This is a genomic window from Pseudomonas sp. MF08817 (genome assembly GCF_059862705.1).
The window spans coordinates 1-56,890 of record NZ_JCBCUY010000006.1 but is presented as its reverse complement, the minus strand read 5'-3'; the positions used below and the strand labels follow the sequence as shown (position 1 = coordinate 56,890).

General features: G+C 61.9%; 47 protein-coding genes and 2 pseudogenes. 24 read left to right on the top strand and 25 right to left on the bottom strand.

What is annotated here, in order from left to right:
- Window positions 1-362: 362 nt before the first annotated feature.
- From ccoP to ccoN, 4 genes are read right to left on the bottom strand one after another with little or no spacing between them, the layout of a single operon-like run.
- The gene (gene ccoP / locus AC19YR_RS05430) at window positions 363-1,316 is read right to left on the bottom strand and encodes a cytochrome-c oxidase, cbb3-type subunit III (RefSeq protein ID WP_095107615.1); all 954 of its coding nucleotides are present in this window, start codon (window positions 1,314-1,316) and stop codon (window positions 363-365) included.
- A complete protein-coding gene (locus AC19YR_RS05425) occupies window positions 1,313-1,537 on the bottom strand; it encodes a cbb3-type cytochrome oxidase subunit 3 (protein WP_095107616.1) in 225 nt (74 codons plus the stop codon). The genes ccoP and AC19YR_RS05425 overlap by 4 nt, the downstream gene beginning before the upstream one ends.
- Window positions 1,538-1,540: 3 nt before the next feature.
- A complete protein-coding gene (gene ccoO / locus AC19YR_RS05420; RefSeq protein ID WP_095107617.1) occupies window positions 1,541-2,149 on the bottom strand; it encodes a cytochrome-c oxidase, cbb3-type subunit II in 609 nt (202 codons plus the stop codon).
- Window positions 2,150-2,159: 10 nt separating this feature from the next.
- The gene (ccoN, locus tag AC19YR_RS05415; protein WP_095107618.1) at window positions 2,160-3,584 is read right to left on the bottom strand and encodes a cytochrome-c oxidase, cbb3-type subunit I; all 1,425 of its coding nucleotides are present in this window, start codon (window positions 3,582-3,584) and stop codon (window positions 2,160-2,162) included.
- A gap of 101 nt (window positions 3,585-3,685) precedes the next feature.
- Between ccoN and AC19YR_RS05410 the strand changes: the two genes are divergently transcribed.
- Window positions 3,686-4,393 carry an alpha/beta family hydrolase gene (locus tag AC19YR_RS05410; protein ID WP_500597473.1) on the top strand — a complete coding sequence of 236 codons (708 nt, stop codon included), beginning with the start codon at window positions 3,686-3,688 and terminating at the stop codon, window positions 4,391-4,393.
- Window positions 4,394-4,526: 133 nt separating this feature from the next.
- On the opposite strand, the gene AC19YR_RS05405 is transcribed toward AC19YR_RS05410, so the two are convergent.
- Window positions 4,527-6,092, bottom strand: a complete 1,566-nt coding sequence (locus tag AC19YR_RS05405) for a methyl-accepting chemotaxis protein (RefSeq protein WP_095107620.1) — start codon at window positions 6,090-6,092, stop codon at window positions 4,527-4,529.
- Window positions 6,093-6,226: 134 nt separating this feature from the next.
- Complete coding sequence (acnA, locus tag AC19YR_RS05400) at window positions 6,227-8,968, bottom strand: aconitate hydratase AcnA (protein ID WP_500597471.1); 2,742 nt, start codon at window positions 8,966-8,968, stop codon at window positions 6,227-6,229.
- 200 nt (window positions 8,969-9,168) lie between these two features.
- Between acnA and rlmM the strand changes: the two genes are divergently transcribed.
- Together rlmM and tusA are read left to right on the top strand one after the other, a co-directional pair.
- Window positions 9,169-10,245, top strand: a complete 1,077-nt coding sequence (rlmM, locus tag AC19YR_RS05395) for a 23S rRNA (cytidine(2498)-2'-O)-methyltransferase RlmM (RefSeq protein ID WP_095107622.1) — start codon at window positions 9,169-9,171, stop codon at window positions 10,243-10,245.
- Window positions 10,246-10,368: 123 nt separating this feature from the next.
- Window positions 10,369-10,620, top strand: a complete 252-nt coding sequence (gene tusA / locus AC19YR_RS05390) for a sulfurtransferase TusA (protein WP_095107623.1) — start codon at window positions 10,369-10,371, stop codon at window positions 10,618-10,620.
- Here the strand turns inward: tusA and AC19YR_RS05385 are convergent.
- Window positions 10,617-12,014, bottom strand: coding sequence for an MATE family efflux transporter (locus AC19YR_RS05385; RefSeq protein ID WP_500597469.1), 1,398 nt, complete (start codon window positions 12,012-12,014; stop codon window positions 10,617-10,619). The two genes, tusA and AC19YR_RS05385, sit on opposite strands and share 4 nt — an antisense overlap.
- 158 nt (window positions 12,015-12,172) lie before the next feature.
- On the opposite strand from AC19YR_RS05385, the gene pdxB reads away from it, so the two are divergent.
- On the top strand, window positions 12,173-13,315 hold the full coding sequence (pdxB, locus tag AC19YR_RS05380) for a 4-phosphoerythronate dehydrogenase PdxB (protein ID WP_095107625.1): 1,143 nt from the start codon (window positions 12,173-12,175) through the stop codon (window positions 13,313-13,315).
- 76 nt (window positions 13,316-13,391) lie between these two features.
- Here pdxB and AC19YR_RS05375 read toward each other — a convergent pair whose 3' ends face one another.
- A complete protein-coding gene (locus tag AC19YR_RS05375) occupies window positions 13,392-13,571 on the bottom strand; it encodes a PA1571 family protein (RefSeq protein ID WP_095107626.1) in 180 nt (59 codons plus the stop codon).
- Window positions 13,572-13,828: 257 nt separating this feature from the next.
- On the opposite strand from AC19YR_RS05375, the gene AC19YR_RS05370 reads away from it, so the two are divergent.
- Window positions 13,829-15,601 carry an ABC transporter transmembrane domain-containing protein gene (locus tag AC19YR_RS05370; protein ID WP_176465055.1) on the top strand — a complete coding sequence of 591 codons (1,773 nt, stop codon included), beginning with the start codon at window positions 13,829-13,831 and terminating at the stop codon, window positions 15,599-15,601.
- 70 nt (window positions 15,602-15,671) lie between these two features.
- On the opposite strand, the gene AC19YR_RS05365 is transcribed toward AC19YR_RS05370, so the two are convergent.
- A complete protein-coding gene (locus tag AC19YR_RS05365) occupies window positions 15,672-17,600 on the bottom strand; it encodes a transglycosylase SLT domain-containing protein (protein WP_500597466.1) in 1,929 nt (642 codons plus the stop codon).
- 212 nt (window positions 17,601-17,812) lie between these two features.
- On the opposite strand from AC19YR_RS05365, the gene AC19YR_RS05360 reads away from it, so the two are divergent.
- Window positions 17,813-19,726: an ATP-binding cassette domain-containing protein gene (locus tag AC19YR_RS05360; protein WP_500597464.1), complete on the top strand. Its 1,914-nt coding sequence runs from the start codon at window positions 17,813-17,815 to the stop codon at window positions 19,724-19,726.
- Window positions 19,727-19,799: 73 nt separating this feature from the next.
- Here AC19YR_RS05360 and AC19YR_RS05355 read toward each other — a convergent pair whose 3' ends face one another.
- Entirely contained in the window at window positions 19,800-20,237 is a 438-nt protein-coding gene (locus tag AC19YR_RS05355; protein WP_095107630.1) for a universal stress protein, read from the bottom strand.
- Window positions 20,238-20,342: 105 nt separating this feature from the next.
- On the opposite strand from AC19YR_RS05355, the gene AC19YR_RS05350 reads away from it, so the two are divergent.
- The 7 genes from AC19YR_RS05350 to AC19YR_RS05320 all read left to right on the top strand — a co-directional run bounded on the left by AC19YR_RS05350 (window position 20,343) and on the right by AC19YR_RS05320 (window position 28,646).
- The gene (locus AC19YR_RS05350) at window positions 20,343-20,780 is read left to right on the top strand and encodes a hypothetical protein (RefSeq protein ID WP_095107631.1); all 438 of its coding nucleotides are present in this window, start codon (window positions 20,343-20,345) and stop codon (window positions 20,778-20,780) included.
- 373 nt (window positions 20,781-21,153) lie between these two features.
- The gene (gene fadB / locus AC19YR_RS05345; protein WP_095107632.1) at window positions 21,154-23,301 is read left to right on the top strand and encodes a fatty acid oxidation complex subunit alpha FadB; all 2,148 of its coding nucleotides are present in this window, start codon (window positions 21,154-21,156) and stop codon (window positions 23,299-23,301) included.
- 28 nt (window positions 23,302-23,329) lie between these two features.
- Complete coding sequence (fadA, locus tag AC19YR_RS05340; RefSeq protein ID WP_095107633.1) at window positions 23,330-24,505, top strand: acetyl-CoA C-acyltransferase FadA; 1,176 nt, start codon at window positions 23,330-23,332, stop codon at window positions 24,503-24,505.
- Between the two features lie 97 nt (window positions 24,506-24,602).
- Window positions 24,603-24,839: a DUF1653 domain-containing protein gene (locus AC19YR_RS05335; RefSeq protein ID WP_095107634.1), complete on the top strand. Its 237-nt coding sequence runs from the start codon at window positions 24,603-24,605 to the stop codon at window positions 24,837-24,839.
- Window positions 24,840-24,953: 114 nt separating this feature from the next.
- A complete protein-coding gene (gene topA, locus AC19YR_RS05330; protein ID WP_500597461.1) occupies window positions 24,954-27,575 on the top strand; it encodes a type I DNA topoisomerase in 2,622 nt (873 codons plus the stop codon).
- Window positions 27,576-27,755: 180 nt separating this feature from the next.
- The gene (locus tag AC19YR_RS05325; protein WP_500597460.1) at window positions 27,756-28,280 is read left to right on the top strand and encodes a DUF6586 family protein; all 525 of its coding nucleotides are present in this window, start codon (window positions 27,756-27,758) and stop codon (window positions 28,278-28,280) included.
- Between the two features lie 132 nt (window positions 28,281-28,412).
- A complete protein-coding gene (locus AC19YR_RS05320; RefSeq protein ID WP_176465056.1) occupies window positions 28,413-28,646 on the top strand; it encodes a hypothetical protein in 234 nt (77 codons plus the stop codon).
- 65 nt (window positions 28,647-28,711) lie between these two features.
- Here AC19YR_RS05320 and sulA read toward each other — a convergent pair whose 3' ends face one another.
- Together sulA and lexA are read right to left on the bottom strand one after the other, a co-directional pair.
- Window positions 28,712-29,179, bottom strand: a complete 468-nt coding sequence (sulA, locus tag AC19YR_RS05315) for an SOS-induced cell division inhibitor SulA (protein WP_095107638.1) — start codon at window positions 29,177-29,179, stop codon at window positions 28,712-28,714.
- 10 nt (window positions 29,180-29,189) lie between these two features.
- On the bottom strand, window positions 29,190-29,798 hold the full coding sequence (gene lexA / locus AC19YR_RS05310) for a transcriptional repressor LexA (protein WP_095107639.1): 609 nt from the start codon (window positions 29,796-29,798) through the stop codon (window positions 29,190-29,192).
- A 252-nt stretch (window positions 29,799-30,050) separates the two neighbouring features.
- On the opposite strand from lexA, the gene AC19YR_RS05305 reads away from it, so the two are divergent.
- The 3 genes from AC19YR_RS05305 (at window position 30,051) to AC19YR_RS05295 (ending at window position 32,671) form a co-directional block, all read left to right on the top strand.
- Entirely contained in the window at window positions 30,051-30,758 is a 708-nt protein-coding gene (locus AC19YR_RS05305; protein ID WP_095107640.1) for a TetR/AcrR family transcriptional regulator, read from the top strand.
- 164 nt (window positions 30,759-30,922) lie between these two features.
- Complete coding sequence (nagZ, locus tag AC19YR_RS05300; RefSeq protein WP_500597538.1) at window positions 30,923-31,921, top strand: beta-N-acetylhexosaminidase; 999 nt, start codon at window positions 30,923-30,925, stop codon at window positions 31,919-31,921.
- Between the two features lie 12 nt (window positions 31,922-31,933).
- Entirely contained in the window at window positions 31,934-32,671 is a 738-nt protein-coding gene (locus tag AC19YR_RS05295; protein ID WP_500597458.1) for an S-methyl-5'-thioinosine phosphorylase, read from the top strand.
- Window positions 32,672-32,764: 93 nt separating this feature from the next.
- Here the strand turns inward: AC19YR_RS05295 and AC19YR_RS05290 are convergent, their stop codons facing one another.
- The 3 genes from AC19YR_RS05290 to mfd are packed head-to-tail and all read right to left on the bottom strand — an operon-like array spanning window position 32,765 to window position 39,489.
- Window positions 32,765-35,452, bottom strand: coding sequence for an SNF2-related protein (locus tag AC19YR_RS05290; protein WP_500597457.1), 2,688 nt, complete (start codon window positions 35,450-35,452; stop codon window positions 32,765-32,767).
- 10 nt (window positions 35,453-35,462) lie between these two features.
- A complete protein-coding gene (locus AC19YR_RS05285; RefSeq protein WP_500597456.1) occupies window positions 35,463-36,029 on the bottom strand; it encodes a CsiV family protein in 567 nt (188 codons plus the stop codon).
- Between the two features lie 10 nt (window positions 36,030-36,039).
- Window positions 36,040-39,489 (bottom strand): transcription-repair coupling factor, encoded by a 3,450-nt coding sequence (mfd, locus tag AC19YR_RS05280; protein WP_500597455.1) that lies wholly within the window; start codon window positions 39,487-39,489, stop codon window positions 36,040-36,042.
- Window positions 39,490-39,657: 168 nt separating this feature from the next.
- Between mfd and AC19YR_RS05275 the strand changes: the two genes are divergently transcribed.
- The 3 genes from AC19YR_RS05275 to sthA all read left to right on the top strand — a co-directional run bounded on the left by AC19YR_RS05275 (window position 39,658) and on the right by sthA (window position 43,835).
- The gene (locus AC19YR_RS05275; RefSeq protein ID WP_500597453.1) at window positions 39,658-41,121 is read left to right on the top strand and encodes a glyceraldehyde-3-phosphate dehydrogenase; all 1,464 of its coding nucleotides are present in this window, start codon (window positions 39,658-39,660) and stop codon (window positions 41,119-41,121) included.
- Window positions 41,122-41,251: 130 nt separating this feature from the next.
- Window positions 41,252-42,253, top strand: a complete 1,002-nt coding sequence (locus AC19YR_RS05270) for an FAD:protein FMN transferase (protein ID WP_500597452.1) — start codon at window positions 41,252-41,254, stop codon at window positions 42,251-42,253.
- 187 nt (window positions 42,254-42,440) lie between these two features.
- Window positions 42,441-43,835, top strand: a complete 1,395-nt coding sequence (gene sthA / locus AC19YR_RS05265) for a Si-specific NAD(P)(+) transhydrogenase (RefSeq protein ID WP_095107648.1) — start codon at window positions 42,441-42,443, stop codon at window positions 43,833-43,835.
- 42 nt (window positions 43,836-43,877) lie between these two features.
- Here the strand turns inward: sthA and AC19YR_RS05260 are convergent, their stop codons facing one another.
- Both AC19YR_RS05260 and AC19YR_RS05255 read right to left on the bottom strand, forming a co-directional pair.
- The gene (locus AC19YR_RS05260; protein WP_500597451.1) at window positions 43,878-44,600 is read right to left on the bottom strand and encodes a glycerophosphodiester phosphodiesterase; all 723 of its coding nucleotides are present in this window, start codon (window positions 44,598-44,600) and stop codon (window positions 43,878-43,880) included.
- 2 nt (window positions 44,601-44,602) lie between these two features.
- On the bottom strand, window positions 44,603-45,196 hold the full coding sequence (locus AC19YR_RS05255; protein ID WP_500597449.1) for a PilZ domain-containing protein: 594 nt from the start codon (window positions 45,194-45,196) through the stop codon (window positions 44,603-44,605).
- Between the two features lie 94 nt (window positions 45,197-45,290).
- Between AC19YR_RS05255 and AC19YR_RS05250 the strand changes: the two genes are divergently transcribed.
- From AC19YR_RS05250 to AC19YR_RS05240, 3 genes are read left to right on the top strand one after another with little or no spacing between them, the layout of a single operon-like run.
- Window positions 45,291-46,541, top strand: coding sequence for a lipoprotein-releasing ABC transporter permease subunit (locus AC19YR_RS05250; RefSeq protein ID WP_095107651.1), 1,251 nt, complete (start codon window positions 45,291-45,293; stop codon window positions 46,539-46,541).
- Between the two features lie 7 nt (window positions 46,542-46,548).
- On the top strand, window positions 46,549-47,232 hold the full coding sequence (gene lolD, locus AC19YR_RS05245; protein ID WP_176465057.1) for a lipoprotein-releasing ABC transporter ATP-binding protein LolD: 684 nt from the start codon (window positions 46,549-46,551) through the stop codon (window positions 47,230-47,232).
- A 52-nt stretch (window positions 47,233-47,284) separates the two neighbouring features.
- Window positions 47,285-48,529: a lipoprotein-releasing ABC transporter permease subunit gene (locus AC19YR_RS05240; protein WP_500597446.1), complete on the top strand. Its 1,245-nt coding sequence runs from the start codon at window positions 47,285-47,287 to the stop codon at window positions 48,527-48,529.
- Window positions 48,530-48,616: 87 nt separating this feature from the next.
- Here AC19YR_RS05240 and AC19YR_RS05235 read toward each other — a convergent pair whose 3' ends face one another.
- Entirely contained in the window at window positions 48,617-49,975 is a 1,359-nt protein-coding gene (locus AC19YR_RS05235; RefSeq protein WP_500597444.1) for a heavy metal sensor histidine kinase, read from the bottom strand.
- Window positions 49,975-50,655, bottom strand: coding sequence for a heavy metal response regulator transcription factor (locus tag AC19YR_RS05230; RefSeq protein ID WP_095107655.1), 681 nt, complete (start codon window positions 50,653-50,655; stop codon window positions 49,975-49,977). Before AC19YR_RS05230 ends, AC19YR_RS05235 begins: the two co-directional genes overlap by 1 nt.
- Window positions 50,656-50,809: 154 nt before the next feature.
- Between AC19YR_RS05230 and copI the strand changes: the two genes are divergently transcribed.
- Both copI and queF read left to right on the top strand, forming a co-directional pair.
- A complete protein-coding gene (gene copI / locus AC19YR_RS05225) occupies window positions 50,810-51,325 on the top strand; it encodes a copper-resistant cuproprotein CopI (RefSeq protein WP_095107656.1) in 516 nt (171 codons plus the stop codon).
- A gap of 56 nt (window positions 51,326-51,381) precedes the next feature.
- Entirely contained in the window at window positions 51,382-52,212 is an 831-nt protein-coding gene (queF, locus tag AC19YR_RS05220; protein ID WP_500597442.1) for an NADPH-dependent 7-cyano-7-deazaguanine reductase QueF, read from the top strand.
- Window positions 52,213-52,257: 45 nt separating this feature from the next.
- On the opposite strand, the gene tal is transcribed toward queF, so the two are convergent.
- The 6 genes and pseudogenes from tal to AC19YR_RS05190 all read right to left on the bottom strand — a co-directional run.
- Window positions 52,258-53,184 (bottom strand): transaldolase, encoded by a 927-nt coding sequence (gene tal, locus AC19YR_RS05215; RefSeq protein WP_500597440.1) that lies wholly within the window; start codon window positions 53,182-53,184, stop codon window positions 52,258-52,260.
- Between the two features lie 163 nt (window positions 53,185-53,347).
- Window positions 53,348-54,358 (bottom strand): tRNA dihydrouridine(20/20a) synthase DusA, encoded by a 1,011-nt coding sequence (dusA, locus tag AC19YR_RS05210; RefSeq protein WP_500597438.1) that lies wholly within the window; start codon window positions 54,356-54,358, stop codon window positions 53,348-53,350.
- A gap of 571 nt (window positions 54,359-54,929) precedes the next feature.
- On the bottom strand, window positions 54,930-55,307 hold the full coding sequence (locus tag AC19YR_RS05205) for a hypothetical protein (RefSeq protein WP_500597436.1): 378 nt from the start codon (window positions 55,305-55,307) through the stop codon (window positions 54,930-54,932).
- A gap of 2 nt (window positions 55,308-55,309) precedes the next feature.
- Complete coding sequence (locus tag AC19YR_RS05200; protein ID WP_500597544.1) at window positions 55,310-56,413, bottom strand: hypothetical protein; 1,104 nt, start codon at window positions 56,411-56,413, stop codon at window positions 55,310-55,312.
- A 126-nt stretch (window positions 56,414-56,539) separates the two neighbouring features.
- Window positions 56,540-56,761: pseudogene (locus AC19YR_RS05195) on the bottom strand (PAAR domain-containing protein); the annotation flags it as partial.
- A gap of 9 nt (window positions 56,762-56,770) precedes the next feature.
- Window positions 56,771-56,890, bottom strand: a pseudogene (locus tag AC19YR_RS05190) (IS30 family transposase); the annotation flags it as partial.

Below are 56,890 nucleotides of genomic sequence, written 5' to 3'. Positions count from 1 at the left end.
CGCCCTTTCCATGCTCGGAGTAGGGACAAAATTGGCCCCTGACAAATTGTCGCAGTGAAGGAAATCGGCGCGGGTAACAGGCAGCGTGTAACCGAATTTGTAGGAAGCAGTTGAGTGCCTGACAAGCAGTGATGGGCGCGACAGCCGGTATCTACCAGCCTTTGCGGCTTATCAGCGATCAGATGCTGGGTACGGTTCGGCTACGATGGGCTTGTGGACGGGTGACGCCTGTCCTCGTGGAGGCAAGCTTAGACCCGAATCCGGGGATCGCAAAGCGCGACGTTTGGAGGGTGCGACACTTGGTCGCAAAGGGGTAGAGAACTGCCGCATCTTGAACGATGCGGCAGGCAAGCAGATGCGGATTATTCGCTTTTGCTTTCAGCCAACGCTTTTGCGGTGTCGGCATTGTGGGACAGGCTGTACACGTAGGCGGCCAGCAGTTGCACTTTGTCGTTACCCAAAAGCTCGGTCTGTGCAGGCATGTGGCCCTGACGACCGTGGCGGATGGTCTGTTGCAGTTGTGCCAGGCTGGAGCCGTAGATGAAACCGGCCGGTTGCGTCAGGTTCGGCGCACCCATCATCTCCATGCCAGTACCGGCCGGGCCGTGGCATGCCACGCACGTGGTGCTGTAGGCCTGTTGGCCAGCGGCCAGGTCGGCACCGCTGTCGGCAGGCAGGGGCAGGCCGGCCAGTTCGTGACGAACGTAAGCGGCTACGTTTTTCACGCCGTCTTCACCCAGCACTTCACCCCAGGCCGGCATGGCAGCCATGCGGCCGCCCATGATGGTGGCCTTGATGGTGTCGGCACTGCCGCCCCAACGCCAGTTGTTGTCGGCGAGGTTAGGGAAGCCGAAGGCGCCCTTGGCGTCGGAACCGTGGCAAACCGAGCAGTTGGAAGCGAACAGGCGACCGCCCATTTTCAACGCTTGCGGGTCTTTAGCCACTTCTTCCACGGACATAGACGAGAATTTGGCGTAGATCGGACCAAACTTGGCGTCCGCCTTGGCCATTTCCTTGTCCCATTCCTTGGTTTGGGTCCAGCCATCCTCGTAACCCGGCAGGACGCCTTTCCAGTTGCCCAGGCCCGGGTAGAGGATCAGGTAACCGACGGCGAACACCAGGGTGCCGGCGAACAGCAGGAACCACCATTGCGGCAGCGGGTTATCGTATTCCTCGATCCCGTCGAAGCTGTGGCCCATGGTCTGGTCGACACTGCCCTTGGTTTCGCCCTTGCGGGTGCCAAACAGCAGCCACGTCAGGCCGATCAGGCTGCCGATGGTCAGTACGCAGATCCACGCACTCCAGAAGGTAGTCATGGCCGAATGCTCCTTGTTGCAGGCTCTTGGGAGAGAGCTTCTTCAGGTTGATTCCCGGCGGTGCCGGGCAATGGTTCGTCGGCGAACGGCAGTAGCCGCGCCTGGGCGAACTCCGGATTGCGTTTGGCGTTGAAGACCCACAGCGCCAGGCCGATGAAGGCGATCATCACCACCAACGTGCCCAGGCCGCGGATCATTCCACTATCGAGTACAAAGCCCATGGCTCACCTCTTGTTCTTGATAGCGGTGCCGAGCACTTGCAGATAGGCGACCAGAGCATCCATCTCGGTCTTGCCTTTGAGCGAAGCGGTGGCGCCGGCAATGTCGGCATCGTTATACGGAACGCCGAGGGTGCGCATCGCCCGCAGTTTGGTTTCGGTGTGGCTGCTGTCCAGCGGCTGGGTCACCAACCATGGATAGGCCGGCATCTTCGACTCGGGCACCACGTTGCGCGGGTTGAACAAGTGCGCGCGGTGCCAGTCGTCGGAGTAGCGGGCGCCGACACGGGCCAAGTCCGGGCCGGTACGCTTGGAGCCCCACAGGTGCGGGTGATCCCAGACGCTTTCGCCGGCAACCGAGTAGTGGCCGTAGCGTTCGGTTTCGGCGCGGAACGGACGGATCATCTGGGTGTGGCAACCCACGCAACCTTCGCGGATGTAGATGTCGCGACCTTCCAGTTGCAACGCGGTATAGGGCTTCATGCCTTCAACCGGGGTGTTGGTCACGTCCTGGAAGAACAGCGGGACGATCTGGGTCAGACCGCCGATGCTCACAGCCAGCACCATCAGCAGCATCAGCAGGCCGACGTTTTTCTCGATTACTTCGTGTTTCATGTCGGACTCCTCAGGCCATCTGCGCGGCAGCGGCGACTTCAGCGGGCTTGGCGGACTGAACCGTGCGCCAGACGTTGTAAGCCATCAGCAACATGCCGGTGAAGAAGATCGCACCACCTGCCAGACGAACGATGAAGCCTGGGTGGCTGGCCACCAGGGTCTCGACGAAGGAGTAGGTCAGCGTGCCGTCTTCGTTGATCGCGCGCCACATCAGGCCCTGGGCGATGCCGTTGACCCACATCGAAGCGATGTAGAGCACGGTGCCGATGGTAGCCAGCCAGAAGTGTGCGTTGATGAGGCCCACGCTGTGCATGCCAGGGCGACCGAAGACTTTCGGGATCATGTGGTACAGGGCGCCGATGGAGATCATCGCAACCCAACCCAAGGCACCGGCGTGTACGTGGCCGATGGTCCAGTCGGTGTAGTGGGACAGCGAGTTGACGGTCTTGATGGCCATCATCGGGCCTTCAAAGGTCGACATGCCGTAGAACGCCAGGGATACCACCAGGAACCGCAGGATCGGGTCGCTGCGCAGCTTATGCCAGGCGCCGGAGAGGGTCATCATGCCGTTAATCATGCCGCCCCAGCTCGGTGCCAGCAGAACCAGCGACATCACCATGCCCAGGGACTGCGCCCAGTCTGGCAGTGCGGTGTAGTGCAGGTGGTGCGGGCCGGCCCAGATGTACAGGGTAATCAGTGCCCAGAAGTGCACGATCGACAGGCGATACGAATACACCGGACGCTCGGCTTGCTTGGGTACGAAGTAGTACATCATCCCCAGGAAGCCCGCAGTGAGGAAGAAGCCCACGGCGTTGTGGCCGTACCACCATTGCACCATCGCATCGGTCGCGCCGGCATAGGCGGAGTAGGACTTGGTCAGGCTGACCGGCAACTCGGCGTTGTTCACCAGGTGCAGGATGGCCACGGTGAGAATGAACGCACCGAAGAACCAGTTACCGACGTAGATGTGCTTGGTCTTGCGCTTGACCAGCGTGCCGAAGAACACGATGGCGTAGGCGACCCAGACGATGGTAATCAGGATATCGATTGGCCATTCCAGCTCGGCGTATTCCTTGCTGCTGGTGTAACCCAGTGGCAGCGAGATGGCGGCCAGCAGGATCACCAATTGCCAGCCCCAGAAGCAGAACGCGGCGATTTTTGGTGCAAACAGCTCGGTCTGGCAGGTGCGTTGCACCGAATAGAACGAGCTGGCAAACAGTGCGCAACCGCCAAAGGCGAAGATCACTGCGTTGGTGTGCAACGGACGCAGGCGGCCGAAGCTTGTCCACGGCAGGTCGAAGTTGAGTTCAGGCCAGACCAATTGAGCTGCGAGAAAAACCCCGAGCCCCATACCGACGATGCCCCATACCACCGTCATAATGGCGAATTGGCGGACCACCTTGTAGTTATAGGCGGTACTGATAGAAGTGTTCATGGTTCCCCATCCACGGTTCAACTGAAGCAAGGGCGACTGCGCAGGGCAGGGGTGCGCTCACTTCAGCTGGAGTTATAGGCAGACTAAAAAGCGAGGCAAGCATGGACAAAGAGCACAAGGCCAGTATTGACGGGGATCAATGGGCGCGGTGCCTGCGCGTTCACGGCTGGCTGTGGGACGCCGCTCAGCCGCAGGCGCACGCCGAGCCCGAGGGCGCCGGCGTAACCCTGATTTTGGCCCACGGTGCCGGCGCGCCCATGGACAGTGCTTTCATGAGCAACATGGCGGCACGCCTGGCTGCGCTAGGTATCAACGTGCTGCGCTTCGAGTTTCCCTACATGGCGCAGCGGCGCCTGGACGGTGGCAAGCGCCCACCCAATCCGGCCCCCAAGCTACTGGAATGCTGGCGTGAGGTGTACGCGCAGGTGCGGCGTCATGTCACTGGGCCCTTGGTGGTCGCAGGCAAGTCCATGGGCGGGCGCATGGCCAGTTTGCTGGCCGATGAGTTGGGGGCGGGCGCCCTGGTGTGCCTGGGTTATCCGTTCTACGCCGTGGGCAAGCCCGAGAAACCGCGGGTCGAGCACCTGGCAGGGCTGAAGACGCCCACCCTGATAGTCCAGGGCGAGCGCGACGCCCTGGGCAATCGCGAAACTGTGGAGGGTTATGCGCTGTCGCCGAGCATCGAGGTGATGTGGCTGGTGGCGGCGGACCATGACCTCAAGCCCTTGAAGGCTTCAGGCTTCACCCATGAACAGCACCTGGACGCAGCGGCGCAAAAAATCGCCGCCTTCGTGGCCGATATCACGTAGCGATGTAGCAAGCAGGCTCGCCCACGCTCGGCGGCCTAGCCGTGGTAATCGGTGTGGCGCCTGGCGCACCCCAGCACGGGCAAGCCCGCTTGCTACGGGCGTGCGGCGTGAGGTTGTTGCCGCTAGCGCAGCCTCAACGGTTAAAGCGCTCCACCAGCGAGTACTGGGTGGTCGCCGTCAAGGTCAGCGCTTCGCTCAACTGCGCCGAGTGCATCGCTTGTTCCGAGGTCTGATCGGCCAGTTGCGCAATGGTGCTGATATTGCGGCTGATCTCTTCGGCCACCGCCGTTTGCTCTTCGGTCGCAGCGGCGATCTGGGTGGTCATGTCGGTGATGTTGGCCACCGCCTCACTGATCCCCACCAGCGCGGCGTCGGACTCCATCACCTTGGCCACGCCTTCCTCGGCCTGACGATGCCCGGCGTCCATGGTCTGCACCGCCGTGCTGGCGGTCTGCTGCAACTTGGCGATCAAGCTGTGGATCTGCCCCGTGGACTCGCTGGTGCGCTGCGCCAGTTGCCGCACTTCATCGGCCACCACCGCAAAGCCTCGCCCCATTTCCCCGGCGCGGGCCGCTTCAATGGCAGCGTTGAGCGCCAGCAGGTTGGTCTGGTCGGCAATGCCCTTGATGACATCCACCACGCCACCGATCTCATCACTGTCCTTGGCCAGTTGGGTCACCGTGGCGCCGGTTTCACCCACGACCACCGACAGGCGCTGGATCGCTTCGCGGGTTTCGCTGGCGATATCGCGGCCACGGCTGGTCAGGCGATTGGCCTCCTGGGTGGCGTCGGCCGTGCGCTGCACATGGCTGGCGACTTCCTGAGTGGTCGCCGCCATCTGGTTCACAGCGGTGGCGACTTGCTCCGTCTCCACCCGCTGGCGCTCCAGGCCGCTGGAGCTGTTGTGGGCCAGCACATCGGATTGCCGCGCCTGCTCGTTGAGGTGCTCGGCGGTGTCCTGCAAGCGCGTCAGGCAGGTTTTCAGGCGCGCTTCCTGGCTTAGGATCGACATCTCCAGGCGCGCCTGGGCGCCACGGCTGTCGGTGTACATCTGCGCGATCAACGGGTCGGACGTGGTCTGCTCCGCCAGGCGCAACAAACGCTTGAGGCCACGCTGCTGCCAGGTCAGGCCCAGCAACCCCAACGGCACCGACAACCCCGCCGCCAGGGCAAAACCCCAGTGGGAATTGAACCAGATACCGATCAGAAAACTCAGTTGGCTGATAAGGATAAACGGCACCCAATCCTGCAACACCGGCAACCAGCGGTCGCTACGGGGAATGGCCGACTTGCCCTGGTTGATGCGTTGGTAGAGCGCTTCGGCACGGCGCACCTGCTCGGCGGTGGGCTTGACCCGCACCGACTCATAGCCGACCACCTGATTGCCTTCGAACACCGGTGTCACATAGGCGTTGACCCAATAGTGGTCACCGGTCTTGCAGCGATTCTTAACAATGCCCATCCATGGCAAGCCTTGTTTCAACGTACCCCACATATGCGCGAACACCGCCGCCGGAACGTCAGGGTGACGCACCAGGTTATGCGGCGCACGCAACAGCTCCTCACGGGAGAACCCACTGATTTCGACAAAAGCATCGTTGCAGTAAGTAATCACGCCTTTTGCGTCGGTGGTAGAAATCAACCGTTGCTGAGCCGGAAAGGTACGTTCGCGTTGTGTTATTGGTTGGTTATTACGCATGGCTTTTTTCTATCCGCAAGGCTTTGACAGGTTGTCGGCAGCGGTGGGGGAATAATGAAGTTTATTTTTTCAAACTGTGCGCCGGCTCAAATAAAAACACCGCCCGAAGGCGGTGAGTAGGCCTTGAGGGTAGTTCAGGAACCAATCAACTCCCTCAACACATAATGCAAAATCCCCCCCGCCTTGAAGTATTCCACCTCATTCAAGGTATCGATCCTGCACAGTACCTCGACTTTTTCCGTACTGCCGTTTTCCCGGGTGATGACCAGTGTCAGGTTCATCCGTGGGGTCAGTTCGGCTTCGGTCAGGCCTTGGATCGTGAGGGTTTCGTGGCCGGTGAGGTTGAGGGTTTTGCGGTTTTGGTCGAGTTTGAATTGCAGGGGCAGGACGCCCATGCCGACCAGGTTGGAGCGGTGGATGCGTTCAAAGCTTTCGGCGATGACGGCTTTGATGCCCAGCAGGTTGGTGCCTTTGGCGGCCCAGTCGCGGCTGGAGCCGGTGCCGTATTCTTGCCCGGCGATGACCACCAGTGGCGTCCCGCTGGCTTGGTAGCGCATGGCGGCGTCGTAGATGGGCATTTTTTCTGCGGTGGGGATGTAGAAGGTGTTGCCGCCTTCTTCACCGCCGAGCATTTCGTTGCGGATGCGGATGTTGGCGAAGGTGCCGCGCATCATGACTTCGTGGTTGCCGCGCCGTGAGCCGTAGGAGTTGAAGTCCCGCGGTTCCACGCCTTGTTCGCGCAGGTAGCGGCCAGCGGGGCTGTCGGCCTTGATGTTGCCGGCGGGGGAGATGTGGTCGGTGGTCACGGAGTCGCCGAGCAGGGCGAGGATGTTGGCGTTCTTGACGTCTTCGATCACTGGCAGCGGGCCGCCGATGTTGTCGAAGAACGGCGGGTGTTGGATGTAGGTGGAGTCGGCCTGCCATACGTAAGTGGCGGCTTGGGGGACTTCAATGGCTTGCCATTGTTCGTCGCCGGCGAAGACTTCGGCGTATTCCTTGTGGAACATCGCGGTGTCGACCTGGGCCACGGCGGCGGCGATTTCCTGGCTGCTGGGCCAGATGTCGCGTAGGTACACCGGTTGGCCGTCTTTGCCGGTGCCCAGGGGCTCGCGGCTGATGTCGATGCGCACGGTGCCGGCCAGGGCGTAGGCGACCACCAGGGGCGGCGAGGCGAGCCAGTTGGTTTTCACCAAGGGGTGGACCCGGCCTTCAAAGTTGCGGTTACCCGACAGTACGGAGGCGACGGTGAGGTCGGCTTGCTGGATGGCTTTTTCGATGGGTTCGGGCAGCGGCCCAGAGTTGCCGATGCAGGTGGTGCAGCCGTAGCCGACCAGGGCGAAGCCCAGTTGATCGAGGTAGGGGGTCAGGCCGGCGGCCTTGTAGTAGTCGGTGACCACTTTGGAGCCAGGGGCCAGGGACGTCTTGACCCAGGGTTTGCGGGCCAGGCCTTTTTCCACGGCTTTTTTTGCCACCAGGCCTGCGGCCATCATCACGCTGGGGTTGGAGGTGTTGGTGCAGGAGGTGATGGCGGCGATCACCACCGCGCCGTTTTTCAGGCGATAGGTGTTGCCTTCGTAGCTGTAGTCCGCTTCGCCGATCAGGTCGGCGTTGCCCACGGCCACGCCTCCGCCGCCTTCGCTTTCCAGGCGTCCTTCTTCTTTGCTGGCGGGTTTGAATTGCAGGTCGAGGAAGTCCGAGAAGGCTTGCCCCACGTCGGGCAGCGAGACCCGGTCTTGTGGGCGTTTGGGCCCGGCGAGGCTGGCCTCGACGCTGCCCATGTCCAGGGCCAGGCTGTCGGTGAACACCGGTTCCTGGCCGGCCAGGCGCCACAGGCCCTGGGCTTTGGAGTAGGCCTCCACCAGTTTCACGGTGGTGGCGGGGCGCCCGGACAGGCGCAGGTAGTCCAGGGTGATGTCGTCTACGGGGAAGAATCCGCAGGTGGCGCCGTATTCGGGGGCCATGTTGGCGATGGTCGCGCGGTCTGCCAGGGGCAGGTCGGCGAGGCCGTCGCCGTAGAATTCGACGAATTTGCCGACTACGCCTTTCTTACGCAGCATTTGCGTGACGGTCAGCACCAGGTCGGTGGCGGTGATGCCTTCCTTGAGCTTGCCGGTGAGTTTGAAGCCGATCACTTCCGGGATCAGCATCGACACCGGTTGGCCGAGCATCGCCGCTTCGGCTTCGATGCCGCCCACACCCCAGCCGAGCACGCCGAGGCCGTTAATCATGGTGGTGTGGGAGTCGGTGCCGACCAGGGTGTCGGGGAAGGCGTAGGTGCGGCCGTCTTCGTCTTTGGTCCACACGGTGCGCGCCAGGTATTCCAGGTTGACCTGGTGGCAGATGCCGGTGCCCGGCGGCACGACGCTGAAGTTGTCGAAGGCGCTTTGGCCCCAGCGCAGGAAGGCGTAGCGTTCGCCGTTGCGCTGCATTTCGATATCGACGTTTTGCTCGAAAGCGCTGGCGGTGGCGAATTTGTCGACCATTACCGAGTGGTCGATCACCAGATCCACCGGCGAGAGCGGGTTGATGCGCTGCGGGTCGCCGCCGGCCTTGGCCACGGCGGCGCGCATGGCGGCCAGGTCGACCACGGCGGGCACGCCGGTGAAGTCCTGCATCAGCACGCGGGCGGGGCGGTACTGGATTTCCCGGTCGCTGCGCCGTTCCTTGAGCCACCCGGCCAGAGCCTTGAGGTCAGCGCCGGTGACGGTTTTGCCGTCCTCCCAGCGCAGCAGGTTTTCCAGCAGTACCTTGAGCGACATTGGCAGCTTGTCCAACTCGCCCAGGGTCTGGGCCGCGTGCGGCAGGCTGAAGTAGTGGTAGGTTTTGTCGTCGATTTCTAATGTTTTTAGGGTGTTCAGGCTATCGAGGGACGGCATTGCATTGACTCCTTTTATCCGCACGGTGGCGGATCCAATGAGACGAACAGAGCCCTTAACCTAGCTCTGTTTGAGGGGTAAGGCTAATCACTGGACTCTACGGGCAAGTTCAAGGTTCCGAACTCCGCTATCATGCGCGGGTTTTCGTGACAGGCTTTGCTACAGGGCAAGTTTGCGCGCCGTATTGCCCAGGAGAATTGATGAACACCCTTTTTATGCACTGCCGGCCGGGTTTTGAGGGCGAGGTGTGCTCCGAGATCGCCGAGCACGCCGCGCGCCTGAATGTGGCCGGTTACGCCAAGGCCAAGGCCGGGAGTGCCTGCGCCGAGTTTGTCTGCACGCAAGACGATGGCGCCGAGCGACTGATGGCCGGCCAACGTTTCGTCGATTTGATATTCCCGCGTCAGTGGGCCCGTGGGCAGTTTGTCGACTTGCCGGAAACCGACCGCATCAGCGTGATCCTTGCCCACATGGCGCAGTTTCCGGTGTGCGGCAGCCTGTGGCTGGAGATGGTCGATACCAACGACGGCAAGGAACTGTCGAACTTCTGCAAGAAATTCGAGGGGCATTTGCGCAAGGCGCTGCTGGCCGCCGGCAAACTGGTGGAAGACGCGAGCAAACCGCGCCTGCTACTGACCTTCAAGAGCGGCCGCGAAGCCTTTATCGGCTTGGCGCCGGCCAACAATTGCGCGATGTGGCCCATGGGCATCCCACGGCTGAAGTTCCCCCGCGAGGCGCCGAGCCGTTCCACCTTGAAGCTGGAAGAGGCCTGGCACCACTTCATCCCCCGCGAGCAGTGGGATGAGCGTTTGCACAGCGACATGACCGGTGTGGACCTGGGCGCCGCGCCTGGGGGGTGGACCTGGCAACTGGTCAACCGCGGCATGCTGGTGACCGCCATCGACAACGGCCCGATGGCCGAGAGCCTGATGGACACGGGCCTGGTCCAGCACCTGATGGCCGATGGCTTTACCTTCAAGCCCAAGCAACCGGTGGACTGGATGGTCTGCGACATCGTTGAGAAACCGGCGCGCAACGCGGCGCTGCTGGAAACCTGGATCGGCGAAGGGCATTGTCGCGAAGCGGTGGTCAACCTCAAGTTGCCGATGAAGCAGCGTTACGCCGAGGTCAAGCGTTTGCTGGAGCGTATCGAAGAGGGCTTCAAGGAGCGCGGTATTCGCGTCGAGATCGGCTGCAAGCAGCTCTACCACGACCGCGAAGAAGTGACCTGCCACTTGCGCCGTTTGGATGTTGTAAAGAAGGCCAAGAGCCGCTGAAATCTTGAATTTTTTGCTGAATGAATGTGGGGGCGGGTAGGCCTGGGATGCGGGCGCCACGGTGAGCCAGGGTGACCGTGTCAATGCCATCGCAGGCCAGCCCGCTCCTACAGGGAGTGAGCCATGAATGACGTGAACGATACCGCCGTGGACGGCACGCTGGACGCCACCGGCCTCAATTGCCCGGAGCCGGTGATGATGCTGCACCAGCACATCCGCGACCTGGCCCCTGGTGGCCTGTTGAAGGTGATTGCCACCGACCCCTCGACCCGCCGCGATATTCCCAAGTTCTGTGTGTTTCTCGATCATGAACTGGTGGAACAGCGCGAAGAGGGCGGGACTTACCTGTACTGGATCCGCAAGAAGCTGTCTTAACCCCGGCGGATGCGCTTACGCGCACTGCGTGTCAGGCGCACCGACAGTAGCAGTGCCGCGCAACTCAAGCCCACGATCAAACCCTGCCACAAGCCGCTCGGGCCGCTGGCGGCGCCGAGCCAATCGGTCAGGCCCAGGGCGTAGCCCACCGGCAGGCCGATACCCCAATAGGCGAACAGCGTCAGAATCATGGTCACCCGGGTGTCCTGGTAACCGCGCAGGGCCCCGGCCGCCGTGACCTGGATCGCGTCGGAGAACTGGAACAGCGCCGAGTAGACAATCAGCATCGACGCCACCTGGATCACGATGGGGTCCGGGGTGTAGATGGCGGCGATCTGTTCGCGCAGCAACAGCATCAGGCTCGCCGAGAGGCAGGCGTAGGTCAGCGCGGCGCCCATGCCCACACCGGCGGCGAAGCGGGCCTCGCGCGGTTCGCCACGGCCCAGGGCCTGGCCGACGCGCACCGTCACGGCCATGGCCAGGGAGTACGGGATCATGAACACCAGCGAGCTGAAGTTCAGGGCGATCTGGTGCCCGGCCACCACTGTGGCACCAAGGCTGCCGATCAGCAGGGCGATTACGGCAAAGATGCTCGACTCGGCGAACACCGCGATGCCAATCGGCAGGCCGACGCTTATCAGGCGCTTGATGATTGCCCATTGCGGCCAGTCGAAGCGGGTGAACAGCTGGCTGGACCGGTAGACCGGCGCCCAGTGCGTCCAGCCCACCATGCCCAGGGTCATCATCCACATCACTATGGCCGTGGCCCAGCCGCAGCCGACGCCGCCCATGGCCGGCACGCCGAAGTGGCCGTAGATGAACACGTAGTTAAGCGGAATGTTCAGCGCCAGCGCACACAGCCCCAGGATCATGCTCGGGCGGGTACGGCCCAAGCCATCGCTGAAACAGCGCAGCACGAAGTAAAACGCTGTGGCGGGCAGGCCGCTGGCGATGCCGTACAGGTACTGCATGCACAGGTCGATCAGTTGCGGGTCGACCTTCATGGCCCGCAGCACCGGTTCGGCATTGAGCAGCAGGCCGGTTGCCATCAGGCCCACCACCAGTGCCAGCCACAGGGCCTGGCGCACCAGCGGGCCAATCTCGCCGTGTTTGCCGGCGCCGAAGCGTTGGGCGACTTTTGGCGTGGTGGCCAGCAGGATGCCGGTCATCAGCAGGTACACCGGAATCCAGATCGAGTTGCCCAACGCCACGGCTGCCAGGTCGCGGGAGCTGTAGCGCCCGGCCATCACGGCATCGACGAAGCCCATGGCCGTGGTGGCCAATTGGCCGACCATGATCGGCAGCGCCAGGACGAGCAGGTCGCGTAGCTCCATGCGTACCCGGGCGGGGCGGGAAATGGGAGCGTTAGAAGGGGTGTCGGTCACGGCATTCACAGGCAGAGCGTCCAGGGGTAAAGGTGCGCAGGGCCGGGCATTCTACGCCTTGACACAGTGGTCAGGAAAAATCCTGTGTTGGGGATTTGTAAGTCGCTGCCCCGGCATCGATGCCCCGCAAGGCGTGTACACTGCCGGTCCGCCAAAAGGAGCCTGCCATGCTGATTGTCGCTGACGAAAACATCCCCTTGCTCGATGCCTTTTTCCAGGGTTTCGGCGAAATCCGCCGCTTGCCGGGGCGCGCCATCGACCGCGCGGCGGTGGCGCAAGCCGATGTGTTGCTGGTGCGCTCGGTGACCCCGGTGGACCGCGTGCTGTTGGCCGGCAGCCAGGTCAAATTCGTCGGCACCTGCACCATCGGCACCGATCACCTGGACCTTGGCTACTTCGCCGAGGCCGGGATTGGCTGGTCCAGCGCGCCGGGCTGCAACGCCCGCGGGGTGGTCGATTATGTACTGGGTAGCCTGTTGACCCTGGCCGAAATCGAAGGCGCCGACCTGGCCCGGCGCACCTACGGTGTGGTCGGGGCGGGCGAAGTGGGCGGGCGTTTGGTCAAGGTACTGCGCAGCTTGGGCTGGAACGTGCTGGTGTGCGACCCGCCTCGGCAAGCGGCCGGGGACGGAAGCTGCGTGAGCCTTGAGCAGATCATCGCCCAGTGCGACGTGATAAGCCTGCACACGCCCCTGACCCGCGAAGGCGCCGCGCCGACCTGGCACCTGTTCGACCGTGAGCGCTTGAACCGCTTGCGCCCCGGTACTTGGCTGCTGAACGCCAGCCGCGGCCCGGTGGTGGACAACCGGGCGCTGCGCGAGGTGCTGTTGCAGCGCGAAGACCTGCAAGCGGTGCTGGACGTGTGGGAGGGTGAACCGGCGGTGGACGTTGCCCTGGCCGACCTCTGCGTGCTCGCCACGCCCCATATCGCCGGCTACAGCCTCGATGGCAAGCAGCGTGGCACCGCGCAGATCTACCAGGCGTTCTGCCAGCACCTGGGCCAAGCGCCCCAAGTGCGCCTCGAAGATCTGCTACCGGCGCCCTGGCTGAGCCGCATCAGCCTGCACGGCGACTGCGACCCGGCCTGGGCCTTGGCCATGATCTGCCGTGGCGTCTACGACCCGCGGCGTGACGATGGGGATTTCCGTCGCAGCCTGATGGGCAGCGCCGAGGAACAACGCATCGCCTTCGACCTGTTGCGCAAACACTACCCGCCGCGTCGTGAAATCGACGGCTTGACCGTGCAGATCGACGGCGAGGCCCGCGGGTTACGGCAGATGGTCCAGGCCCTTGGCGCCACCGTGGTTTAACGAGGACTATGCCCGCTGGCTACCAGGCAGAAAAAACCCGGCCATGGGGCCGGGTCGGGAAGAGGGGGGCGAGGCCTTATTCGTGCTCGGCGGGCTTGACCTGGCGCAGTTCCAGCTCGCGGCAGGCCTGTTGGATCATGTCTTCGGTGATCGGTACTTCACGACCCTCGGCGTCAATGATCGAGCAGCCCAGGGAGGCATGCTGCGGAATGCGGAACACTTCAATCTGGTCGTTGGTGCGGGTGTGCAAGGACATGGCCTGTCTCCTCATCAGGTTGTGTGCTTAATGTAGAACCGCCAGGTGACCAAGCTGTGACAGCTCCCTGTCGATTGGCCGGGCGGTCTGGTGGAGTCCATCAGAAACTGCCTACAAACTCCAGGGTGATGTTAGATCAATAGCCTCTAAGCTCTAGCGGCGGCGGTCATATTTAACCGGACTCATTGTGATTCACGGAAGTTCCACCCGATTCAGCGGGGCTTGGCGCCGCTGCCCTTTCACGATGGTGCTTGCAGATGACTTCTATGCTTTCTTCCCGTCAACGGCGCGCCCTGCGCCTGGCGCTTCACTTTATCGCGCCCTATCGCTGGCAGGCCCTGGGCGCTTTGCTGGCACTGATCGTCACGGCCGGCATCACGTTGTCCATGGGCCAGGGCATTCGCCTGCTGGTGGACCAGGGGTTCATGACCCGCTCACCGCACCTGCTCAACCAGTCCATTGGCCTGTTTCTGCTGTTGGTGCTAGGCCTGGCGGCGGGCACCTTCGCGCGGTTTTACCTGGTGTCGTGGATTGGCGAGCGCTGCGTCGCGGACATCCGTCGCCAGGTGTTCAACCACTTGATTTACTTGCACCCAGGCTTTTACGAGGGCAATCGCAGCTCCGAGATCCAGTCGCGCCTGACGGCTGACACCACCTTGCTGCAATCGGTGATCGGCTCGTCGCTGTCGCTGTTTCTGCGCAACGCCTTGATGGTGATCGGCGGCATCGTGTTGCTGTTTATCACCAACCCCAAGCTCACCAGCATCGTGGTCGTGGCCTTGCCCCTGGTGCTGGCGCCGATCCTGATCTTCGGCCGTCGGGTGCGCAGCCTGTCGCGCCTGAGCCAAGACCGTATCGCCGACGTCGGCAGCTACGTCTGCGAAACCCTGGGCCAGATCAAGACCGTACAGGCCTACAACCACCAGGCCCAGGACGAGCAGCGCTTTGCCGGCACCGTCGAGGCGGCGTTCGATACGGCGCGCAAGCGTATCGTCCAGCGTGCCTGGCTGATAACCCTGGTGATTGTCCTGGTGCTGGGCGCGGTGGGCGTGATGCTCTGGGTCGGCGGCATGGATGTGATCGCCGGGCGGATTACCGGCGGCGAGTTGGCGGCGTTCGTGTTTTACAGCCTGATCGTCGGCAGCGCCTTCGGTACGTTGAGCGAGGTGATCGGCGAATTGCAGCGTGCGGCGGGGGCGGCCGAACGGATCGCCGAGCTGCTGCAATCACCCAACGAAATCCAGGCTCCAAGCACTGATAAGGCCCGGTTGCCGCAGCGGGTCAGCGGTGAGTTGGCGTTGCAAGGCCTGCGTTTTTCCTATCCTTCAAGGCCGGAGCGTTTTGCCATTGATGGCCTCGACCTGCACGTTCGGGCTGGGGAAACCCTGGCGTTGGTGGGGCCTTCCGGTGCCGGCAAGTCCACACTGTTCGATTTGCTCCTGCGCTTCTACGACCCGCAGCAAGGGCAGATTTTGCTCGAAGGCCAGGCCCTGACCCAATTGGACCCGCAGGACGTGCGGCGCTGCTTTGCCCTGGTCTCGCAAAGCCCGGCGCTGTTTTTTGGCAGCGTCGAAGAGAACATCCGCTACGGCAACCCGCTGGCCACCCGCGAGCAGGTGGAAGACGCTGCGCGTACCGCCCACGCCCATGATTTCATCCTGCAACTGCCCGACGGCTACCAGACCCACCTCGGTGACGGTGGCCTGGGCCTTTCTGGGGGCCAGCGCCAGCGTTTGGCCATCGCCCGGGCGTTGTTGGTGGATGCGCCGATCCTACTGCTGGACGAAGCCACCAGCGCCCTCGACGCCCAGAGCGAACACTTGATCCAGCAAGCCCTGCCACGGCTGATGCACAACCGCACCACCCTGGTCATCGCCCATCGCCTGGCCACGGTGAAAAACGCCGACCGCATCGCCGTCATGGACCAAGGCAAACTGATCGCCATCGGCACCCACCAGCAATTGATCGCCAGCAATGCGTTGTATGCGCGCCTGGCGGCGCTGCAGTTCAGTGAGCAGGAGGGGCGATAGCCCAAAAAAAACGCCTGCATTTCTCAATGAAGGCGTTTTTTTACTGCAAGTTTGCAGCTTGCAGCTGCCACTACTGATCGTCGAAATAGCGTTCGTGCCAGTCCACCAGTGGTTGCGGCGAGTTGAGCTTTTGCCCGTAGATCACCGAATAAGACAGCACGTTTTGCACATATTGGCGGGTTTCGTCGAATGGGATGCTCTCGACCCACACGTCAAAGCTCAGGTGGTCGGCACCGCGTAGCCATTGGCGCACGCGGCCGGGGCCGGCGTTGTAGGCGGCCGAGGCGAGGACGCGGTTGCCGTTGAACTGGCTGTGGACCTGGCTCAGGTAGGCAGCGCCCAACTGGATGTTCTTGTCCGGCACCAGAACCTGCTGGGGCGAGGCGAGGGGGATGTTGAACTTGCGCGCGGTTTCCTTGGCGGTGCCGGGCATCAGTTGCATTAGGCCGCTGGCGCCGACGCCGGAGCGGGCGTCGTCCATGAAGGCACTTTCCTGGCGCGTGATGGCGAATACCCAGCTCGAGTGCAGGCCACGCACCTTGGCTTCGCGCACCAGGGTGTCGCGGTGGGCCATGGGGAAGCGGATATCCAGGTCGTCCCAGTATTGCGCCTGGCTGATGGTACGGATGGCCGGGAAGTACCACTTCAGGTCGTAGGCCAGTTTGGCCTGGGCGACCATTTCGTCACGGTTGAAGTGGCGGCTGACGTGGTACCACTCGCGGCGCCCGTCAACGATTTGCCCGCGGGCGTGGAATTCCAGGGCGCGGCGCACGCCCGGGGTGTTGCGCACCTTGTTGACCAATTGCTGGCTGAGCACCAGCGGCTTGTTGTTCAACTGGTAGGGCGATTGGGCGCGGTCGGCGGCCAGGAAGCCATAGAAATCGCGCTCGCGGGAGAGGTTTTTGTACAGCGCCTGCACTTGCGGGTTCTGCGGTTGCGCCAGTTCCAGGCTGCGGGCCTGCCAGTAGCGCCAGCGGTTGGTGGTGGCCAGGTCCTGGGGTAAGCGGCGGGTCAGCTCGTAGGCGTCGTCCCAGCGCGCCAGGCGCAACAGTAGGCGCAGGCGCCATTCGGACACGGTGTTGTCGCGCAGTTCCGGGTCGTACTTGGTCATCACGTCCAGGGCCCGACCATCGAAGCGTTTGGCCAGGGTCAGGCCGATTTCCCGGGCGATGGAGACTTTCTCGTCGCGGGAGAAGTGCATGCTGGCGGCATAGCCGTCGAGCAGGGCCATGGCTTTTTGTGGGTCTTGGCGGGCGAGGCGGCGCAGGCCCAGGCCGACCACGTCGGACATGGCTTCGTCCACTGGGGTGAAGCGCGACGGTTGGCTCAGCAGCTCAGGCTTTTGCGCCACATCCACCAGCAGGCGGCCTTGCGGGGCGAGGGTGGTCAGGCCTTTGACCAGGCTGTTGGCCAGGGGGTAGTTGCGTGCATCCGCCGCGAGTTTGGCTCGCTGCCAGCGCTTTTGCTCGGTGAGCTGGCCTTGGGCCGCCCACTGGCCGAACAGCGCATCGCACGCCACCGGTTGGGTTTTGCCGGTGAGCCAGAGTTTTTCGGTGGTGGCGTAGCCTTGGGCTTTGAGGTTGTGGCTCAGTTGGTATTGGCCGTAGAGGCAGTCCAGCTCGGTGAAATTGAGCTTGGGGTCGTAGTACTTGACGAAGGGTTGCCAATCGCCCCGGTCGGCCAGCCAGCGCAACCAGCGTAGTTTCATCCAGTTGGCCTGGGGCAGGTCGCCATGTTCGGCGAGGAATTTCTCGATTTCGGCGTTGCTTGCGGTTTTCAAGCGCGCGGTCAGTTCGTCGTAGGCCAGGTAGGGCGTCAGCGGGTAATCGCTCAGGGCCTGGCTGTAGCGAAAGTAGGGGCCTGAATCGCCCTTGGCCAGGGCGCGTTTGGCTTCGTCGTAATACTGGCGTTGTTGGGACAGGTCCGCTGCCTGGGCGGTGTGAGCGGCGGTGGCAGAAAGAAGCAGACAAGATAAAAAGTTGACAAGGCGACTGCGCATGAGACGTCCGAACAGAGAAAACGTGGCGAGTGCCGAGGTTGCCAGCACTGATTGCCTGTAGCTTAGCCTTTTGCCAGCAAGCGGCGAAAGCTTTGCCGGCCTGTCGGTCTCAGTTCGCGACATTTGTCGGGCACAGTGCGCCGGCAACGAAATTGCCGGCCTTCTGAGGGCGCAAGTCAGGTAGAATGCGGCCCCGGTTTTTGGAGAAGAACATGACCCTGCTCAAATTCAGCGATGTGTCCCTTGCTTTCGGCGCTATGCCGTTGTTGGACAAGGTGTCCTGGCAGATCGCCCGTGGTGAGCGGGTGTGCATCATCGGCCGCAACGGCACAGGCAAGTCCAGCATGATGAAACTGGTCAAAGGTGACCAGAAGCCCGATGACGGCTCCGTGTGGCGTGCCCCGGGCTTGAAAATCGGTGAATTGCCGCAGGAATTGCCGGTGGCCGACGACCGGACCGTGTTCGACGTAGTGGCCCAGGGCCTGGACGGTGTCGGCGAGCTGCTCGCCCAGTACCACCACCTGAGCCAGAACATCGTCACCGACGCCGACCTGGACAAACTGATGCACGTCCAGCACGACCTCGAAGCCCGCGACGGCTGGCGCTTGCAGCAATTGGTCGATAGCACCCTGAGCCGCCTGCAATTGCCGGCGGACAAGACCCTGGCCGAGTTGTCCGGTGGCTGGCGCCGCCGTGTGCTGCTGGCGCAGGCGCTGGTGTCCGAGCCCGACCTGTTGCTGCTCGACGAACCGACGAACCACTTGGACATCGGTGCCATTGCCTGGCTTGAGGAAGCGTTGAAGGATTTCCAGGGCGCGGTGCTGTTCATCACCCACGACCGTTCCTTCCTGCAAAACCTGGCCACCCGCATCCTCGAACTGGACCGCGGTGGCCTGATCGACTGGAACGGCGACTACGCCAGTTTCCTCGTACACAAAGAGGCGACCCTGGCCGCCGAAGAAACCGCCAATGCGCTCTTCGACAAGAAGCTGGCCCAGGAAGAAGTGTGGATCCGCCAAGGCATCAAGGCGCGCCGCACCCGTAATGAAGGCCGCGTGCGTGCCCTCAAGGCCCTGCGCGTGGAGCGCAGCGAACGCCGCGAGCGCACCGGCAAGGCCAATCTGCAGCTCGACACCGCTGACAAGTCGGGCAAGCAGGTGATGGTGCTGGAGAACGTCAGCTTCGCCCACCCGGGTGGGCCGCAGCTCATCAAGGATTTCTCCATGGTGCTGCAGCGCGGCGACCGCATTGGCCTGCTGGGCGCCAACGGTACCGGCAAGACCACCCTGCTCAAGCTGATGCTCAACGGCCTCAAGCCCACTGCGGGCACGGTGGAGGAGGGCACGCGGATCGACGTCGCCTACTTCGACCAGTTGCGCCATCAGTTGGACCTGGAAAAAACCGTGATCGACAACGTCGCCGAAGGCCGCGATTTTATCGATATCGACGGCCAGAGCCGCCATGTCCTGAGCTACCTGGGCGACTTCCTGTTCAGCCCGCAGCGTGCCCGCACGCCGGTCAAGGCGTTGTCGGGCGGTGAGCGTGCGCGCCTGCTGTTGGCCAAGCTGTTCAGCAAGCCAGCGAACCTGTTGGTGCTCGACGAGCCGACCAACGACCTGGACGTGGAAACCCTGGAGCTACTCGAAGAAGTGCTGTTGACCTTCAAGGGCACGGTGCTGATGGTCAGCCACGACCGGGCATTCCTCGACAACGTGGTTACCAGCACCCTGGTCTTCGAAGGCGAGGGCAAGGTCCGCGAATACGTGGGCGGCTACCAGGATTGGTTGCGTCAGGGCGGTTCGCCGAAACTGCTGGGCGTGGCCGAGAGTAAATCCGGCAAGGCTGACCTGAACTCGGCGGTGGTAGCCGCAGCGGCGCCCGCGCCCGCCCAGGAAGCGCCGGTGGCGAAGAAGAAGCTCAGCTACAAGTTGCAGCGCGAGTTGGAAGCCCTGCCAGGGGACATCGATGCCAAGGAGCAGCAGATTGCTGCGCTCGAAGCTGAGATGGCCGATGCGGGCTTCTACCAGCGTCCTGCCGCCGAAACGGCCAAGGTCATTGCCCATCTGGAGCAATTGCAGGCCGAGTTGGAGGTGTTGGTGGAGCGTTGGGCCGAGCTGGATGCCTGATCGATCTGCCTGAATCAAAAAAGCCCGGCCTCACTTCAGTGGGGCCGGGCTTTTCGTATGGGCTAGCGCGGGCTCAGCTTTTTACCAGCCTGACCGCCAGTACGTCGCAGGGCGCGCCGTGCAACACGTCATTGGCGGTGGAGCCGAGCAGCAGCGCCAAGCCATGGCGGCCGTGGCTGCCGACCACGATCAGGTCGCAACCCTGTTCCTTGGCCAGATGATGGATTTCCTGGCGCGGCTGACCGTAGGTCAGGTGGCTGTTTTCCTTGGACAGCTCCGGGTACTTGGCCATCAGGCGATCCAGGCGCTCCTTGGCCTGGTCGAACTGCTGTTGCTGCAATTGGGAAAGGTCCATCGGTACGTCGCCGCCGAAGGCCATGGCCATGGGTTCGACGATGTGCACCAGTGACAGCTTGGCGCTACCACTGACTGCCAGTTCGCGGGCGCGCTTAATGACCGGGTCGCATTCTTCGGTGAGGTCGACGGCGACCAGAATGTGTTCATAGTGCATGGGGGAGACCTCCAAAGGCTTGCGATAGAAGGGAAGTATGGCTGGTTTCAAGCGGATGGCTTTGCGTCAGGTCAAATCCGCTCATCAAGAATCGGGAGTACACATATGACGGTCTGGATAGTGGTGTCAATCCTTGCGCTGATTCTCAGCCCGCTCGCCTGGCTGCGGCCTTCACGCCAGCAGAGCGGTCGCATGGCCTTGCGCATGGAGGCTCGGCGCATAGGGCTGGCCATGCAATTGGCCCCGCAGGAGTGGCCGCACTGGATGTCGCCGGAGCCGCCCAACCCCTGTGCGCAGTACCATCGCCCCCGGCGCAGTGCCCAGCGCCCCTGCTGGAGTTACTGGCAGTCGGCGCCGGGAGTGTGGGTCAACCAATGGCGCGAAGTGTGCGAGGACGAGGCGATGCTGGTGCATTTGCGCACCTTGCCGGCCAATGCCTACAAGGTCGAGGCAGATCAGCAGATGATTACCCTGTATTGGGGCGAGAAGGGTGAGGCGAGCGTCCTGCAGGCCATCGCCGCTGTACTTAAAGCCCTGGCCTGAATTCGATGTTTGGCCGCGCCTGTCAGGTGCAGCGTTGTTTAGGGCGACTTTTCTAATTATTGACTCTATGAATGTTCCGGCATATGCCGCAGGGCGGGCATCCCTGCGTGCTGGCGAAATGACCGTAAAGTCGCGTTCTAGCCCGTGTTTTGGGCGATTGACAATTGTTCGAAATTCCTTGAAGGTGGCGTACCCAAATCAAACGGGCGTATGAATTGAGCGTTTGTATTACAGAGCGTTCCTACGAAACCCGACTATCGCGTTGGCGGGTGTGCCTGGCGGATTGGCGTAGCATCGACGGTGACGTCAGTGCCGAGCCAGAAGTTAGCTTCCGACGTGTACTGTTCAGCTTCCATATCGTGGAGATCAGTTGATGATTTACGAAGGTAAAGCCATCACGGTTAAAGCTCTTGAGAGTGGCATCGTCGAATTGAAATTCGACCTCAAGGGTGAGTCCGTCAACAAGTTCAACCGTCTAACCCTGAACGAACTGCGTCAGGCAGTAGACACCATCAAGGCAGACGCTTCGGTCAAGGGTGTCATCGTCACCAGCGGCAAGGACGTGTTCATCGTCGGCGCCGACATCACCGAATTCGTCGACAACTTCAAGCTGCCGGATGCAGAGCTGGTTGCAGGCAACCTCGAAGCCAACAAAATTTTCAGCGACTTCGAAGACCTGAATGTTCCGACCGTTGCCGCGATCAACGGCATCGCCCTGGGTGGCGGTCTGGAAATGTGCCTGGCGGCGGATTACCGCGTCATGGCCAGCAGCGCGAAAATCGGCCTGCCGGAAGTCAAACTGGGCATTTACCCAGGCTTCGGCGGTACTGTGCGCCTGCCGCGCATCATCGGTGCCGACAACGCTATCGAGTGGATTGCCGCTGGCAAGGAAAACCGTGCCGAAGACGCCCTGAAAGTCGGTGCCGTCGATGCAGTCGTGGCCCTGGACAAGCTCCAGGAAGCCGCACTGAACCTGGTCAAGGGCGCCATCTCGGGCCAGTTCGACTACAAGGCCAAGCGCCAGCCAAAACTGGAAAAGCTCAAGCTCAACGCCATCGAACAAATGATGTCGTTCGAGACCGCCAAGGGCTTCGTGGCCGGCCAGGCTGGCCCGAACTACCCGGCGCCGGTCGAAGCGATCAAGACCATCCAGAAAGCCGCGAACTTCGGTCGCGACAAAGCCCTGGAAGTTGAAGCCGCAGGCTTCGTCAAGCTGGCCAAGACCTCTGCCGCGCAGAGCCTGATCGGCCTGTTCCTGAACGATCAGGAACTGAAGAAAAAAGCCAAGGCCTATGACGAAATTGCCCGCGACGTGAAGCAGGCTGCCGTTCTCGGCGCCGGCATCATGGGCGGCGGCATCGCCTATCAGTCGGCGTCCAAAGGCACGCCGATCCTGATGAAGGACATTAACGAGCACGGTATCGAGCAGGGTCTGGCCGAAGCCGCCAAGCTGCTGGTTGGCCGCGTAGACAAAGGCCGCATGACTGCCGCGAAAATGGCCGAAGTGCTCAACGGCATTCGTCCGACCCTGTCCTACGGTGATTTCGGCCACGTCGACCTGGTGGTCGAGGCAGTCGTCGAGAACCCTAAAGTCAAGCAAGCCGTACTGGCTGAAGTGGAAGACAAGGTCAAGGAAGACACCATCCTGGCGTCCAACACCTCGACCATTTCCATCAGCCTGCTGGCCAAGGCCCTCAAGCGTCCTGAAAATTTCGTCGGCATGCACTTCTTCAACCCGGTGCACATGATGCCGCTGGTGGAAGTGATCCGTGGCGAGAAGTCCAGCGAGCTGGCCGTGGCCACTACCGTTGCCTATGCCAAGAAAATGGGCAAGAACCCGATTGTGGTCAACGACTGCCCTGGGTTCTTGGTCAACCGCGTGCTGTTCCCGTACTTTGGCGGTTTCGCCAAGTTGGTCAGCGCTGGCGTGGACTTTGTGCGCATCGACAAGGTCATGGAAAAATTCGGCTGGCCGATGGGCCCTGCCTACCTGATGGACGTGGTCGGCATCGACACCGGCCACCACGGCCGTGATGTTATGGCCGAAGGCTTCCCGGACCGCATGAAAGATGACCGTCGCTCGGCCATCGACGTGCTCTACGAAGCCAAGCGCCTGGGCCAGAAGAATGGTAAGGGCTTCTACGCCTACGAGACCGACAAGAAGGGCAAGCAGAAGAAAGTCGCCGACCCGTCGGTGCTGGAAGTGCTCAAGCCAATCGTTTACGAACAGCGTGAAGTGAGCGACGAAGACATCATCAACTGGATGATGATCCCGCTGTGCATGGAAACCGTGCGTTGCCTGGAAGACGGCATCGTCGAAACCGCTGCCGAAGCCGACATGGGCTTGGTCTACGGCATTGGTTTCCCTCCGTTCCGTGGCGGTGCGTTGCGTTACATCGATTCGATGGGTGTAGCGGCCTTCGTCGCCCTGGCTGACCAGTACGCTGATCTGGGCGCGCTGTACCACCCGACTGCGAAGCTGCGCGAGATGGCCAAAAACGGCCAAAGCTTCTTCGGTTAAGCGCCCAACGACTAGAGCGAGAATATTTATGAGCTTGAATCCAAGAGACGTCGTGATTGTTGACTTCGGTCGCACTCCGATGGGCCGCTCCAAGGGCGGCATGCACCGCAACACCCGTGCCGAAGACATGTCGGCGCACCTGATTAGCAAGCTGCTGGAACGCAACGTCAAGGTCGACCCGAACGAAGTCGAAGACGTGATCTGGGGCTGCGTCAACCAGACCCTGGAGCAAGGCTGGAACATCGCGCGCATGGCGTCGCTGATGACCCAGATCCCGCACACGGCGGCCGGCCAGACCGTCAGCCGCCTCTGCGGTTCGTCGATGAGTGCCCTGCATACCGCGGCGCAAGCGATCATGACCGGTAACGGTGATGTGTTTGTGGTCGGTGGCGTGGAGCACATGGGCCACGTCAGTATGATGCACGGTGTCGACCCGAACCCGCACATGTCCCTGTACGCGGCGAAAGCCTCGGGCATGATGGGCCTGACCGCGGAAATGCTCGGCAAGATGCACGGCATCACTCGTGAAGCCCAGGACGCCTTCGGCGTGCGCTCCCACCAGTTGGCCCACAAGGCCACGGTGGAAGGCAAGTTCAAGGATGAAATCATCCCGATGCAGGGTTACGACGAAAACGGTTTCCTGAAACTGTTCGACTACGACGAAACCATCCGTCCCGAAACCACCCTGGAAAGCCTGGCGGCCCTCAAGCCGGCCTTCAATCCAAAGGGCGGCACCGTGACGGCCGGTACTTCCTCGCAGATCACCGATGGTGCCTCGTGCATGATCGTGATGTCGGCCCAGCGTGCCCAGGACCTGGGGATCCAGCCTCTGGCGGTGATCCGTTCCATGGCCGTGGCGGGTGTGGACCCGGCGATCATGGGCTATGGTCCAGTTCCGGCAACGCAGAAAGCCCTTAAGCGCGCCGGCCTTGGCATCAACGATATCGACTTCTTCGAGCTCAACGAAGCCTTCGCGGCACAGGCCCTGCCCGTGCTCAAGGATCTGAAAGTGCTCGACAAGATGAACGAGAAGGTTAACCTGCATGGCGGCGCGATCGCCCTGGGCCACCCATTCGGTTGCTCCGGTGCGCGTATCTCCGGCACGTTGCTCAATGTGATGAAGCAAAATGGTGGCACCTTCGGGGTGGCGACCATGTGCATTGGCCTCGGTCAGGGCATCTCCACCGTGTTCGAACGCGTTTAAGCGATCGGTTACGGAAGCCGGGGCCATGTGCCCCGGTTTTTTGTTTTTAGTCGTTTTTTTACTTTTTATTTTTGATCGTTTGCGTGAGGGCCGAAGCATGTCTGTCCAACCTGGGCTCTATCAGCATTACAAAGGTCCGCAGTACCGCGTTTTCAACGTGGCGCGGCACTCCGAGACTGAAGAAGAAGTGGTCTTCTACCAAGCGCTGTATGGCGATTGCGGCTTTTGGGTGCGCCCCTTGAGCATGTTCCTGGAGTCGGTCGAAGTTGACGGCGAACAGGTCCCGCGCTTTGCTTTGATTCAGGCCGAACCCAGCCTTTTTTCACAGGCTTGAGGGCGGTGCGGGCAAAACCCTGCGCTTGACCTCACCTTGTTGCCACTATATATAGCGGTGCCGCGTCAGGCGCCAACCGCCTTTCACTTCTAGAATTCAGGAATTTTCTGATCCATGGGCAAATCGCTGGTCATTGTGGAATCCCCGGCTAAGGCCAAGACCATCAACAAGTATCTGGGCAACCAATACGTGGTGAAGTCGAGTATCGGCCATATCCGAGACCTGCCCACCAGCGGTTCGGCTAGCGCCAGCAAAGAGCCTGCTGCCAAGCGTGGCAAGGCCGCCGCTGGTGAAGCGCCTGTGCTCTCGCCCAAGGAGAAGGCGCGCAAGCAGCTCGTCTCGCGCATGGGCGTGGACCCCGAACACGGCTGGAAAGCCCAGTACGAGATCCTTCCGGGCAAAGAGAAGGTCATCGAAGAGCTGCGCCGGCTCGCCAAGGATGCTGACACCATCTATCTCGCGACGGACTTGGACCGCGAGGGGGAAGCCATTGCCTGGCACCTGCGCGAAGCCATCGGTGGCGACGACAGCCGCTACAAGCGTGTGGTGTTCAACGAAATCACCAAGAAAGCCATCCAGGAAGCCTTCTCCAAGCCGGGCGAGCTGGACATCGACCGCGTCAACGCCCAGCAGGCGCGGCGGTTCCTCGACCGTGTGGTGGGCTACATGGTTTCGCCACTGCTGTGGGCCAAGATCGCCCGTGGCCTGTCGGCTGGCCGGGTGCAATCGGTTGCGGTGAAGCTGGTGGTCGAGCGTGAGCGTGAGATCCGTGCGTTCATTCCCGAAGAATACTGGGAGGTCCACGCCGACCTCGGCACTGCCAAGGGCGCCAGCGTGCGCTTCGAAGTGGCCCGCGAGAACGGCGAAGCCTTCAAACCGCTGAACGAAGCCCAGGCCATGGCCGCGCTGGAGAAACTCAAGTCTTCGGCCTACACCATCGCCAAACGTGAAGACAAGCCGACCAGCAGCAAGCCGTCGGCACCGTTCATCACCTCCACGCTGCAGCAGGCCGCGAGTAATCGCCTGGGCTTTGGCGTGAAGAAGACCATGATGATGGCACAGCGCTTGTACGAGGCCGGCTACATCACTTATATGCGTACCGACTCGACCAACCTCTCGGCCGATGCCGTGGCGATGGCGCGTACTTACATCGAAGGGGAATTCGGCGGCAAATACCTGCCGGAAACCCCGAACGTCTACAGCAGCAAGGAAGGCGCCCAGGAGGCTCACGAAGCGATTCGCCCTTCGGACGTCAACACCGACCCGAGCAAACTGTCGGGCATGGAACGTGACGCTGAACGCCTCTACGAGCTGATCTGGCGCCAGTTCGTCGCCTGCCAGATGCTGCCGGCCAAATATTTGTCCACCACTGTCAGCGTCGCCGCCAGCGGCTTCGAGCTGCGTGCCAAGGGCCGCATCCTCAAGTTTGACGGCTACACCCGCGTGATGCCGCAAATGGCCAAGCCAGGCGACGACGACGTGCTACCGGATATGGCTCAGGGAGATGTGCTCAAGCTCATCAAGCTCGACCCGAGCCAGCACTTCACCAAGCCACCGGCACGTTACTCGGAAGCGAGCCTGGTCAAGGAAATGGAAAAGCGCGGTATCGGCCGCCCGTCGACCTATGCGGCGATCATTTCCACCATCCAGGATCGCGGCTACGTGGCGCTGCACAATCGCCGTTTCTATTCGGAGAAGATGGGTGACATCGTTACCGAGCGCTTGTCCGAGAGTTTCTCCAACCTGATGGACTACGGCTTCACCGCCGGCATGGAAGAGAACCTCGACGACGTGGCTCAGGGCGAGCGGGACTGGAAAAGCGTGCTTGACGAGTTCTACGGCGACTTCAAGAAAAAACTCGAAGTCGCGGAAAGCCCGGAAAACGGCATGCGCGCCAACCAGCCGGTCATGACCGACATCCCATGCACCACTTGCGGGCGGCCGATGCAGATCCGCACCGCGTCCACCGGGGTGTTCCTGGGTTGCTCAGGCTACAGCCTGCCGCCGAAAGAGCGCTGCAAGGCCACGGTCAACCTGGTGCCGGGCGACGAAATCGCTGCCGACGACGAGGGCGAGTCTGAATCCCTGGTGCTGCGCGGCAAGCACCGCTGCCCGATCTGCAGCACCGCGATGGATGCGTACCTGCTGGATGAAAAGCGCAAGCTGCATATCTGCGGTAACAACCCCGATTGCAATGGCTATGAGATCGAAGAAGGCACCTATCGGATCAAGGGTTATGAAGGCCCCAGCCTGGAGTGCGACAAGTGCGGCAGCGAGATGCAGCTCAAGACTGGCCGTTTCGGCAAGTTCTTCGGTTGCACCAATGCCGCATGCAAGAACACCCGTAAACTGCTGAAAAGCGGCGAAGCGGCACCGCCGAAGATGGACCCGGTGAAAATGCCGGAGCTCAAGTGCGAGAAGGTTAACGACACCTACATCTTGCGTGACGGCGCGTCTGGCTTGTTCCTGGCGGCCAGCCAGTTCCCGAAAAACCGCGAAACCCGTGCACCGCTGGTGATGGAAATCGTGCCGCACAAGGACGAGATCGATCCGAAGTACCACTTCCTCTGCGCGGCCCCACAGAAGGACCCGGACGGTCGTCCGGCCGTCATTCGCTACAGCCGCAAGACTAAGGAGCAGTACGTGCAGACCGAAGTGGATGGCAAGCCGACAGGCTGGCGCGCGTTCTACGAAGGTGGAAAATGGAAGGTTGAAGACAAGCGCCAGGGCGCGTGACGAAGGCGGGCGGCTGACCTCTCTGTCGGTGCGCCTCTGCCTGATTCGTCCTGGTAGCAGAAAGCCGCATGCGAACCCTCGGGTTGGCCTGCGGTTTTTTTTTGGCTTGCGGCGGCTGTGACTGATCCGTGACACTGTTAAGCCAGTACTACGCCCTATTTCGCTGTGGAGAGTGCCGTCATGGCCTTTGAGCTCTATACCCGTACCAATCAGAAAATATACTTCGCCGGGCTGTCGCTAGAGGCGCTGGCCCGGGCTGAAGAGGGGCGGGCGATGAACTCCCTGGCGCTGATCCAGGCAGGTCGCGAGTCCGCGTTGTTTCACCTATACGGGGCCTTACTGGGGTTGTGCCATGAAATTGCCGGTTTCTACCGTTTGCCTCAAGCCAATTCCCCGCGGGCGGAGTTATTGCTGACCCGAGAGGTGCTAGAGGCGGTGGCTATTCCGGAAATGGCAGAAATGGTGGAGTTGGCCAACAACCCCGAAACCTGGCTGGCGAAGTTGTTGGCGGCTCATGCCGCGTTGTTCCAGCCGCCCCGGGCGCCGCATAAGCCCAAGGGCGACGTCACTCAGCCGTTGATCGTCGCGGTTAATCTCGATGAAGAGCTAGGGCCTGAAGAATTGAGCCGTGAAGAACTGGAGAGCTGGCGGCAACACCTTAAGAGCCTGGCCGTTCGCTTTCGCGACGGGCTTAACGAGTGCTAAGCGAGTTAGAGCCAAGCCAGGGTTTTGCCTGACTGGGGAAACAGACCAGTCGCTCATGCATTAGTCGCAACACCAAGCGCATCCGGGCCTATGGCTGATACAATGCCGGCCTTTCGTGGAGAGCAAATTTTTATGCCAACGTCCTTTCTGGAAATTGTTGAGTTGCCTGACGGCCGTATAGAGCTGCGCCGGGCTGAGGACGAGGGTTCTCTGGTGACTTTGGATTTTTCTGAAGATGCCAAGGTGTTTCTGCAAGGCCAACATGTCGAAGTAGCCAAGGCGATGTTGAGTGTTGGCGTGCAGATGGCAGGCCGTCTCGCTGAAGGTGAGCTGGAGAAGGAAAGCGGGCCGCGGGTGCTGCACTGAGTCCGTTGGTCGGTTTCGCTTCTGTTGCGTCACCCCGGCTTCTCCATTCGTGAGAGGCCTCGTTATCAACCCAGGCGAATGTTCAGGCTTTGTGCATCCCCGGTGCGGGCGGCACTGATAAGTTGCTGGCGCATGCTCGATGGCAGTGGGTTGAGCCAACTGACGACGGTGTGGCTACGGCCCAGGCGCAGGGCCTCGCACGTCAATTGCTGGGCGCTTTGCATGCCGCGCGGTTGCAGTAGCAGGATGCGTTCGCGGTTAAGGCCAGCATCGCGCAGCCAGGCCTGGGTCAGGCTGGCGGGTGGGGCGATCAGGGTCAGCCAGCGAGCGTCCTGATCCTGGCTCAGTTGCCTGAGGATCGGCGCCAGTAGGTTCAGGCAGTTCCCGGCTGCTCCACGCAGCGACAGCTCGCTAAAGACTTCGGGCTCGGCGCTCCAGGGCGATTCGACCACGTCTTTGAGGATGGGCGCTTGCGCCATGAAGGCTTCGAACAACGGCAGTTGAGCTTGCTGTGAGGTATAGGGGAACTGCATAAAGCCTCCTTTAGCGGCGAATGACGCCGACACTCAAACCTTCGATCACCAGTTCCTGATCTTTCAGGTTGACTTCGATAGGGGCGAACTCGGGGTTCTCAGCAATCAGCCAGACTTTGCTGCCTTCACGCTTGAACCGCTTGACCGTCACTTCGTCGCCCAGGCGGGCGACGACAATCTGGCCATTACGAGCTTCGCGGGTGGTGTGTACCGCCAGCAGGTCGCCATCGAGGATGCCGACGTCCTTCATGCTCATGCCGTGTACCCGCAGCAGGTAGTCGGCGCGAGGGTGGAAGAAGGTCGGGTTGATGTTGCAGGACTCTTCGATGTGCTGCTGGGCCAGGATCGGCGCGCCAGCGGCAACACGACCGATGATCGGCAGGCTCGACTCGTCGGTTTCGGCTTCGAAACCAGGGATACGGATACCCCGTGAAGCGCCCGGGGTCATTTCGATAGCGCCCTTGCGTGCCAGGGCCTTGAGGTGTTCTTCGGCGGCATTGGGGGACTTGAATTCCAGTTTCTGCGCGATTTCCGCCCGGGTAGGGGGGAAGCCGTTTTCTTTGAGGCAGTCTTTGATAAAGGCCAGGATCTCGGCTTGGCGTGGCGTCAGTTTTATCATGTCGATCGCTCTGTCTTTTTATACAGTGACTGGGATTATATACAGTGAAGGCGTCTTGGCAATCCTCCTTTTTCCGGCGCCCGCCGAACGGTTGAATAAGGGCGCACGCTAGGGTTGTCGTAGCGAGGTCCTACAGGGTTTTCCTTGTGTGATTAAATAGGTGACTGGTCGGCCGGAAAACGGACAGGCAGGCTTGACAAGACATAAGCTGAAACGTATGTTTCAAACAAGTGTTTGTCAGGTAGAGTAACCATGGCCCAGTCGGAAACCGTTGAACGCATTCTTGATGCTGCCGAGCAGTTGTTCGCGGAAAAAGGGTTCGCTGAAACTTCATTGCGCCTTATCACCAGCAAGGCCGGGGTCAACCTGGCGGCGGTGAATTATCATTTCGGCTCGAAAAAGGCGCTGATCCAGGCAGTGTTCTCGCGCTTCCTGGGGCCTTTTTGCATCAGCCTGGACCGGGAGCTGGAACGCCGCCAGGCCAAGCCTGACAGCAAGCCAAGCCTGGAAGAACTGCTGGAAATCCTTGTCGAACAGGCCCTCGTGGTGCAACCGCGCAGCGGCAATGACCTGTCTATCTTCATGCGTTTGCTTGGTTTGGCCTTCAGCCAGAGCCAGGGCCACCTGCGGCGTTACCTGGAGGACATGTACGGCAAGGTGTTCCGCCGCTACATGATGCTCGTCAATGAGGCCGCGCCGCGGATCCCGCCGATCGAGTTATTCTGGCGCGTGCACTTCATGCTCGGTGCTGCGGCGTTCAGTATGTCCGGCATCAAGGCCTTGCGCGCCATTGCCGAGACCGATTTTGGCGTCAATACCTCGATTGAGCAGGTAATGCGCCTGATGGTGCCATTCCTCGCGGCTGGCATGCGCGCCGAAACCGGGGTCACTGACGACACCATGGCCAGCGCCCAGTTGCGGCCGCGGGTCAAGTCCACGCCGGCGCCTGCCAAGGTTTAGTGGCCGGTGGGTGGGCGCGGCGGCTGACATCCGCTAAGCTTGCCGCCCATGTCGACTCCCGTTCCAGACTCTCTCCTTACCCTGCACCGACCCGCGCCCGCCGAGCTTCGCTCCTGGCGGCGCAGTCGTGTGCCCGTAATAAAGGAATCGCTATGACCGGTGCCCTGCAAGGCTCCCTGATGGTGGATGTGGCCGGTACCTGGCTGACCTCCGAAGACCGTCACCTGTTGCGCCAGCCCGAGGTGGGCGGCCTGATTATTTTTGCGCGCAACATTGAGCACCCACGCCAGGTGCGCGAACTCAGTGCCTCGATTCGCGCCGTACGCCCGGACCTGCTGCTGGCAGTGGATCAGGAAGGCGGCCGCGTCCAGCGCCTGCGTCAGGGTTTTGTGCGCCTGCCGGCGATGCGGGCAATTGCCGACAATCCCAACGCCGAGGTGTTGGCCGAGCACTGTGGTTGGATCATGGCCACTGAAGTGCTGGCTGTTGGTCTGGATTTGAGCTTCGCCCCGGTGCTCGACCTCGATTACCAACGCAGCGCAGTGGTGGGGAGCCGTTCGTTCGAGGGCGACCCGCAGCGTGCCGCGCTGCTGGCCGGGGCCTTCATTCGCGGCATGAACAGCGCCGGCATGGCGGCCACGGGCAAGCATTTTCCCGGCCACGGCTGGGCGGAGGCTGATTCCCACGTGGCGATTCCCGTCGATGAGCGCAGCCTCGAGGAGATCCGCGCCAATGACCTGGTGCCGTTCGCCCGTTTGAGCCAGCAACTGGCCGCCGTGATGCCGGCCCACGTGATCTACCCCCAGGTAGACAGCCAGCCTGCCGGGTTCTCGCGCCGCTGGTTGCAGGACATCCTGCGGGGCGAGTTGCAATTTGATGGGGTGATTTTCAGCGATGACCTGTCGATGGCCGGTGCCCATGTGGTGGGCGATGCGGCCAGTCGGATCGAGGCCGCCCTATCTGCCGGTTGCGACATGGGCCTGGTATGCAATGACCGGGCGGCGGCCGAGTTGGCCTTGTGCGCGGCCCAGCGCCTGAAGGTCACGCCCAGCCCGCGTATCGCGCGGATGCGCGGCCAGGGTTTCGCCGGCACCGAGTACCGCCAGGACCCGCGCTGGCTCGCAGCCATTGGCGCCCTCAAAGACGCTCAATTGATTGATTAAAGGAAACTTGCAATGACGGTTTACGCGATTATCGGCGGCACCGGGCTGACTCAGCTCGAAGGTTTGAACATCCGCCAGTCGTTGCCGCTGGATACGCCCTATGGCGCGCCGTCGGCCGAGATCCAGGTGGGCGAATACGCTGGGCGCGAGGTGCTGTTCCTCGCACGTCACGGCCATCCGCATCGTGTTGCGCCCCATCAGGTCAACTACCGCGCCAACCTGTGGGCGTTGAAGCAAGCCGGGGCCGAGGCGATCCTGGCGGTCAATGCGGTCGGTGGGATTCACGCGTCCATGGGCACCGGGCATTTCTGTGTGCCGCACCAAGTGATCGACTACACCAGCGGCCGCGAGCACACCTACTTTGCCGATGACCTGGAACACGTGACCCACATCGATTTCAGCTACCCCTACAGCGAGCCGCTGCGCGAGCGTCTGATCGCGGCGCTGGCCGCTCAAGGTTGCGCCTACAGCAGCCATGGCGTGTATGCCTGCACCCAAGGGCCGCGCCTGGAAACCGTGGCCGAGATTGCGCGCCTGGAGCGTGACGGTTGCGACATCGTGGGCATGACTGGCATGCCGGAAGCGGCCCTGGCCCGTGAGCTGGGCCTGGACTATGCGTGCCTGGCCCTGGTGGTCAACCCGGCGGCGGGCAAGTCCACGGCGGTGATTACCATGGCGCAAATCGAGCAGGCGCTGCATGACGGCATGGGCCTGGCGAAGGCGACCCTGGCTCGGGTGTTGATGGCATAAGTGCAGTTCGGGAGTGTGGCGCGCCTATCGCGGGCAAGGCCCGCTCCCACAGGCTACGGTGCTCGATCTGTGGCGCGATAGACGCGCCACAAACTAATGCTTGGCTTTATCCGGTAGCGGCGCGAACAGCGCTTCAATGTCGTTGTTTTGCAGCTTCCAATCCCCGGCCTGGCGCCCGTCGAGCACGCCTGCGGCGAGGTCGGACTTTTCTTTTTGCAGGTGCTGGATTTTTTCCTCCACCGTGCCCCGGGCGATCATCTTGTAGACGAACACCGGTTTTTCCTGGCCAATGCGGTAGGCGCGGTCGGTGGCCTGGTTTTCCGTGGCAGGGTTCCACCACGGGTCGTAGTGGATCACCGTATCGGCTTCGGTCAGGTTCAAGCCTACGCCGCCCGCCTTGAGGCTAATCAGGAAGATTTGCAACTGGCCGCTCTGGAAGGCCTTGACCGGCGTGCGGCGGTCGCGGGTCTGCCCGGTCAGCAGGGCATAGGCGACGCCGCGTTTTTTCAGTTCGGCTTCAATTAGGGTCAGCATTGAAGTGAACTGGGAGAACAGTAGAATCCGCCGCCCCTCCTCGAACAACTCTTCAAGCATTTGCATCAGGCTATCGAGCTTGCCCGAGGTGCTGCCCCGGGTGGGTGGGGCTTCGTTAACCAGGCGCAGGTCGCAGCAGACCTGGCGCAGCTTGAGCAGCGCTTCGAGGATGATGATTTGGCTGCGGGCCACGCCTTTGCGGGTGATCTCGTCGCGTACTTTTTTGTCCATGGCCAGGCGCATGGTTTCGTAGACGTCCCGCTGGGCTTCGTTGAGGTCGACCCAATGGATGATCTCGGTCTTGGGTGGCAGTTCAGTGGCCACCTGCTCTTTGGTGCGGCGCAGCAGGAACGGCTTGATGCGCCCGTTGAGGTGCTGCAAGCGCACTTCGCTGCCGCGTTTTTCGATGGGCACGCGGTAGTCGCGGTTGAAGGTCTTCACGTCCCCCAGCCAACCCGGCAGCAAGAAGTGGAACAGTGACCAGAGTTCGCCCAGGTGGTTTTCCAGGGGCGTACCGGACAGGCACAGGCGTTGCCGGGCGTTGAGGCTGCGGGCAGCTTCGGCGGCCTTGCTGGTGGGGTTCTTGATGTACTGCGCTTCGTCCAACACCAGCACATGCAGCGGCTGGGCGGCCAGCACTTCGATGTCCTTGGGCAGCAGGGCGTAGGTGGTGAGGATCAGGTCGTACTCGGCCAGTTGGGCGAAGTGCTTCTTGCGCCCGGCGCCATACAACGCCAGGACCTTGAGCTGGGGCGTGAAGTGCGCCGCTTCGTCGAGCCAATTGGGGATCAGGCTGGTGGGCATCACTACCATGCACGGCCGGTCGAGGCGCCCGGCGTGCTTTTCGCTGAGCACGTGGGCCAGGGTTTGCAGGGTTTTGCCCAGGCCCATGTCGTCGGCGAGGATGCCGCCCACCTCCAGTTGGCGCAGTGACTGCATCCAGCTCAGGCCTTCGAGTTGGTAGGGGCGCAAGGTGGCGTTGAGGCCATCGGGCGCGCGGCAACTGTAGTCTCTGATGTCGCGCAGGCGTTGGGCGAAGGTGCGGATGTGTTCGCCGCCTTCCCACAGCAGGGGCAACTCTTGCAGCGGGTTGAGCCGCAAGGCATCGGCTTTGCTCAGGCGCAGGCGGGTTTCGCCTGGTTCTTGCAGGTAGAACTCGCCGAGGGTGGCCAGCACCGGTTTCAGGCGCCCGAAGGGCAGGGCCACTTGCAGCGGGCCGCTGTCGGTAGGGGGCCGGTTGGGGATGTTCACCAGGATCAACTCGTCGTCGCGGCGTTTGGCCAGGCGTTCGGGGTTGAGCAACTCGGTGTGGGAGCGCATCAGGTTGAGCAGGATCGGCAGCAGGCTCAGGCGCTCGCCGTTGACGATGATGCCCAGTTCCAGGTCGAACCAATCACGCTGCGGCGCCTCCTCGACGCTGGCGTACCAGTCATCGACGGCGGTCAGGTCGAAGCCGAAGTCGTCCTCTATCTGCAACTCCCAGCCTTGTTCGCGCAGGCTGGGCAGTTGGTTGAGGGTGAAGGTCAGCCAGGCGCTGTCGTTGACCATCTCAAACAATTCGCCTGCGCTTTCGGGCAGGGCTTTACTTTGCCGGGTGGCGATGCGAAACCCCAGCAGCCTGAGCTGTTCGCGGTAGTGCTTCTCGGCGTCGAGTTGGCGCTTGATGCGCAGGGTCTGCTGTTCCTGGCGGATCAGGATATCGGCGTTTTTCTGCCCGCTGACGTATTCGCCCTGATAGTTGAAGGACAGCGCGGCGCGGTGCTGGATATAGCGCTGCATTTTGCCGTTACGCGGTTCAAAGGCGCTGAATTCGACGCTGGCCAGCCACAGGCGCGGCACCGGTTGCACGTCGTCGAGCAGCACTTGCGGCGGGGCGGCGGGGCGGCGGTTTTCCAGGACCGTCTGGAGTTTTTCCAACAGTTGGGCGTCTTTGGCGGCGGCGGGGAAGGCCAGGGTTTCTTCGACTTGCAGCAGTACCGCGGCGCAGTGCTTGCAGTTGACCCGCACGGGGCAACTGCACGTAGCGTCCACCATCAGCAGGGTGTTTTTCGCGGATTCGCGCAGGTTGATGGTCTGGCGGTAGACGTTGCCGCCCGAGCCTTCGCAACTGGCAGTGATGGTGCTGTCGCCGACCTGGACGAAGCGCACGCGGTTTTCCAGCGCGTAGCGGCGCCCGCGCTCAAGGCTCTGTTCTTTGAAGCGACTGACCCAGGACGGTGCCAGGGGTTTGGTCAGGGTCGCGGGCATGGGCACTCAGTCAGTCCGGGATTTCAACGGGGGCTTGGCTGCGGGCGGGGGCGGATAGCGAGGTGATTTTTATCAGCAGGCCCAGGTGGCCGTTGTCGAGAAAATTCAGTTGGCCGTTCTTGGTGTGGCTTTGCTGGCTCAGGCTTTCGCTGGCGGTAATCAGGCCATTGCGGTCGATCTGGTTGACCCAGAACTTGGCGTTGACGTCGGTAAAGCGCCCTAGTTTCAACTCCAGGGTGCCCTGGATCGGGAACTGGCCGAACTGCCCGGCACCGTCGCTGATCGCCACTGTGCTCGGCGCCTCGCCCAGAGGCTGTTGCCAGGCCTTGTGCAGCAGCACGCTGTAGTCGGTGCTGGCCTTGAGGTTTTCGACTTCTTTGTTGAGGCTCGGCGTGCGCAGGCTGGCCGGGTCAACTGGGCGGGCAGCGGCGGCCCAATCCTCTGGCGCTGGGCGGCTGAGGATGGTGGGTTCGGCATTCTGCCGCACCAGGATCATCTCGATCTGGTACAGCTCATCGGCCAACGCCAAGGGGGCGACCAGGGTCAGCAGCAAGGTCAGTGAGGCAAACAGGCGCATGGCACGTCCTTCAAGCAGTTTTCGGGGCGAGGCGCTCGAACAGCGCCTCCAATGTGTTGAAGCGCTCTTCGGGACGTTCCATTGGCACCATGAATTTGAACAGCGTAGCGCCTTCAAATTTGTAGCGGTTGGGCTGGCCCTGGATGAGTTTTATCAGCACCAGCGGATCGACCGGCGTCTGCGGTTCGAACTCGATACGCCCGCCCTGTGGCCCGGCGTCGACCTTCTTGATGCCCAGTTGTTCGGCTTGCAGCTTGAGCAGGGTCAGGCGCACCAGGTTCTTGGTCGGCTCAGGCAGCAGGCCGAAGCGGTCGATCATTTCCACTTGCAGGTCCTTGAGGCCCTCTTCGTCGGTGGCCGAGGCGATGCGCTTGTACAGGATCAGCCGCGCATGCACATCTGGCAGGTAGTCCTCGGGAATCAACGCGGGCAGGCGCAGGTTGATTTCCGGGCCGCCGCCCAAGGGTTGGTCGAGGTTCGGTTGCTCGCCCTTGCGGATGGCCTTGACCGCCCGTTCGAGCATTTCCATGTAGAGGGTGAAGCCCACGGCCTGGATCTGCCCGCTCTGACCGTCGCCCAATAGCTCGCCGGCGCCGCGGATTTCCAGGTCGTTGGTGGCCAGCACGAAACCGGCGCCCAGGTCCTGGGTATTGGCAATGGCCTCCAGGCGTTTTTGCGCATCCGCAGTGACTTGCTGGCGCGGTGGCGTGAGCAGGTAGGCGTAGGCCTGGTGGTGGCTGCGCCCCACGCGGCCGCGCAATTGGTGCAGTTGCGCCAGGCCGAACTTGTCGGCGCGCTCGATGATGATGGTGTTGGCGCTGGGCACGTCGATGCCGGTCTCGATGATGGTCGAGGCGATCAGCACGTTGAAGCGCTTGTGGTAGAAGTCGCTCATCACCTGTTCGAGCTCGCGTTCGCGCATCTGCCCGTGGCCGATGCCGATGCGTGCTTCGGGCACTAGTTCGGCGAGGTCTGCGGCGCATTTCTCGATGGTTTTTACATCGTTGTGCAGGTAATAGACCTGGCCGCCACGCAGCAGCTCACGTAGCAGGGCTTCTTTGACGGTGCTGTTGTTCTGCTCCATGACGAAGGTGCGCACCGACAGGCGCCGTGCCGGTGGGGTGGCGATGATCGACAGGTCGCGCATGCCCGAGACGGCCATGTTCAGGGTGCGCGGGATGGGCGTGGCGGTCAGGGTGAGGATGTCCACCTCGCTACGCAGGGCCTTGAGCTGTTCCTTCTGGCGCACGCCGAAGCGGTGTTCTTCGTCGATGATGACCAGGCCCAGATTTTTGATCTTGACGTCGTCTTGCAGCAACTTGTGGGTGCCGATAACGATGTCGATCTTGCCTTCGGCCAGGTCGGCGACGGCGGCGTTGACTTCCTTGGTCGATTTGAAGCGGCTCATCACTTCGACGGTCACCGGCCAGTCGGCGAAGCGATCGCGAAAGCTGTTGTAGTGCTGCTGGGCGAGCAGGGTAGTGGGCACCAGGATCGCCACCTGGCGGCCGCCGTGCACGGCGATGAACGCGGCGCGCATGGCCACTTCGGTCTTGCCGAAGCCCACGTCGCCGCACACCAGGCGATCCATGGGCTTGGGCGCGAGCATGTCGGCGCGCACGGCTTCGATGGTGGTTTGCTGGTCCGGGGTTTCCTCGAAGGGAAAACCGGCGCTGAACGTTGCGTAGTCGGCCTTGGGGTCGGCGAACGCGTAGCCTTCGCGGGCGGCGCGGCGGGCGTAGATGTCCAGCAGTTCGGCGGCCACGTCGCGCACCTGCTCGGCGGCTTTGCGCTTGGCTTTCTGCCAGGTCTCCGACCCTAGGCGATGCAGGGGCGCGAGGGCATCGTCGCTGCCGGTGTAGCGGGCGATCAGGTGCAGGCTGGCCACCGGCACGTAGAGCTTGGCGCCCTCGGCGTATTCCATGGTGAGGAATTCGGCGGCCTGGTTGTCGATTTCCAACGTGGCCAGGCCCAGGTAGCGGCCCACGCCGTGGTCGATGTGCACCACCGGCGCGCCTTCGCGCAGCTCGGTGAGGTTCTTGATGACCGCGTCGTTGTTGGCGTCGGCGCGTTTCTCCCGGCGCCGGCGCTGCATCACCCGTTGGCCGAACAGCGGGCTCTCGGCGATCAACGCCAGCGCCGGGTCGTCCAGCAGCAGGCCATCGTCCAGAGGGGCGATGGTGATCGCCAAACGGTGTTTGCTGGCGACGAAATCCGGCCAGTTATCAACGGTTTTTGGCCGCAGCTTAAGGCGCTCAAGCAGCTCCAGCAGAACTTCGCGGCGCCCGGCCGACTCGGCGGTAAACAGCACGCGCCCGTTAAAGTCTTCAAGGAACCCGGAAAGCGCCGCCAAGGGCTCGTTGGCCTTGGCTTCGATGGCCAGGTTGGGCAGGGCCCGGGCGGCGAACCGCTCACGCCCGGGGCCGGTGTCCACGTCCTGCTGGCTGGCGACCACCCGGGGCCAGTTCTTGAGGCGCGCGAAGCAGTCTTCGACCGGCAGGAACAATTCGGCCGGCGGCAGCAGCGGGCGCGATGGATCGACGCGGCGCTCTTCGTAGCGGTTGCGCACATCGTTCCAGAAGTTTTCCGCCGCTTGCTCGATGCCCGGCAGGGAGAACACCTGGGTGTCCTGCGGCAAGTAGTCGAACAGGGTGGAGGTTTCGTCGAAAAACAGCGGCAGGTAGTACTCGATGCCGGCGGGAGTGATGCCGCTGCTCAGGTCCTGGAAGATCGGGCAGCGGCGAAAGTCCACGTCAAAGCGCTCGCGAAACCGTGCCTTGAACCGCGTCACCGCGTCTTTTTGCAGGGGGAACTCGCGGGCCGGGAGCAAGCGCACGGAGTCGACCTTGTCAATGGAGCGCTGGTTTTCCGGGTCGAAGGTACGCAGGGTCTCGATTTCGTCATCGAACAGGTCAATGCGGTAGGGCAGTTTGCTGCCCATCGGGAACAGGTCGATCAGCGCCCCGCGTACCGCGAACTCGCCGTGCTCGTACACCGTGTCGACGCAACGGTAGCCGCTGGCCTCCAGGCGCGTGCGCATCTGTTCGACGTCGAGTTTCTGGCCGATGTCCAGCACGAGGCTGCTACCCAGCAGGAACTTGGTCGGCGCCAGGCGATGTAGGGCCGTGGTGATAGGCACTACCAAAACCCCGTGGCTCAGCTCCGGCAGCCGATACAGGCTGGCGATGCGCTGGGAAATGATGTCCTGGTGGGGCGAAAACAGGTCGTAGGGCAGGGTTTCCCAGTCCGGGAAGTGCAGCACCGGCAAATCGGGGGCGAAGAAACCCAGTTCCTGCTCCAGCCGTTCGGCGCTTTGGCTGTCGGCGGTCAGTAGCAGGGTGAAGCGCTTGGCAGCGCTGGCAGCCTCGGCGATGGCCAGGCTCAGGGCGGCACCGGGCAGGTTGCCCCAGTGCTGTTTACCTGCGGCAGCAGGGAGATGCGGTAGACGCAGAACAGGCACGGAAGGTTGAGCTCCAAGCGTTGCGACAAAGCCTGCGATTGTAGCGGGCGAAGGTGCCGGCTGTCAGTTGCAGACTGGCGCCAATCGAGCAAAACCATGGTGCGACAGGCGCGCATTGATCCGCGCCCGACTCGGCGGCATAATGTAGCCCCTTTTTTCTGCCCCTACATGTGGAAGGTTCCCGTGACTCAGAAGCCCGACCAGTGTCTTGGTGAATGGATCGACCGTGAAGCACTCGCAGAAGCGATGATTCCGCTTATCGGCCAGCTCTACCGCAACAACAATGTGGTGAGCTCGATCTATGGCCGCAGCCTGATCAACCGGTCAGTCATCGCGATTCTCAAAGCCCACCGCTTTGCTCGCCATCGCCAGTCCGACGACAGTGAATTGTCTGTCCACGAGACTTTCCCCCTGCTTAAAGCCATGAGCGAGCTCAAGCTCGGCGCTGCTTCGGTAGACCTGGGCAAACTGGCGGTCAAGTTCAAGACCCAGGGCAACGGCCGTACCGCCGAGCAGTTCGTGCGTGAAGAGCTGGCCGATGTGGTTGGCCAGCAAAACGCGTCGGCGCGCAAAGGCACTGACGTGGTGTTGTACGGCTTCGGTCGTATCGGCCGCCTGCTGGCGCGCATTCTGATCGAGAAAACCGGTGGCGGCGATGGCCTGCGCCTGCGTGCCATCGTGGTCCGTAAGGGCGCCGAGAATGACCTGGTCAAACGCGCCAGCCTGCTGCGTCGCGACTCGGTCCATGGCCCGTTCGACGGCACCATCACGGTCGATGAAGCCAACAACACCATCACCGCCAATGGCAACCTGATCCAGGTGATCTACGCGAAGAACCCGACCGAGGTGGATTACACCCAGTACGGCATCAAGAACGCGTTGCTGGTGGACAACACCGGTGTATGGCGTGACGCCGACGGCCTTGGTCAGCACTTGGCGTGCCCGGGCGTTGACCGCGTTGTGCTGACCGCGCCTGGCAAGGGCAAGCTCAAGAACATCGTGCACGGCATCAACCACGGCGAAATCACCGCCGACGACAAGATTATCTCGGCCGCTTCCTGCACCACCAACGCCATCGTGCCGGTGCTCAAGGCAGTGAACGACAAGTTCGGCATCGTCAACGGCCACGTGGAAACGGTTCACTCGTACACCAACGACCAGAACCTGATCGACAACTTCCACAAGGGCGATCGCCGTGGCCGTAGCGCCGCGCTGAACATGGTCATCACCGAAACCGGTGCGGCCACCGCAGCGGCCAAGGCCCTGCCAGAGCTGGCCGGCAAGTTGACCGGCAACGCGATCCGCGTGCCAACGCCGAACGTGTCGATGGCCATTCTCAACCTCAACCTTGAGAAAGCCGCCACCCGCGAAGAGATGAACGAGTACCTGCGCTACATGGCGCTGCACTCCGATCTGCATAAGCAAATCGACTACGTCAATTCGCAGGAAGTGGTATCCACCGACTTCGTTGGCTCGCGCCACGCCGGTGTGGTGGACGCTGAAGCGACCATCACCCAGGACAACCGCGTTGTCCTGTACGTGTGGTACGACAACGAGTTCGGCTACAGCTGCCAGGTCGTACGCGTGATGGAAGACATGGCCGGGGTTAACCCGCCTGCCTTCCCACGCTAAGCCCAGGGTTTAGCCGCTGTTGAAAACGCCCCGACTGGTTCGGGGCGTTTTTGTTTGTGCCGTTCGTGGCGGGCCCATAAGGGCTGGTCTGTTTTGCAAGGGGAGGGGGGAAGTCGTGGGGCGAATCACGATGGCAGGGGTTTTTCTGGCGTTGGCCGTTGTTGCGGGCTGCGGCCCGGACGAGTCGTTGCAGCGCTTCGGCGGCCCGACCATGGGCAGCACCTACAGCATTCAGTATGTGCAGCGCGGTGGTGTGCCTTCAGTGGGTGAGGTGCAGCGGCAGGTGGGGCGGATCCTCGCTGAGATCGACGAGCAGATGTCCACCTACCGCAGCGATTCGGACATCGAGCGCTTCAATGACTTGCCCGCCAACAGCTGCCGCGCGATGCCGGCGCCGGTATTGGAATTGGCGCGGGTCGGCGAGCAGCTGTCGGCTCAAAGCAATGGTGCTTTCGACTTGACCATCGAGCCCTTGCTCAACCTGTGGGGCTTCGGGCCGCAGTCGCGGGGCGAGCAGGTGCCGGATGCCCAGGCCCTGGCGCAGGTCCGCCAGCGTGTCGGTCACGTTCATTTGCGCATCGAGGGCGAGCAGTTGTGCAAGGACGCGCCGGTGCAGGTGGACTTCAACAGCATCGCCGCCGGCTACGCAGTGGACCGCATTGCCACGACGCTCCAAGGGCTGGGCATCGGCAGCTACCTGGTGGAAGTCACCGGTGAACTCAAGGCTGCCGGCCACAAGCCTGATGGCTCGCCTTGGCGGGTGGCCCTGGAAGAACCTCGGGATGACCAGCAAGTGCTGGAACGTATCATCGCGGTCGATGGCTTCGGGGTGTCCACCTCGGGGGATTACCGTAAATACTTCGAGCGCGACGGGCGCCGCTACTCTCACACCCTGGATGCCCAGACCGCCGCGCCAATCCAGCATGCCCTGGCCTCGGTGACGGTGCTTCACCCGCAAGCATTGATGGCGGATGGCTTATCGACATTGCTTTTGATTCTCGGGCCGCAACGGGGCTGGGAATATGCAGAGAAAAACGCCATCGCCGCATTTTTTGTGATTCGTGCCGATAACGGTTTTGTCACCCGCAGCAGCGCGGCGTTTGAGCGCATGAGCACAAACCTGGCCCCTTGACCTTGATGTAGTGCAGGCAAAAGTAGCCTACGACACGACCAAGGGTTAATGTGCGCGGCGTTGAGGCTTCTATAGACTGTGTCCGGGTTCTAGCTTGACCCCCAATTTGTTCCTTCATGCCGCTGGCCGCGGCATGATTTAGCCGCAGGCGCCGCAGTGGTGCCTCGGCCTGTTCTGAGGAGTACGCATGGCTGTCTACAACTACGACGTGGTGGTGCTGGGTTCCGGCCCTGCTGGAGAAGGTGCGGCAATGAACGCCGCCAAGGCCGGCCGCAAGGTGGCGATGGTTGACAGTCGCCGTCAGGTCGGCGGCAACTGCACCCACCTGGGGACCATCCCGTCCAAGGCCTTGCGTCACTCGGTACGGCAAATCATGCAGTTCAACACCAACCCGATGTTCCGGGCCATTGGTGAGCCGCGCTGGTTCTCGTTCCCCGACGTACTCAAGAGTGCCGAAAAAGTCATCTCCAAGCAGGTGGCGTCCCGCACCGGTTATTACGCCCGCAACCGCGTTGACCTGTTTTTCGGCACCGGCAGCTTTGCCGACGAGCAAACGGTGGAAGTGGTCTGCGCCAATGGCGTGGTGGAAAAACTGGTGGCCAAGCAGGTCATCGTTGCCACCGGGTCGCGCCCGTATCGCCCGGCCGATATCGATTTCCACCACCCGCGTATCTACGATAGCGACACCATCCTGAGCCTGGGCCACACGCCGCGTAAGCTGATCGTGTACGGCGCCGGCGTGATCGGTTGCGAATACGCCTCGATCTTCAGCGGCCTCGGCGTGCTGGTGGAACTGGTGGACAACCGTGGCCAGTTGCTCAGCTTCCTGGACTCGGAAATCTCCCAAGCCCTGAGCTACCACTTCAGCAACAACAACATCACCGTGCGCCACAACGAAGACTACGACCGGGTCGAAGGCGTGGACAACGGCGTGATCCTGCACCTCAAGTCCGGCAAGAAGATCAAGGCCGACGCCTTGCTCTGGTGCAACGGCCGTACCGGCAACACCGACCAGTTGGGCCTGGAAAATATCGGCATCAAGGTCAACAGCCGTGGCCAGATTGAAGTGGACGAAAACTACCGTACCGCGGTGCCGAACATCTACGCCGCGGGCGACGTGATCGGCTGGCCGAGCCTGGCCAGTGCCGCTCACGACCAGGGCCGCTCGGCCGCTGGCAGCATTGTCGATAACGGCAGCTGGCGCTTCGTCAACGACGTGCCGACCGGGATCTACACCATTCCGGAGATCAGCTCGATCGGTAAAAACGAGCAGGAGCTGACACAGGCCAAGGTGCCGTATGAAGTCGGCAAGGCGTTTTTCAAGGGCATGGCTCGGGCGCAGATCGCCGGTGAACCGCAAGGCATGCTCAAGATTTTGTTCCACCGCGAAACCCTGGAGGTGCTGGGGGTTCACTGCTTCGGCTACCAGGCTTCGGAGATCGTGCACATCGGCCAGGCGATCATGAACCAGCCGGGCGAACTCAACACGCTGAAGTACTTCGTCAATACCACGTTCAACTACCCGACCATGGCCGAAGCCTATCGGGTAGCGGCGTACGACGGTCTCAACCGGCTTTTTTGAGCGGCTCCGGCCGGTGGCCTGAGCCGGCCGGGGAGACCGATTTCAGCTATTCCCAAGGGTGGCAGTGGCCAAACCGGGAAAGTCTGTAATCAGGCTATCTACGCCGAAGTCGGCGAGCCTGCGCATCAGCGCGGGTTCGTTGACGGTCCACACCGACACATGCAACCCCTGGCGCTGGGCCTTTTCCAGGCGTTCAGGGGTGCAGAGTGTCCAGTTCAACGCCAGAATCTCGCAACCATAGCCCTGGGCGACCTTCAGCGGGTCGAGCCAGGCGTACTCGGCTACCAGCCCCCGGGACACGTCCGGTGTGAGGTCCAGGGCGGCCTTGAGCACTTCCCGCGAGCCTGAGGTGATGGTGACCTTGTCCAGCAGGCCGAAACGCTGGGCCAGCTCCCGAATCGCCAGCACTGTGGTGGCCGCGCGGGTGCGTGATGCGCTCTTGACCTCCAGTTGCCAGTGCTCGAAATCGCATTGCTCGAACAACGCCTCCAGGCGCGGGATCGGACAGGGCGTGATCCAGCCCGGGCCACCCTTGCGCGCGTCGTAGCTGGTCAGGTCGGCAGCCGAATGCTCGGCCACTTTGCCGCGCCGGTCGGTGGTGCGCTTGAGGGTCGGGTCGTGGATCACCATCAGTTCGCCGTCGCGCGACAGGTGCAAGTCCAGCTCGCAGCGGCGCACGCCGTGCTTGAGGCACTGCTGGAAACTGGTCAGGGTGTTTTCCGGTGCTTCGCCCTTGGCGCCGCGATGGCCGTAGATGAGGGTCACGTTTATTCCTTCTGGGTGACGGACGATTCGTTCTGTTCCCGGGCCAGGCGTCGTTCCTGGGCCTGTTTTTGCAGGATGTAGCGTGCCAGCAACTGGCGTTGGGCGTCGCTGATGAGCTCGAACTCGGTGCCGACCTCGAACTGCGGCCCTTTAGCGGCACAGTGGGTGACCCGGGCGCGTAGCAAAAGGCCCAGGGCCTGGGGCATCAACACGAGCTTCACCGACAGCGCGGTGCCGAGGGCAAACGCATTAGGGGCGCTGAATTCGATGCCGCCCTCGGAAATCACCACCGGTTGCGGTTCGCCGATCTGCCCGAGCACGGTCAGGGCCACGACCTGGCTGAGCAGATCAATGCGTTTGTTAAGCACTTTGAGGTAGCTGGCGGTGTTGCGGTCGCGTTCGCTGATTTGCCGGAGTAGGTGTTGCGACTCGAACTCGCTCAGGTGCAGTTCGCTGAGTAGGTTGAACAGGGGTGACGCATCCTGCAACACATCCTGGCCCGCGGCTTCGGGGGCGGACAGGGGCCGAATTTCCAGTGCGATCGTGTCCTCGATACGGTAGTATTCGCGGCGATCTTCTTCATCTAATGTCGACATGGCGAACCCATGGTAGCGGCGGTGGTCTGAGTGTAAAGCTGGTTATCGACCCCCGCCACAAGGACGTTCCTTTTCCCTCCGAACAAGCCCCGACATGTTCAGACCTCTCTTCGTATTTATTGGCACGCGTTATACCCGCGCCAAGCGTCGCAATCATTTTGTATCGTTCATTTCCCTGACTTCGATGATCGGGCTCGCCTTGGGCGTGGTCGTGATGATCGTCGTGCTGTCGGTGATGAACGGTTTCGACCATGAGATGCGCACCCGCGTGCTGGGCATGGTGCCCCACGCCACCATCGAGTCCGGCGAGCCCATCGGCGACTGGCAAAGCGTGGCCGCCAAGGTCAAGCAGAACCCGCAGGTGCTGGCGGTGGCGCCCTTTACACAGATGCAGGGCCTGCTGACCAACAACGGCAAGGTGCAGAAAGTTCTGCTCAATGCCATCGACCCGGCCCAGGAGCGGCAGGTGTCGATCATCGATCAGTTCATGCAGCAGGGCCAGCTCGATGCGCTGGCCCCCGGCAGCTTCGGCATCGTCATCGGCGACAAGGCCGCCGCCAAGCTCGGCGCCGTTATTGGCGACAAGCTGACCTTCGTCGCCCCGGAAGTCACCGTGACGCCGGCGGGCATGTTCCCGCGCATGAAGCGCTTCACTGTGGTCGGCATCTTTCATGTCGGCGCCGGTGAGATCGACGGCTACCTAGGCCTGACCAACCTCACCGACCTGGCGCGTCTGCACCGCTGGCAGCCGGATCAGGTGCAGGGCCTGCGGCTGAAGTTCGACGACCTGTTCCAGGCCCCGCGCACGGCGTGGAACATCGCCCAGCAGTTGGGCGAAGACCGCTACTACGCCCGCGACTGGACCCGCTCCCACGGCAACCTCTACCAGGCCATCCGCATGGAAAAAGCCATGATCGGCCTGCTGTTGCTGCTGATTGTCGCGGTGGCGGCGTTCAACATCATTTCCACCCTGGTGATGGTGGTCAACGACAAGAAGGGTGACATCGCGATCCTGCGCACCCTCGGCGCCACGCCGGGGCAGATCATGGCGATCTTCATGGTCCAGGGCACGGTGATCGGTGTCGTTGGCACCTTGATCGGCGCCGTAGTGGGCATGTTCGCGGCGTTGAACGTCAGCGCGGCCATCGCCGGTGTCGAAAGCCTGATGGGGCACAAATTCCTGAACGCCGACGTGTACTTCATCGACTACCTGCCTTCGCAACTGATGGCTCAGGACGTGTTGATGGTCTGTGGCGCGGCGTTGGTTCTGAGTTTTCTCGCCACCCTGTATCCGGCCTGGCGTGCGGCACGCACCCAGCCTGCGGAGGCGCTACGTTATGAGTGAGTCGGGCATGAGTGAAAAAGCAATCCTGAGCTGCCGCAACCTGGGCAAGTCGTATGAAGAAGGGCCGGAATCGGTGGTGGTGCTGTCCGGCCTGCAACTGGAGCTGCACCCCGGTGAGCGGGTGGCGATTGTCGGTACGTCCGGTTCGGGCAAGAGCACCTTGCTCAACCTGCTGGGTGGCCTCGATACGCCCACCGAGGGCAGCGTCTGGCTGGCCGGCGAGGAGTTGTCGGCCCTGGGCGAAAAGGCCCGTGGCCAGTTGCGCAACCGCTCTTTGGGCTTTGTCTATCAGTTCCACCACTTGCTGCCCGAGTTCACGGCGCTGGAAAACGTCTGCATGCCGTTGCTGATCGGCCGCACCGCGATCCCCGAGGCGCGCCAGCGTGCCACGGCGTTGCTTGAGCGCGTCGGCCTCGGCCATCGCCTGGAGCACAAGCCCTCGGAGCTGTCCGGCGGCGAGCGCCAGCGTGTGGCGATTGCCCGGGCGTTGGTGAACAAGCCGGGGCTGGTGATGCTCGACGAGCCTACCGGCAACCTCGACTCGCACACCGCCCAGGGCATCCAGGACCTGATGCTGGAACTCAGCACCTCGATGCGCACCGCGTTTCTGGTGGTGACCCACGACATGAACCTGGCCCGGCAGATGGACCGTGTGTTGCACCTGCAGGAAGGCCGCCTGAGCGCGATCTGATTCAGCACCCGGCGCGTTGCCGGGTCGTTCACTTTTTTACGGTGCCTCGCCCATGTTCAGACCGTTATCGATCTTTATCGGCACGCGCTACACCCGCGCCAAGCGGCGCAACCGGTTTGTCTCGTTCATCTCGATGACCTCCATGATCGGCCTTGCCCTGGGCGTACTGGCGATGATCGTGGTGCTGTCGGTGATGAACGGTTTCCAGCGGGAAATGAGCTCGCGCATTCTCGGTATGGTGCCCCATGCCACCATCGTCGGCGTCAACCCGATCGACGACTGGCAACCGGTGGCCGCTGCCGCCCTGAAAAACCTCGAAGTCACCGCTGCGGTGCCGTTCACCGAGATGGAAGGCATGCTCTCCTACAAGGGCGCCATGCAGCCGATCCAGATCAGCGGCGTTGACCCGGCGCTTGAAGGCCAGGTGTCCATTGTGGCCAAGCACATCGTCCAGGGGCGCCTGGATGCGCTGCAACCGGGTGAGTTCGGCGTGGTGGTAGGGGAAATCACCGCGCGGCGTTTTCGCCTCAATGTCGGCGACAAATTGACCCTGATCGTGCCCGAAGTCAGCAGCGCACCGGGCGGCATTACACCGCGCATGCAGCGCTTGAATGTGGTCGGGGTGTTCAAGGTCGGCGCCGAGCTGGACGGTTCCATGGCGTTGATCCACGTGGCCGACGCCGCGCAGATGCAACATTGGCAGCCCAACCAGGTGCAAAGCGTGCGCCTGGCGGTGAAGGACCTGTACGCCGCGCCCAAGGTATCGAGTGACGTGGCCGCGAGCCTCGGCGCCGCCTACCGGGCCGATGACTGGACCCACACCCAGGGCAGCCTGTTCAGCGCGATGAAAATGGAAAAGACCATGATCGGCCTGCTGTTGCTGATGATCGTTGCCGTCGCCGCGTTCAACATCATTGCCACGCTGATTATGGTGGTGAACGACAAGGGCGCCGACATCGCGATCCTGCGCACCATCGGCGCAACACCGCGGCAGATCATGGCGATCTTCATGGTCCAGGGCACTGTGATCGGGGTCGTCGGCACCTTGATCGGCGGCATCCTCGGGGTGATCGCGGCGCTCAACGTAAGTGAGTTGGTGGGTTGGCTGGAACGGGTTTCTGGGCAGCACATCTTCAGTTCCGACGTGTACTTCGTCAGCAACCTGCCCTCGGAACTGCAAGGCGCGGACGTGGCGCTGATCTGCGGCGCGGGTTTCGTCCTGAGCTTTCTGGCGACGGTGTACCCGGCCTGGCGCGCGGCGAAAATCGAGCCGGCCCATGCGTTGCGTTATTCCTAAGCCCTGACGCGCTGGAGGAGCCTGCGCTATCGCGAGCAGGCTTCTCCAGCGCAACATCGCCTCCCACCGTCAGGCGTCCGTTCTAACTTACGCCTGCTTATGCAACTCGATCACAAAGCGCGTCCAGCCGTCCTGCGACTCGCAACGAATCTGCCCGCCATGGGCGCGGATGATCGATTGGGTAATCGCCAGCCCCAGCCCCGCATGTTCACTGCTGCCTTCGCGGCGGGCAGGGTCGGCGCGATAGAAGCGGTCGAACAGGCGCGGCAGCAGCTCGGGCGGGATGCCGGTGCCGCTGTTTTCTACGCTCAGGCGCAGCTCTTTGCCCGTATCCGCGATCAGCACCCGCACCTCGCCGCCGGCGGGGGTGAAGCGTAGGGCGTTGTCCAGCAAGTTGGAAAAGGCCCGGCGCAGCATGTTGCGATCCCCGGCGAACGGTGCGCTGCCTTCGCGGCTCAGGGCGACCTGGGCGTCTTCGGCCAGGGGCGCGAAAAACTCCAGCAGTGCATCAATTTCCGCACCCAGGTCCAGGGCCTGATGCTTAGGGGTGAGCAAGCCGTGGTCGGCTTTGGCCAGGTACAGCATGTCGTTCACCAGTTGCGCCATCCACTGCAACTCTTCGAGGTTGCTGTGCAGCGCCTCGCGATAATCCTCCAGGCTGCGCGGTCGGGTCAGGGTGACCTGCGTGTGGGTCAGCAGGTTGGACAGCGGCGTGCGCAGTTCGTGGGCGATGTCGGCGGAGAACGCGGACAGGCGTTGGAAGGCGTCGTCGAGGCGCCCGAGCATGGCATTGAAACTGTGGGCCAGGTCCGCTAGCTCCGCCGGCATTTGCGCGTCTGGCAGGCGTTGGGCCAGGGAGTTGGCAGAGACGCTGGTCGCCACCTCGCTCATGCGCCGCAGCGGGCGCAAACCGCTGCGGGCGGCCCAGGCCCCGAGCAGCGCCGTGGCCAGCGCCGACAGGCCGACCGTCAGCCAGATCAGGTGCTGCATGCGTTGCAGGAAGTGCTGGTGGTGGGTGATATCCAGCACCAGGCTCAGGCGCGGCGAATTTGCCTGGTGGGTTTGCAGCGCCGTGTTGTAGACCCGGTACGCGGTGCCAGCGCTGTCTAGGCTGTGCAGCCCGGGCGCGGTCGGCAGGTCTGGGGGAAGGGCGGCGCTGTCGAACCACCGCTCGCCTTGGGCGCTGCGGATGTGCAGCGCCAAGTCCGGTTGATGATTGAGTTCATCTCGCAGCCGGCCGAGGCGTTCGTTCAACTGAGCGGGGCTTTCGGCGCCCTCGAGGATGCTGCGCAGCGCCACCAACTTGCTGTCCAGCAGTTGCTGGTCGAGTTCGATGAAATGGCCCTCGCTGGCGCGGCTGAACAACACCCCGGCCAACAGCGATACCACCGCAGTGCACGCGGCGAACAGCAAGGCCAAACGGCCGCTCAGGGATAAGCGACCCATCACGGTGCGCGCTCTTCGAGGACGTAGCCCATGCCGCGCACGGTGTGGATCAGCTTGTTTGGGAACTCATCGTCGATCTTCAGGCGCAAGCGGCGGATGGCGACTTCGATCACATTGGTGTCGCTGTCGAAATTCATGTCCCAGACCTGGGAGGCGATCAGGGATTTGGGCAGCACCTCGCCCTGGCGGCGCAGGAACAATTCCAGCAGGGCGAACTCCTTGGCGGTCAGGTCGATGCGCTGGCCGTTACGCTCCACGCGGCGGCGGATCAGGTCCAGGCGCAGGTCGGCCAGTTGCAGGCAGGTGTCCTGCGGCGCGGCGCTGCCACGGCGCAACAGGCTACGCACCCGGGCCAGCAGTTCGGAGAAGGCGAAGGGCTTGACCAGGTAGTCGTCGGCGCCCAGTTCCAGGCCATGCACGCGGTCTTGCACCGCGTCCCGGGCGGTGAGGAACAGCACCGGGGTATCGAGCCCGGCGCTACGCACAGCCTGGAGAATTTCCCAGCCGTCGCGCCCGGGCAACATCACATCGAGAATCAGCAGGGCGTAGTCGCCGGTCAGGGCCAGGTGCTGGCCGGTGGTGCCGTCGGCCACCAGTTCGGCGTTGAAACCGGCCTCGCTCAGGCCTTGGCGCAGGTAGTGCCCGGTTTTTGGTTGGTCTTCGACAATCAGCAGTTTCATGGGCAACCCGTGGTCAGTGGCGTCAAGCGTTATACCGCGTCTGGCGGCGCGGGCAGGCAAGCTGACAAAGTTGTCATCTGAGCGTCAGTTTGCTGGCAGCGGCGCGGCGCTAGAGTTTCCCACAAGCTGAACCTCATCTTGTTGGAGTGTGACCATGTTTTTGCGAAATCCCCTGTGGCTGGCCGGTTGTCTGTTGCTCGTGAGCTTTCCAGTCTGGGCCTCGCCCGCCCATACCTACGACTTCGGCCAGCCCGCGCCGGCGGCCAGCGCCACGCGCAGTATCGAGGTGGTGATGGGCGACATGACGTTCAACCCAGCCTCCCTGAGTATCAAGGCCGGTGAAACCGTGCGCTTCGTGCTGGTCAACAATGGCCGCTTGCTCCATGAGTTCAACCTCGGCGATGGCGCCATGCACGCCCGCCACCAGCAGGAAATGCTGCAAATGCAACAAAGTGGCCAACTGACCCCCACCGCCATGAAGGCCATGGACCACGCCAGCATGGGCCACGGCCAAATGAAGCACGACGACCCCAATAGCGTGCTGGTGGAGCCGGGCAAGACCGGCGAACTGACCTGGACCTTCAACAAGGCCACGGACCTTGAATTCGCCTGCAATATCCCAGGGCATTACCAGGCCGGGATGGTGGGCAAGCTCAAAGTCGGCCAGTAAGCACGGCGTGGATAAACCCGATAGAATCGTCGGGTTTTTTCAGTCAGGTTTCCGCCATGCATCCCGCAGCCGAACATTCGCCGCTGGGCAAGTCCAGTGAATACATCAGCACCTACACACCTTCCTTGCTGTTCCCGATCCCTCGTGCGGCGAAATGGGCCGAGCTGGGCCTGAGCGCCGAGACCCTGCCGTATCAAGGTGTGGATTTCTGGAATTGCTTCGAGTTGTCCTGGCTGCTGCCGTCGGGCAAGCCGGTGGTGGCCATTGGCGAGTTCAGCGTCCCCGCCGATTCGCCGAACATCATCGAATCCAAGTCGTTCAAGCTGTACCTCAACTCCTTGAACCAAACGCCGTTTGTCGATCAGCAGGTGTTGCAAACGACCTTGCAGGCTGACCTCTCGGCCGCCGCCGGCAAACCGGTGGGCGTACGTATCCGCAGCCTGGCCGAGGTCGAGGCCGAAGGCGTCGTCGCCTTGCCCGGCGTGTGCATCGACGATCTGGATATCAGCGTCAGTAACTACGAGCAACCGCGCCCGGAGCTGCTGCGCTGCGACGCTGCGCGGGTGATCGAGGAAAGCGTGCACAGCCATCTGCTCAAATCCAACTGCCCGGTCACCCGCCAGCCGGATTGGGGTAGCGTCGCGGTCGAGTACCGCGGTGCGGCCCTGGACCACGCCAGCCTGTTGGCGTACCTGGTGAGTTTTCGCCAGCACTCCGACTTCCACGAGCAGTGCGTGGAGCGGATCTTCCTCGACCTGCAACGCCTGCTCAAACCGGAAAAACTCACGGTGTACGCCCGCTACGTGCGCCGCGGTGGCCTGGACATCAATCCCTACCGCAGTACCGAGGCGGTAACGCTGCCCAACGCGCGCCTGGTGCGCCAGTAAACAAAAGCCCCGCACAGAGCGGGGCTTTTTTGTGGCCAGTGTCAATCAGAGCTTGGCGGTGAGCAGGGCTTCGAGCTTTTCCTGGTCGCGGGCGAACTGGCGGATGCCCTCGGCGAGTTTCTCGGTGGCCATCGCGTCCTCATTGGAGGCCCAGCGGAACTGGCTTTCGCTCAGGCTCTGGCGGGCTTCGCCAGTATTGCCGGGGGCCAGTTTGCGTTCCAGTTTGCCGGTGTCGGCGGCGAGTTTTTCCAGCAGGTCGGGGCTGATGGTTAGGCGATCGCACCCGGCCAGTTGCTCGATCTGATTGAGGTTGCGAAAGCTCGCACCCATGACCACGGTCTGGTAGCCATTGGCCTTGTAGTAGTTGTAGATGCGCGTCACCGACTGTACGCCCGGGTCATCGGCGCCGGTGTAGTCACTGCCGTTGGCTTTTTTGTACCAGTCGTAGATCCGGCCCACGAACGGCGAAATCAGGAATACCCCAGCGTCGGCGCAGGCCACGGCTTGGGCAAAGGAAAACAGCAGGGTGAGGTTGGTCTGGATGCCTTCGCGCTCCAGTTGTTCGGCAGCACGGATACCTTCCCAGGTAGAAGCGATCTTGATGAGCACACGATCGCGGCCAATGCCGGCTTTTTCATAGAGTTCGATCAAACGATGGGCACGCTTGAGCATGGCGTTCGTGTCGAAGGACAGGCGCGCATCCACCTCGGTAGAAATACGCCCCGGGATCACCTTGAGGATTTCCTGCCCTACGGCCACCGCAAAACGGTCGCTGGCCAGGCCGACGTCACCTTTGCAGTCGCTGACGCAGGCATCGAGCAATGGGGCATAACCGGCAATCGCCGCCGCTTTGAGCAGCAACGAAGGGTTGGTGGTGGCGTCTACCGGTTTGACGCGCGCGATAGCCTCGAAATCGCCCGTGTCGGCGACAACGGTGGTGAACTGCTTGAGTTGATCCAGCTTGGAAGTCATGTGCGTGCTCTATCCGGTGGGTTCGACGACATTACCCGAGGGCCGGCAGCCACTCAAGGGTACTGATTCATAACGCCATCACGGTCGCCAGGGCCGTGGCGCCATGAAGCCATCCTGACGGATTCGATGCTCAATCGCGCCGCAGGTTCAATACCGGTGCAGCCTAACGGCCTTCGAGCAACTGCGCCGCCTGGTCCAGCAAAACCAGAGGCTCCTTCGCCTTATGGATGTCCACCGACAGCAACTGGCGGAACCGCCGCGCCCCGGGGAACCCAGTGCCCAGGCCCAGCACGTGGCGAGTGATATGGTGCATGGCCCCGCCAGCCTCCAGATGCGCCGCTATATAAGGACGCAACTGCGCCAACGCCTGTGCCCGGGAAACCACCGGTGCCGTGCTGCCGAACAATTGCTGGTCCACCTCGGCCAGCAAATAGGGGTTGTGATACGCCTCGCGGCCGAGCATCACACCGTCGAAGCGCTGCAGGTGCTCATGGCAGGCCTCCAGCGTCTTGATCCCGCCATTGAGAATGATCTCCAGCTCAGGGAAATCAGCCTTCAACTGCGCCGCCACCTCATAACGCAGAGGCGGGATATCACGGTTTTCCTTGGGCGACAGCCCTTCCAGAATCGCAATCCGCGCATGCACAGTAAAACTGGTACAGCCGGCATCCCGCACCTGGCCGACGAAATCACGCAACTGTTCATAGCTGTCGCGGCCATTGATACCAATGCGATGCTTGACCGTCACCGGAATCGACACCGCGTCGCGCATTGCCTTCACACAATCAGCCACCAACGCCGGGTGCGCCATCAGGCACGCGCCGATCATATTGTTCTGCACCCGATCACTGGGGCAGCCCACATTCAAGTTCACCTCGTCATAACCCGCCGCCTGCGCCATCCGCGCACACGCCGCCAAATCCCCCGGCACACTGCCGCCTAACTGCAGGGCTAACGGATGCTCAGCCTCGTCATGGCGCAAAAACCGCTCATGATCGCCATTAAGCAACGCGCCCGTGGTGACCATTTCGGTGTAGAGCAGGGCGTTTTTGGATAAAAGGCGCAGGAAAAATCTGCAATGACGATCGGTCCAATCCATCATCGGGGCAACGCTAAAGCGTCTGGACAGCTCGGGCCTTGTGTTTGCTGCTCTGGAACGGGGTTCTTGTGCCATTTTGCTCTACGTCTTTACAGCATGTTTTGGGGCGTTTTCAGGCGGTGTCAGCCATATCGCCCGGGTTCGGACTAAACGCGACGGGTTGCAAGTCTACCAAGAGAGCTAGGGCTTCGCCCGCGCAAGACCGAAGTCAGTGGTGAGTTGGTGATAATGAACTGGGAGCCGGCGGCGTTGGGGGGGCTGATGATCCTGGATACGGGTCTGATCTGCTTGCTATGTGATTTTGGTAGAGCCTTACTGTGGTCACGCAAACGAAGGACAAAACCGATGGAAACGGCTGACCAATACATGAGTGTTTCCCCCTCTGAAGTACTTGCCGCAGTGGCTCGCGGGGAAGTGGATCTGAACGAATTGGCCAGGGTTGTATTGGCTGGCCGGGGCCTGGATCAGCAGGCGAGGTGGGTGGGTTTTAAAGAGGCTGCTCGGCTTCAGGAACACGGATACTAACCTGAAGATTGTAATGGTATGTGCAAGAGCAGTGGATCTGCTCTTGGCAGTGATGTTAAGGGGGAGGGGATTTCTGGGAGGGCGTTAAAACCAGTCACTGTAGATGACTGGTTTGTACTCTTCAATTTGTCCAGTTCATATATTGTCCTATGCCCCAAGTCACAAACATAAAAGCCACGCTGAACGCCAAAAAACCGTACTGGCGGGTGATTGTTTTTTTTAGTTTTTTGGGAAAGTTTTCAATGTCGCTGAGATCGGCTCCGCCATCTCTCAAGTAGAGTTTTGGAGCCGTCAAAATGCCAGAGACAGCTCCCATCATAAACAGTCGTCCGAATGGATCATTTCCCATTAGTGGTCTTCTGATTTGAATGGCGCGGCAGTTTGAAAGGTGTTTTAGGATTTCATCCATCTTGGTGTAGCTGGTGTGCAGCCATAAACCCAAAGATAAAAATACGGATATGAACATAAGTGTCAGGCTATAGAAATATAAGTTAGGCAAGGTCACTGGCTCATTAAGTAAAGTTGTTCGCCATAAGTTTCGCCGACAGCTTCTCCAATCTTTCCCCCTGCTAGCGAAGCGCCGCCTACGACGACAAGCCCACAGATAATACCGCCGACAACAAATGTTCCTGCGCCAATTGCTGCACATAGGGTGGTAGATGCTGCACCGGAAACCAATGCACCGGCTATTGCTCCGCCTGCCAATCCTCCCGTGAATTTTCCGCTTTCTGTGAATTTCACCTTTTGACAGTCCTTCTCCCGACCCACCTCACAAGCCTCCTGAACTTTCAGCACCGACGCGGATGCCCCCAGGCCAATGCCAATCCAGCCGCCTGCATTTATGTACTTACTGGCCTTGGCGACGCCATCAATGTGGGTGGAATACCCCGGAATACTTCCCGGTGCCCCTGCTTTGCTCCAATGGTGCACCAGGCTACGGCTAGAGATGCCCAAGGCGTTTTTCAGCTTGGGGTGATCGGGTATCCCCACACCCTTGCGCACAAGCGGGCCAAGGCTATTGTCCAGTTGAGACATTAAAAGTTTTCGGTGCGCAAAGAACTCGGAGGTTTGCAATTTTCCATGTTGTTGGAATATTCGCTGATGCAGCGCCTCTAGTTCCGTTAAGGTCAATTTCAAGTTGTCCAAGTGCTTTGAAAACATGACCTCTCCAATACCGATGGCCGTTGCTCCCTCGGATAGAAAGTGTTCAATCTCGTCGTGATGGCGCGCCATAAAAGTCGACTCATCATCACTTAGCGGCTCCAGGGCATTGTTGACCCTCTTCGCAGCCTCCATCAGTAGCGATTCTTCTCGGGTGCACTGGAAGTTCTGTGGGTCACTCAATACAACCATTTGGCCGGGCTTGGCGAAGCTCGACAGATGGGGGTTCAGCGTGCGGAACTTAGCCAATACTGCGGCATTGGGTTGTGGGAACAGAAGCGCCTCTAATTCTGCTCGAGGCATTGGGTTTTGCACGATGTGGAAGCCTGGTTCCGCAGCTTCAGTCGGTGTTGCAGTGGGTGTTTTGGACGCTGATGTAGCGCCCGCAAACCTTTGGGGCGGCAGCTCTCGAATCAAGTCGCCCTGGTAATCGCCGGCGTTCATGGCCTGTGTCCAACTGCGCGACGCCTCCTGGGCCTGGGCGGCATGTTGCGGGGCGATAGCCGTGAGGCTTTCCTCCACGCTCATCCTGCTTTGCGTCGCTAGCAGTCGGTTGCTACCCAGAGGGCAGCCGCATTGCACGACATGCCCTTCGCTCGCCACCGCCAGCCCGCCAACCGTAAAGGAGTCATGCCCCTCAGCGATGTAACCCACGGTCTTACATCGTGGGCACGTCACCAGATCGCCAACCCTGGCGACCGGGGGACCGTACAGGGTCGTGGATGCCGCTGAAAAAACCACTTTCCCGCCAGTGGTGGTCGGGTCTCCCTCTCTGACAACGTAGTACTCCATGGCCTGAATTCAACACATAAGTGCAACGCTCACCCCTGCATAAACTTCGTACGGCGTCTTCCAGCCCAGGCGTTTTCGCGGGCGTAAATTGATCTTCGTTACCACGCGACTGACCGCCTCGACGGTCAG

Bases quoted from the DNA above. Each gene is read 5' to 3' on its own strand.
- rlmM (WP_095107622.1), top strand. From the start codon at position 9,169: ATGAACACCCTTTTTATGCACTGCCGGCCGGGTTTTGAGGGCGAGGTG.
- pdxB (WP_095107625.1), top strand. From the start codon at position 12,173: ATGCTGATTGTCGCTGACGAAAACATCCCCTTGCTCGATGCCTTTTTC.
- AC19YR_RS05230 (WP_095107655.1), bottom strand. From the start codon at position 50,655: ATGAAACTGCTGATTGTCGAAGACCAACCAAAAACCGGGCACTACCTG.
- AC19YR_RS05375 (WP_095107626.1), bottom strand. From the start codon at position 13,571: ATGTCCTTGCACACCCGCACCAACGACCAGATTGAAGTGTTCCGCATT.
- ccoN (WP_095107618.1), bottom strand. From the start codon at position 3,584: ATGAACACTTCTATCAGTACCGCCTATAACTACAAGGTGGTCCGCCAA.
- AC19YR_RS05275 (WP_500597453.1), top strand. From the start codon at position 39,658: ATGTGGAAGGTTCCCGTGACTCAGAAGCCCGACCAGTGTCTTGGTGAA.
- AC19YR_RS05325 (WP_500597460.1), top strand. From the start codon at position 27,756: ATGGCCTTTGAGCTCTATACCCGTACCAATCAGAAAATATACTTCGCC.
- tusA (WP_095107623.1), top strand. From the start codon at position 10,369: ATGAATGACGTGAACGATACCGCCGTGGACGGCACGCTGGACGCCACC.
- AC19YR_RS05250 (WP_095107651.1), top strand. From the start codon at position 45,291: ATGTTCAGACCTCTCTTCGTATTTATTGGCACGCGTTATACCCGCGCC.
- AC19YR_RS05365 (WP_500597466.1), bottom strand. From the start codon at position 17,600: ATGCGCAGTCGCCTTGTCAACTTTTTATCTTGTCTGCTTCTTTCTGCC.
- AC19YR_RS05410 (WP_500597473.1), top strand. From the start codon at position 3,686: ATGGACAAAGAGCACAAGGCCAGTATTGACGGGGATCAATGGGCGCGG.
- sulA (WP_095107638.1), bottom strand. From the start codon at position 29,179: ATGCAGTTCCCCTATACCTCACAGCAAGCTCAACTGCCGTTGTTCGAA.
- sthA (WP_095107648.1), top strand. From the start codon at position 42,441: ATGGCTGTCTACAACTACGACGTGGTGGTGCTGGGTTCCGGCCCTGCT.
- ccoO (WP_095107617.1), bottom strand. From the start codon at position 2,149: ATGAAACACGAAGTAATCGAGAAAAACGTCGGCCTGCTGATGCTGCTG.
- fadA (WP_095107633.1), top strand. From the start codon at position 23,330: ATGAGCTTGAATCCAAGAGACGTCGTGATTGTTGACTTCGGTCGCACT.
- acnA (WP_500597471.1), bottom strand. From the start codon at position 8,968: ATGCCGTCCCTCGATAGCCTGAACACCCTAAAAACATTAGAAATCGAC.
- AC19YR_RS05360 (WP_500597464.1), top strand. From the start codon at position 17,813: ATGACCCTGCTCAAATTCAGCGATGTGTCCCTTGCTTTCGGCGCTATG.
- AC19YR_RS05320 (WP_176465056.1), top strand. From the start codon at position 28,413: ATGCCAACGTCCTTTCTGGAAATTGTTGAGTTGCCTGACGGCCGTATA.
- AC19YR_RS05240 (WP_500597446.1), top strand. From the start codon at position 47,285: ATGTTCAGACCGTTATCGATCTTTATCGGCACGCGCTACACCCGCGCC.
- AC19YR_RS05305 (WP_095107640.1), top strand. From the start codon at position 30,051: ATGGCCCAGTCGGAAACCGTTGAACGCATTCTTGATGCTGCCGAGCAG.
- AC19YR_RS05425 (WP_095107616.1), bottom strand. From the start codon at position 1,537: ATGGGCTTTGTACTCGATAGTGGAATGATCCGCGGCCTGGGCACGTTG.
- queF (WP_500597442.1), top strand. From the start codon at position 51,382: ATGCATCCCGCAGCCGAACATTCGCCGCTGGGCAAGTCCAGTGAATAC.
- AC19YR_RS05370 (WP_176465055.1), top strand. From the start codon at position 13,829: ATGACTTCTATGCTTTCTTCCCGTCAACGGCGCGCCCTGCGCCTGGCG.
- dusA (WP_500597438.1), bottom strand. From the start codon at position 54,358: ATGGCACAAGAACCCCGTTCCAGAGCAGCAAACACAAGGCCCGAGCTG.
- AC19YR_RS05255 (WP_500597449.1), bottom strand. From the start codon at position 45,196: ATGTCGACATTAGATGAAGAAGATCGCCGCGAATACTACCGTATCGAG.
- lolD (WP_176465057.1), top strand. From the start codon at position 46,549: ATGAGTGAAAAAGCAATCCTGAGCTGCCGCAACCTGGGCAAGTCGTAT.
- AC19YR_RS05335 (WP_095107634.1), top strand. From the start codon at position 24,603: ATGTCTGTCCAACCTGGGCTCTATCAGCATTACAAAGGTCCGCAGTAC.
- tal (WP_500597440.1), bottom strand. From the start codon at position 53,184: ATGACTTCCAAGCTGGATCAACTCAAGCAGTTCACCACCGTTGTCGCC.
- AC19YR_RS05295 (WP_500597458.1), top strand. From the start codon at position 31,934: ATGACGGTTTACGCGATTATCGGCGGCACCGGGCTGACTCAGCTCGAA.
- AC19YR_RS05405 (WP_095107620.1), bottom strand. From the start codon at position 6,092: ATGCGTAATAACCAACCAATAACACAACGCGAACGTACCTTTCCGGCT.
- AC19YR_RS05290 (WP_500597457.1), bottom strand. From the start codon at position 35,452: ATGCCCGCGACCCTGACCAAACCCCTGGCACCGTCCTGGGTCAGTCGC.
- topA (WP_500597461.1), top strand. From the start codon at position 24,954: ATGGGCAAATCGCTGGTCATTGTGGAATCCCCGGCTAAGGCCAAGACC.
- AC19YR_RS05270 (WP_500597452.1), top strand. From the start codon at position 41,252: ATGGCAGGGGTTTTTCTGGCGTTGGCCGTTGTTGCGGGCTGCGGCCCG.
- AC19YR_RS05285 (WP_500597456.1), bottom strand. From the start codon at position 36,029: ATGCGCCTGTTTGCCTCACTGACCTTGCTGCTGACCCTGGTCGCCCCC.
- ccoP (WP_095107615.1), bottom strand. From the start codon at position 1,316: ATGACTACCTTCTGGAGTGCGTGGATCTGCGTACTGACCATCGGCAGC.
- AC19YR_RS05200 (WP_500597544.1), bottom strand. From the start codon at position 56,413: ATGAACGCCGGCGATTACCAGGGCGACTTGATTCGAGAGCTGCCGCCC.
- AC19YR_RS05235 (WP_500597444.1), bottom strand. From the start codon at position 49,975: ATGGGTCGCTTATCCCTGAGCGGCCGTTTGGCCTTGCTGTTCGCCGCG.
- AC19YR_RS05355 (WP_095107630.1), bottom strand. From the start codon at position 20,237: ATGCACTATGAACACATTCTGGTCGCCGTCGACCTCACCGAAGAATGC.
- AC19YR_RS05350 (WP_095107631.1), top strand. From the start codon at position 20,343: ATGACGGTCTGGATAGTGGTGTCAATCCTTGCGCTGATTCTCAGCCCG.
- lexA (WP_095107639.1), bottom strand. From the start codon at position 29,798: ATGATAAAACTGACGCCACGCCAAGCCGAGATCCTGGCCTTTATCAAA.
- fadB (WP_095107632.1), top strand. From the start codon at position 21,154: ATGATTTACGAAGGTAAAGCCATCACGGTTAAAGCTCTTGAGAGTGGC.
- copI (WP_095107656.1), top strand. From the start codon at position 50,810: ATGTTTTTGCGAAATCCCCTGTGGCTGGCCGGTTGTCTGTTGCTCGTG.